The following is a 42962-nucleotide window of genomic DNA, read 5'->3' on the forward strand; positions in this document are numbered from 1 at the left end:
CCTGTCCTAATAAAGTACCTGCTTGCAGGGCAGATGGATTTGTAACTGTACTACTAAGAATAGTAGCACATGCAAAACAGCTAACTGCATTGTCAGCATTTTCCTCAAAACAACTTGGACATAGAATAGTCATTGTAGTTAATACTTCAATTAATCTTATAAGGTTATGGACTCAAATAATTTAATTAGAGTTGTTATGCTTAACATAATTAAGATTGATTTGTGGTGATATATACAAAATTTCTGCTTCTTTTTCCGCCTTCTTCCATAAATGATCAAAGTGATTATCAGCATCACTAATTAACTCTTCACTATTGATACTAAATGCTGGAAATTCACTGCCATCATGAGAGTTGGAGAAGTACATCCACACAAGCCTCAAGTCTTTAGAATCCGAATAATAGCCAATAGCAGAAAATAAATCCTTATGAACTCTGACTTCCATTGTTCCTCTAACATTTGTGGTTTTATTTAAATTATCTTGAAGCTTGGTTAATTGGCGTTTTATCATTTTATATTTATTTTGTTGTAGTTCTCGGTCAAAACCCACACCTTCTAAACAGTTCATTAAAGATGAATCTGGATGTAGAATTAAAACTTCTATGTTGCATCCTGCAATAATTTTATTGCGAAAATCTATTAAGTTATCGTCTTGAAAAAGTCCTTCTTCACCAGACAGGCATAACAGTTTAATTTTTTGATTGGTAGCCGATCTAAAACTATGCTCAACTAAATGTTTATATTCTTTTCGTCTTAAATAAAATCCTTTAATATGCTTATTAGCTTGCGTATGTACAAAAATTCTATCTATCTAATCTAGAGTTTCTCGTTTTAGTCCAATATCAACAAACCATATTAGTATTACTACTTGCAATAAATTTTCTCCAAAGTCACCCATTACAGGAGATAAAGAACATTCCCAAAATTCTTGTCTATATTCTTGTGGCGAACGGTTGTTAATTTCACATTTTGGTTTTAAATGATAAGTATCACATACATAAAACAATGAAGAAAATAAAAATAACCAGCCTAGTTGCCCAATTACTTTCTTACCAGTCTTCGTAATTAACTCTAAAAACCGAATTTCTGTTTTTTTATAAACCACTTGAGAAATCTCCTAAATTAATTTCATTTTCTGCAATATTTTTTATTTGTAAAAAATATTGCTACGAAAACGTGAATGAATAATTATGAAGTGATGATTTACGACTAACTACGCCATATTGTTCTAAATCGATTAGTCATTTTTTTCCTTTTCCATGCGACAGTGCAACGCTAAAAGCGTGGCGTTATCAGATGCGCCACGCTCAATTACCTTATCAATAGTGTGGTCAACACCAGACTGTAAATTCTTATTAGTATGAAAGATTTCTGCTAATTCATTGGTAGGAACTAAATCCCAAACTCCATCAGAACAAAGTAGTAAGATATCTCCATTTTTTAGGTTGATTGATAATTCTTCGGTTGTATTTTTTAAATTCTGTACGTAGCCATCACTTAGCCTCAGTTTGGAGCCAATAGATTTAGTGAGTATATTTCGATCTGGATGTTCTAAACTTTCTGCTTCTGTGATTTGTCCACTAGCTACTAACAAAGCAACCAGAGAGTGATCTTCACTGATTTGGCGAATTTCTCCTTGTCGTAAGATATAAATTCGACTATCTCCTACATGGGCTATCATTAATTGTTTGGCAATAGCTAAAATAACACTGAGTGTAGTTCCTCCATCTTTGACTTTATTGGCTACAGATTCGTTGGCTTTTTGAAATAATGAAATTAACCATTCATTTCGTTGCTCTAGAGTTTTCAGATTCGCAGATATAGGTTCTTCTAAAACAGTTTTCACAGCTAATTTACTAGCTAAATCGCCCTGAGACATTCCACCCATCCCATCAGCAACTACTCCTAATATCATTGTTTCTGCATTACTTAATTGCTGTTGTCTTACTCCATAATTGTCTTCATTTTGTAGTCGTTTGGTTGACAATCCTACTGTTGAAGCACTAGCAACTTGCCAATGAATTTTTGGTGTGCTAATTGCCTGGCGAGCTTCAACTAAATTAGCTAATAGTTGGGAGAGTGGAAATCTTTCTTCAGGGATGGGAGATAGACTAATCTTGAGAATTTGAAAAATGCGGGGAATGGGGTTAATTTTGATGTCTATTGCTTGTTCTAATTTTATAGGTTGTTTGTGAATAGTATGATATAGCAAGGCTGCAACTGTATAACTACTCATCAATTCATTAATTGGATTTTTGTGATAAGCCAGTTCAGGAGCGCAATAATCTCCCGATAAACCAGAAGGAAGGATTTCACCAACAAGATATGCACTGGTGAGATCAAAGAACTGGATGGGAGTTGTCATTTGGATGAATTGGGGCAAAATGCTGACAAGACACCAGTTATGCTGATGCACATAGCGCAGAAATTGGCAGACTTGACTGGCTAAAAATATGGATTCTTCTAATGAATATTCTGTGGTTAGCCAACTTTGTAAAGTTTTTGTTTCATCAGGAAGATAGCTGAGTAAAAGTAATTTTTCTGAAGATGAGTTAGGCGTAATTTGTTGCTCTTCATAATATTCTTCTTCTAGGTAGTCTGATTCACTATCTAGGTCATGGGATGTAGCTGTTAATTCTGCTGTAGATGCAGGGATATTTTCTTCTGTAATAGTTACTTCTAACCTATTTTCATATTCATCAGTTTCTATCTCTGTCTCTGGCTGCTCTTGTTTTTCGATATTGCTTGAATTTTCAAGTTCAGATGAACGCAGGTTAATAATTACAGAATTAATTTTAGTTTGAGCAAGGAGAGGAGCCACTAATTTATAATCGGCAAGTGTTTCTCTGAGCTTTATTTCTCTACTTAGTCCACCGTCAACTGAGCCTATTCGCAATAGGCCTAATTTGCTAGATGGTGTCTGAGTATCTGGTAGTACAATGTTTACTTGGAAGTAGTAGACATCTGGGGTAAATTGCCCTAAATAATCTAGAATTTCTAGTTGAAAATTTTCTATAATTAAATTAACATTTTTTTCTATTACTAAACTATTGATAGCATCATTAGGAATTGAGTTCATATTGCTTGGTAATTAAAAACTAGCTAACAAAATCCATACATTTTTGCTTGTAGATTGACGTGGAGTAGGCTTCGTGGGATACTTAAACCTACTCCAATCAATCATGTTTGCCTAAGTCCTATGAAAGTTAGGGACTTTGGAAAAGGAAACGCACTTTAGCAAAAGCAACTTCATCTCCTGAATTTAATGTCTCCGGTACAGTAATTCTGGCTCCGAAACGAGATTGACCGGCAGGTTTGATAAAAACACCATTGGTAGAGCCAAGATCCTTAACTTTCCAAACTCCTGCTTCTTGGTAGATTTCAGCGTGGTTGCGTGAAACAGTGTCACCACCGGAGAATGATTCTAAGTCAATATCAACAGGCCCCATATCTGGATCAAATATGCCGACGATCGCATTACTATCTAGAAAGAATTCGGCTGTGGGAGCGACTGGTTGTTTAGAAATCAGTCTAGCGGTTGTGGCTGTGGTCGGAAAAGATGGGGGAGTGGAGGTTGTAGGATAATTGGGTTGGGGTATTGGTGGTGCTGGAATTTGTTCTTCGATAAGTGTGGGTGCTTGTGGAGAGGGAATTACAGTTGCTGCTACTGCTTGTAATTCTGAACCACAAGCATCACAGTATTCTGAACTATCTTGGTTTTCATAACCACAGGCTGAACAAATAATCATTGGTATAGCTCCTAGGTTTGTAATAACAATAAAATTTCAGGAAATTTGCGTTTTTCAGGTTCCTGTGAGTTTACGCATTTCTTCTTCTGAAAATTGCTCGTTAACATCGCCACCCATTTTGACGGTTTTTCCCTTGGCTCCCATCTTCACGGTTTTACGGGTTCCGGCAGAAATTTTGCGGGTTTTACGCAATTCGTCTTGTGCGCCATTTAAGGAAGCTGCCATTTCCTCATTACCCAGTCTGACTGTCATTCGGCGTGCTGTTTCTAGCAGTTCTTCGGCTTTTTGGGGATCACGTTCAGCAATTTTTGTTGCTTGACCGACGAGGTTAGCAATATTACACTGTTGCAAATAATCCATTACTTCTTGATTAACTTGTGCTGCACCTCCCTGTCCAGCAATAAATTGGACAACTAAATTTTGCGGGGGAAATTCACCTCGAATTTTTTGTCCTGGGACATCGTAGGTTAAACCGAGTTGAGCTAGACGAACACGAGATGCAGGGCGAGCCGCCATGTTAAATTCGAGGATGAAGATAGTTTCATCATTGGCTGCGGCATTACCAATGGGATAAGGAGCTTGAGTAAAGGGAAATTCTGCTTGTGTAGGATAGGCGCGGACGATACGGGTGAGTTCTACACCTTGAACAGTTTTTACTCTTAAGGCTAGGTTGGTAATGACTTCTTGTTGTGCTTGACTGTATTCTTCAATGATTTTGTTAGGTAAGTCAAGAATGGAAACTTGAGTACCCGTCGCCTGTCCAGAAACTATATATAACAGCCCACCTCCAGTATAATCACTGAGATATGTCAGTAAGTCTTCGTTGAAGGTGTCCCCGACTCCTAAAGCGGTGATGGGGATGTTTTTGGCGGCAAAATCTGAGGCGATCGCTCGACATTGATCTTCGTCAAAGGTTTCTCCATCTGTGAACAGCAGGGTACGTTTCACTGTCATATTTTGGTTTCCCAGAGCGTTTAAAGCACTGTCCAAACCCAAGCTCATACAAGTACCACCAGAAAAGTTACGGAGTTTGGCGATCGCATTTTCTAATTGGCTGACTTGAGTCGCACTGGTTAAGCCGATAATCTGGGAAGCTGAGTCATCAAACTGGATAATGGCAATGCGATCATTTGCTCCTAGTCTGCCAGAACGTACCAAAGCTAACAAGGAATCGATCACAACATCTATCTTATTTTTACTACCAGCTACTGGTTCATACATTGAACCACTGGTATCAATAACAAAAGCAAACGTAGTCGGAGGACGAGTTGCAGCTACTTCTTTTGTCGGTTTTAGCTTCAACATCAGAAATAGTTTTTGAGCATCTGTATCCGCAGGCATAAATTCCCGGTGAGGATTAATGCTGACATTTAGTTCATTAACCATTGTGATTATCCTTAATGAAGGTAGTTAAAGTATGAAAGCCAAGAAAAAAACAAGTTTTAAATTATTTCACTTTACTTTTAGACAAAATCTAAAGGTGGAAACATTCCTATCTGTGGCTCTATCTCTGATAAATTTGGACTAACTATGACGGGAATTTCTTGATTACCTTGTTCATTTAGTTGCTCAAGATTTGATTCAATTAATAAAGGTAAGTTCAATGTCAAATTACTATCTCTATATCCTTCTTTTATGTCTTGCATCCAAGTTCGGATAATTTGGTTAAGATGATGATCTTTGATAGCGCATAGACTTTGATTTTGTAGTGTGGTTCGTAAATTTTCCCGGATTTCCAGGGTAAAAATTTCTTCAGGAAAATTTTCTTGTCGGTCATTTAAATCTAGAGCATAAATATATTCATCATTAGTTTCTTTGACCTTTAAAAAAAACGAATATTTCACCATGATTAATGTTGTTTATCAGTGTCTCATTAACCTAGCGCATCAAATTATCTGACCCTGTTCACAAGATAGCTGATTTTAAGAGATAGAAATCAGCTTTTTTAGCTTTGTTTCTGATTGGTTTTAGATTTGACTTCAATGGTAATCTTCCCTAAAACACGCTTATCACCAACTTTCAGTTCTTGGGTAGTTTTTTTCATATTTTTCTGTGCTGCATACTCTTGGTTAAAGTTCATCATAATCTTTTCTCCCTCCTTATAAATTTTGGCAGTAATCGGGGTGAAACCTTCCGAGGCATTTAAAGGGATGTTAGCCTCGCGGGAACTACCTATTAAAAAGGGTTTGATTCCTAATAAATATTGTGTCTGTTCTGTTGGTGTCCAATGAACTAATAAATAAGGTTCTTGGCGCAACTGTTCTTGTTCTGCAAAGGCAATCATCCAGCCAATACAAAAGCCCAGAATGGCTGCACCTGATAGCCGACCAAGAATATCGCCAAAAACACCAGCCGTAACTAGAAATCCTATAGCCCCGATAACACCGCCAACAGTACCACCAAACAAAGCTTTATTTAGTTGCAGGTTAGGCACAAAAAAGCGTGTTCCACCTCCCACTAATATGCCTAAAATTGCCCAGCCGATAATTCGTCCCATAAGTTCTAAGATGGAGATGGCAGAGATAGGCAAAAATAACAGTTGACCAAAAACTAATACTCCCAGACCTGCAACTAACCCAAAATAAGAACCAGCTAATACTTGAATACAAATACTGAAAACAATTGCTCCTGCTATACGGCCAAATAAATCACCGAACATTCCGGCAGTTATGAGCCAAGCTCCAGCACTTAAAGCACCACTAAGACCACCACCTACTATAGCTCTGGTTAGTTTAAGCTTAGGTATAATCAATGACAAGATTACTGTTAAACAGGCACTAGCAACTGACCCTTGCATAATACCTGCAACAATTGCAGGTATGGGAACATTAGTCAGGGGAACAAAGAGTAATTGACCTGCGGCTCCAGCAACCATACCTGCGGCGAGGCTACCAACAGTGCTAACAGCACCTTTGCGGAATGTGAGCAGGGGAAGGTGCATATAGGAGTTTTGTCCCATAATTAGGGCTAATGATATGCCCATTGCCAAAAAAGCAGTCCAGCCACCAATTCGCAAGGAGGAATATACTACACCGTAATCTCCTGTGGGGCTAGATTCTACTAACTGTTTGTAAATTGCTGCTTCGGCATTGCGGAAAGCTTGGTCGAATTGACCAGAATTGGCATAGAACACTAAGTCTCGATCGCCTGTCAGTTGCGCTAGGTAATTGATATCTGCATCACCAGTAGCAACAGCAATCAAGTTAATTCTTTGATTTCTAGCAGATTGGGCTGATAAACTAGCAAGGCTGGCAGAATTTGGTACGCCATCGGTAAATAACAAAATATTACGCCGCAGGTCTGTAGATTGCAACTCTGCTACTGCTTGGTCTATCCCCTCCGCCATCGGAGTACCACCATTTTCTGATAGAGTTGCGATCGCATTTTTTAAGGCATTGGTATCACCTGTTAAAGGCGATGCAGTTGTAATTTCTAACCCAAAACTAACCACCCCTACCTGATCTATCTTGAGGTTGCGTCGTTCTACAAAGTTGGTGGCCGCAGACTTGACTTCCGTCAATTTACCATCACTCATACTACCGGAAGCATCAATTAATAAAACGACTGCTTTGGCAGCTTGTGGTGTAGAAGGTGCTAATTTAGTCAGTGCTAGTAATGGTTCTCCTAATAACAATGCAGCTATCAAACAACCAATGGCACCATACAGTCCAAACAGCAAGGGTTTGTTTCGTTGTAGTTTTCTAAATATGTTTTGCATTTTTCCAATGGACTATAAACATACAATTTAATGAACCATTAAACATACAATTCAATTAACCATTTTTTCGTAAACCATACGTGATAATTTTGGAAGCAGTTTTCTATCTTTATAAAAGCTTGGGTCATCTCCAAAAATGACTAATATATACTTATATTTACCATCTGGACTACCAATAATAGCTGCATCGTTACGAGTATTAAAATTCCATCCCATTTTTGAGGCAAAATCAGCATCTTGAGGTAAGCCCTCGCCTAAAAATCCTTCAATGGCATTAAAATCTTTATTTTTCCAAGCTTCAGGACGTAAATCTCTTTTTAAGAGTTTTTTCATTTCTATACTATATTTTTTAGAAATTGATACCTTATGTTCAATTTCCAACAACAAGCGAGCCACATCAAAAGTAGTCACATAATCTCTGATAGGATGAGATGGAGAAATACGAATTTGTAAGTCCCTACCTACAGGTTCTTGAAATTGTTTAGTTGGAAAAACCTTTTGACTAATATTAATATTGTTGTAGCCAGCTTGTTGGAAAAACAAATTCATTACTAAGCGATTTTGAATCCATTCTTGTAATTCATATCCAGTTAAGTTATCACCTGATTTGGTTCTAGTTACTGTATCTACAATCAAACTTGCTGATTCATTATCTGAGTCTTGAATCATTTTCTGCAATTGCTTATAAGGTATTGTTCCTGGTGCAATAAATCCTGATTCATACTGACCATATAGATATGCCATCCAGAATAATTTTACAACGCTTGCAGGAAATCTTGGTTCTTGGTCTGAATATCCTGCATAGGCACAGCATTCTGATGTTTTTAAATCTATTAAACTTATAGATAGCCGATTAGTGGGCAAACCTTTAGAGTGAACAGATACCACAATATCCTTAACTATTTCTTCTAATTTATTACTTGAGTAGAAATTAGGTCTGACAGATGGTTTATAAGTTAATGGCGAATATATAGGAGTGTTATTTTGATTATAATCATAGGCTGCAATTAACTTCATTGGTGTTTGATTAACTGAAGGAGATGGCGGAATTGATGAAACACTTGATTGTAAACTTATGATAATTGGCTCAGATTTAATATCTTTGTCTAAAACACTAATTGAGTAATTTCCTGCTTCTTTTAAAATTATTTCCTCTGCTTTATCATTCGTTAATTGTAATTTCTTAGCAGAATTACTGGGATTAATTAAAGTAACATTGGCATTAGACTGTAAATATAGTTTGTGACCAAATTCTCCATAAAAACGATAACAAATTCGTTCATTTTGGATGATACTAGGTGTTAGAGATATAGAAGAATTGTCTGTTAACTTTAATTCAATTGTCTTGCTACAAATATTGCTTTGAACTGTGGCTTTATTTTCAAAGTCACTTTCTTGGGTTGTTTGATTGTTAATCAATCTTAAAACAATCACTAATATTGATATTGGTATAGCCAGTAGGAAAGCTACTCGATGTACTTTTAGTGAAGGCTTTGATTTACGGATGATTTTGATTTTATTCATTAGCTAACTTTCTTGTAATCATAAATTTTCCAAACCCCATTGTCTTTTTCAAACCAATAGATAAAATCACCTTCGTAAGGTCCTGAAGTATCTCTGTCAATACCATTTCGTCCATAAAGATAAAGTTCTTCAAAAATCCTGACTTTGATATATGGTTGTCTACCAGAATTAGCAAAGTCTATTACATTTCGTACTTCAGATTTACTGTATTTATAGTAAGCATCATTCCTCCGTAACCAAGGAATTGAGCCATCTGTTCCAACAGTTTTCTCATAAATAGTTCCTGTAGTTAACTGGGAAACTAATCCTGTATCAAAAGGAGATGCAAATATTCGAGGTTTAGCTTCATACCACCTTTTTACTATTTCCAGTGCTTGTTCTTGAGTCAAATCATTTCCTGATGTAGCTGTACTAGTTGCTGTAATAGTTGGAGTAGGAATTGTATTTGATGGTAGTTGAGTTGTGGAATTTATAGCCGTTTGCAACTCACCTAAACTCATGTTTAAATTAAATGTTTTTGCACCTTGAGAAGCAGATACTTGGATAATGTATTGTCCAGTTTTTGGCAAGGTTGCTCCAGAAATAAGTTCATTATCTGGGCTATAAACCCAAATACAGAGAGTTTCATTAGTTTGATAATTTAGCTTGTCTCCAGAGTTGGCTAAAAATTTATAACCAATAGCTTTAGTAACACTAGCTTGACCAGATTTAGTTAATACTTGCTCATTTAATGAGATTTGTTCAACATCTTTCTCTCTCAAAGCAACTGTAGGTTTTTCTGGACAGTTTGAGTTTGAAGCAGGAGACACTAAAGAAGATGAACCACGTAAGGCATTACATCCATAAATTGTGAACAGACTTAAATACAGAATTAGATTTTTCATAATTTTGATAAATGTTTGATTGAGTTAAATTACATATTTATAATTTTTATGTTTAAGGAGATGATTTACGATCAAGTAACCAATTGTTGGAAACATTATTCCATAGCAAATAAATGCGATTTTTAGAATCTTGGTAGCTCTTACCATCATTCTTTACATACCATAATTCAGCATCTACTATAGCTGTATCACTACTTTGTTGAATTTTTCTAATATCACCAATCTTTATTTCCCTCACACTATTCCACCATTGTTGATACTCAGAATAATTACGAGATTGATTTTTAAAATTAGAAGAAAGATGGTTCCATGTTTTACTGTACTCACGGTTATTTAGTAATATATAATGGTCTCTGATAAAACTTTCAGGGTTTGGTATTGCTGTTGTTGATATATTAGTTTGTACAGATGCTGATGATGGAGCAACCGATGGCTGAGAAATATCTAAACTAAGTTTTAATTCAAAATTTCTCACTCCTTGAGGTGCAGAAAGTTGAATAATATATGTACCTGTTTGATTTAAATTTTTATTAGTAATAATTTGATTATCTGGTGCATAAATCCAGATGCAAATGTCATCATTGGTTTGATAAGTTAACTTTTGACCTGATTTAGCTGAAAATGTATATCCCAAGTATTTATCTGCTTTAACTTGACCAGTTTGTGTGATAGTTTGAGAACCAATTTGAATTGGTTTTACATCGTTGCTATTCAGGGAAGTAACAGGTTTATCTGGACAATCACTAAATGATTTTTTTTGACTAGATACAACTTGTGTTGATGTTTGTGAATTCACACTACAAGCACCAACTATTAAAGCCAATATCCCAAAGATTTGTATGAATATTAAGTTAATTTTTAATAAGCAATTATGATAATAAATCATAGTTTATATCTGTAGATTAAACACTAAAGTTAAATTAATTTTTTATTGTTGTAATTTTATTTATCTCCCATTTTTGGTTTGCATCATTCCATGACATATAAAACTTTAAAGGAATAGAAACATTTCTACCATTCTTCATGTAATAGCGAGTCCAGACATTAACAACACCCCCATTATTATTAGCATCTTCTAAAGAGTAGCGATTTACGCTGACATATTTTACTTGCTCCCACCATTCAATAAATGAGTTATATCCGTCGGGATGTAGTTCTCTATCTTCTTGAAGGGTGGTGGATAAAAAATTCCATGCTTCTTGATATTGATGACTATTAACTTTGGTATAGTAATCTTCTATAACTTTCTCGGTAGATGGTCTATCAACATTATTAGCAGATGAAGTAGTGGGAGTTGGAGAGAAAATTGGTTTAAATACTGCTGTTGAATTTGTCCCAATGTTGTTGGTTGTGGTCGGGTAAGAAGTATTTGCTGCTGTTGAATTTATATCAACGTTATTGGAGACTGGAAGAGATGGTGTTGAAGAGGAAATTGGTTGAGATACTGCTGTTACAGTTTCTAAACTCAGTGCTAGATCAAAAGTAGTAGAACCTTGGAGTGTAGAAACTTGAATCGTGTATTTTCCGGTCAGGGGTAAATCACGGTTAGTAAGTATTTGATTGTCTGGGCTATAAATCCAAATACAAAGATTTTGATTAGTTGTATAGGAAAGCTTTTGACCTGACTTAGCTTCAAAGGTAAATCCTAGTGATTTGTTAGTGCTGACCATACCTGATTGTGTAATCTGTTGGGTGCTGAAATCAATTGGTTTAACATTGTGAGATTGGAGAACTATTGTGGGTTGATTCGGACATTGATTTGTAATTTTCTGGGTTGTGGTGGTGTTTTGGTTACAAGCCGTTGTCACAGCACAAATTAAAGTAGTCAGGAAAAAACTTTTAATTAGATACTGCATAAATTAATCCCTCAACGCTTCTTGCTTTAAGTATTGTCCCCAGTAGTAAAATGGCAAAGCACCACCAATTCCAATCATCCCCAAAATAGATCCCAGCATTATTAGTCTTGTTGATAGGGGAAGCGATCGCCCAAAAACACCAATTCTGTAACTTTTTGGTGCCGACTTAACTGGTTTACCTCCTTGAGAACTAACTGCAACCTGCACACTATGTTGAGAACCTCGATCTGCGTTAGGTTCGGTATAAGTAATTTCGTACTCCCCTAATAAAGCATTCAAGAAAAGTTGCAAATTTTGAGCAATAGCTTCTGCATCCCCAGAAAATTCAGCAATTCCTCCAGTTAGCTTGGCAATTTCTGCTAACCGCTTTTGATCTACGAACTCTTCTTCAGGAACTTTTTTTGCACCCTTACCAATATCTGCACGAGTTGCTGACTTCCCAAGTTGATATTTTTTCCCTAACTCTTCTGGTGTTAAGCCATAACCCAGGGTATGCACAGTAATATTACTATTCTTTTTCAGCAGAGTTCTGAGAGTTTGAAAATCCTGTTCTTCATTTGCTGCATTGTGATAACCATCAGATAGCAAAATAATCGAAAGTCTAGGTTGTGGTTGGAGGGAATCTGGAGGTAAATAAAAACGAGTATCTTGAGTATTTGATAAAAATCTCACTGCTTTTGTGATAGGCTCGTATAAATCTGTAGAGGCGCAAGGTGTTAAATTGCTCAGATAATCAAGATGATTTCGTAGTTTAAAATCACTAGCCAGTAAAAATTTATCAAGGGTTTCTTGATTTACAGGAAAGCCTTGACATTTAACACCAGGCTTACCAAAAGGAACAATCGCTATCTGTGTATTACCTCCGCGTTCACTTGATATTTTCGTGAATTGACGAATAGCATTAATTGAACCAACAATTTTTTTGTCTCCTTTACTATCAGGTTTATCCATACTGCCACTCATATCCAGTAGGACTATAATCCAAGCATCAGGAGGTACACTTTCTGTAGGGCTTTTCCAGTCTTGGGTTTTAAATAGAACTTCTTTACTATCTACAATTAATTTAAAATCAGTATCTTGTAGACCCATCACAGGTCTATCCTCTTGAGTTTTAACTTTAATGCGGACAGTTACTTGGTCATCCTTGACTTTAGGATTACCCACAATTTCGGTAACTTTTACCTGCCCAAAACTAGGAGAAGCTAAAGAAGCTAACAGCAACAGAGATAAACTAAGCTTGTGGGTCAAGGAAGCGATTGTAGTAGACAAAGCGATAGAATTTATTTTCTTTTTTGACATTTTTTTTATCTGGGTAAAATGTTAAAACGTAATTATGTTTTAAACGAATACTGGCGCGAGAAGATAAACGTTGACCATTCACTTCAATACAGTTAAAAACTACAGGATTTGGATTTAGTACTGCATCACGCTTTTGTAAGACTAAATCAGCAACATGCAGAGGTAAGTCGGGAATGTAAATATGGGATTTCTTGTCAGCCGAACCAATTCTTACCGTGCCGTTTCCAGGTAGCTGGATTGACAGACCTTCTTCAATTTCATAAGCATTATTATCACTAACAAATTTGAGGATGGATTTGTCAATATAAGGATAATTTTTGTTAATATTTTCTAGGTTTGGGTCAATATCTTCATAGTTCATTCCTGTGTACTCAAAACCAGTGCCAGCCCTCAAAGCACCTAAATAGCTAGGTGAGTTGGTAATGCTAAATGTTAAACCTAGCAACAAACCTAAAAGAGCAAAACCTAAAGGGTCTTCAATACCTTTAAATTCTGTGGGCATTCCTCCTAATGTTGTGCGAACAAACTCAAAAATGGTCGCAGCAAATAAACTAGCTGTAATAGCACCAAGAACACTGATTTTTAATCTCTGCCAAAAGCGTTTAGGATCACCTGCTTCCATGCTATGCCAGCGCCAAGTTAAGCCTTCTGCAAGACCAACTGAAACCCCAATTAATAGCCAACCAATCACTCTAATAATTGGTGTAGGAAAGCGAATTTGTGGCAAAAACAGAATTTGGGATATACCACCAGAAATTAACCCTAATAAGGTTCCTAAGCCCAAGGCTATTAGCAACGGAGTTTTAGCAATACGAAAGCAGAGTTTAGGTCTTGTGGGGTTGCTAATAAATATTTCATTCATCACCATTCCGCAAGCGAGAGAGATGGCAATACAAGGAAATAGAGTAAGTTCTGGGAATTCTTTAAATAATCCTATGTCGGTGAGGAAGAATTGTCCAATATTCCAGCCGATTAAGGCTGATATTAATCCGGCTAAGATGTAAAGGTAGATTCTCATGGTTTACTTGTTGATTAAAATTAACGCCCATCAGGTGGGCTTGAGGGAAGTGCTTGAGTAGGTAAATTTGATCCTTGGTTGATTAGTTCATTTTTGACATCTTCTTCTAAGTTTTTAGCTGTTTCTCCATTAGGTCCTATGATTCCGTCCCATTTCTTTGGTTCTTCAGGAAAAATTGTCTTTTGGTACTGATATATTGCTTCTATAAACTGATTTGTCTCTGTTCCCCCAGATGGTCTTGTGTCAGCATAATTAACATTCTCTGCATTTAGAATGAATTTAAGTTTTTTTATAATATCTAGTTTAGATTTTCCTGTCTTCTGATTGGTATTTTTAATTATAATTTCAATTGCTTTTTTGGTTGTGTTGAATTTCTGACTTGCATTTAATTGAATATCAGAATAATTACCAGGATTTGAAGAATATGGAGGTTTAGTTTGTATTGGATTAGTTACATTTTTTGTATTTTTATCACTGTTTTTAGCTATAGAATTTTGGTCATCATCTCTGGAAAGAATATTGTATGTTTTTTCTACAATTAAGCCACTTACAAAAGATAAAATTGCTATAGACATTGACAAAACAATAACAATTTGAATTTGCACAGAATACCTCCAATAGAAGACAAAATATATAATCTGATCAATGAAAGTAACTTCTCTATCTAAACGCAATCCAAATTCAAAACAATTAGTATTGTTATTAGGAAGTTCATCAAAAACTTTTCTAGGAACTATACCTTGACTCACTTGATAAAAGTAAGCAGACAGTGAATATTCTTTCAAAGACTCAAACAACTTAGCAAAAGAATCATATTCTTCAAGATGAATAGAAGAAGAATTTGAATAGATTAATTCTAGATGTTGATTTAAACTTTTCCAAGTTTGAGGATCACATCTGTATGAATCAGATGAAGCAATAGTTTTATCCTTAAAACTATTGAAAATTAGTTGTAAATCATCCGAGATATCTTGAATAATTTTCTGGCGACAATACACCCAAGCACTTCCACTTCCTACTAACAACCAATGGATAGCTTCTGGTGTAATTGGTGCTGGTTCTTCTAATAATTTCGTTAAAAGAAATTTTATGGTGTCAGCTAGATTATTTTTGGTAAAATTATTGCGTATCGCTTTTTGAAATTCTAAAGAAATAGTTTGATTTTCATCAGGTTTTTGACCCGCCTTGATATTTAACCAATCCAGAAACTCTAATATGGTTTCTGGAATTACCATCGCTCGCAGAGTGATGAGTCGCACCATTTGTGGACTATAAATTTTTTGAGAAATTGCTGTTTTAGATCCTTGTCCATCAAATAAGCTATGCCAATATTCTGAAGTGATTTGTTTATTGGCTAAAGCATCTGTAATTACCTTCACATTTTCCGGTTTTACCTGGGAACTATTCATCAAGCCGCGAATTGCTGACTTGAGTGCTTCTTCATCTGTAACATTAGCTGGTGCTAGTACATTGGGTGTATTACTAATGGCTTTTTGCAAGATTTGATAAGCTCTGTCAGAGGCAGATTGAATTACTAGAAAACGTTCTGGCTTTTCTAATGCCTCTACATTAAATGCCCAAGAAAGAGCCTGACCATTTTTATTTGCATTGTATTTTTTAGATGCTAAAGAGTTGATAGTTTGTAAATCGTATTGCTGTTGTGGTGGCAGTAATATTGCTTGAGGAGTATCTACAGGAATTTCTATAGCTTCTAGTGGTGGAGAACGAAAATTAGTAGAAGCAACATTAACATCACATATATTAGGTCTTCTGAGTTCTCTGGTATCAAATGGGTTAAATCTAGGAGGTATTTTCTGACTCTCCCACCAAGCCAATATTAGTCGTAGGTTTTTAAATCCCTCAGATTCAGATCCCTGAGTGATAAAATAACGGTACATAGAGGCACTACGTCCCTTTTCATCACGTCCCCGCGTCACAACAGCTACTACTGACCAAGTATTTTCTCCTGTTCCTAGCACTCGACCAATAATTGCAGGTTGATCGCTAGAAGCACCTTCAGCAACGGCAAATTCCCGATTAGCAATAGAGCGTTCAACTACTTCAGGAATGGGATCAATTGTCACATTCATGTATTTTCCGGTAAAGCCTAACGACACCCAACTGCCATCAGTCGTTTGTTGTGGTCTAATACCTGTACTAAATTCGTGAATTTCAATATTCATACGTTTAGCCCTTATCTAATTCTTTGTGGCGATCGCCTGTACATAACCAATAAATTGGAGCTACTAAACCAAAAGGTCGCCAGCGTTTAGGATCTTTGATCACTGCTGTCACGCCATCACGACCGCGACGCTCTAAGTTAACATTGGGTTCAGGACAATTCTGCCCCAACATCCCAAAGGCGGAAGCGGTAAAGTAATCTACTGCACCTGCTCCCATTTTTTGCCAAGATTGCAACTTGGCACATACTTGAGGAAACCGAGCTTTAGCTAAAAAATCTGGTTTATGGCGATTTACCCATAATTCTGATTGCTCACATTTAGTCAATACCAAGGCAATTCTTCTAAATCCCACATTAATATCTGTGCGATCTAAAGCTATTAAAAATTTATCTAAAGCATTGACATAATCTGAATCTTTGCGACTTGTACCATCGATTAAAAGCATAATGCCTGTTGCTTGCAAGCAATCTTCCATGTAACCTTGTAGTTTTGGATTGCCTGATTGTTGCAATAGATCAGTAAAAAACTCTCCTGCATAATCTTTGCAACTGATATTGAGATTGGCTAATTTTGAACCAATTGTGGCTTTAGGATTCCGCCAAGAAAACTGTGCCTTAAGAGCAATTGTCAAAGTATAGTCCTTGACATCTGCTGCATTAGCATTTAAATCTGTTGGTTCTAGTTTTAACCCTTGTTCTAATATGTTTTGTGCTTTACTAAATAACTCCGCGCCTGCTTCACCTATAGGGGTGACAGTCTGTACTGGACTTTTAGGATCAGCATTAGGCCACCGTGCTAGGGAAGCCATATATGCTGTTTTTCCCGCGCTGCGATCGCCTATTACCCGGATTACCGCACTACTCTGTAAGGGTTCAGGATTACTATATTTCTTCAATAAATCACGCATCATATCTCATCCTCTTACCTGTACTTAGCCAATAGAGTGGGGAAATCAAACCGTAGGGTTGCCAACGATTTGGCTCTCGTAAAACTGAATTTTTACCGTTAGTTCCCCACTCCTCAACTCGATTCGGACGGGGATTATTACGTCCTAAAACACCAAAAGTTGAAATGGCATAAAAGTTTAAATTTTTCCGATCAACTGAGTCTGTTAAAAGTTTTTTTGTGTCTGGTAGATGAATATCAAATAAATCAATTTCTGGGTCTAAACGACCAGGCCAAAGTTCCCCTCTTTCGCACTTACTCATGACCACTGCCAAACGCAAATCATTTGCTCTGTCATGTTTATCCATTTGTTCAAGAAACCGTTTTAAAACTCGGCTGTAAGATTTATCAGTTCCATATTTCCATTCCGTTAATAAAATCAAACAACCACTGACATCTTTAGTTAAGCATTCATCAATAAATTCTTGATGCAATTGATTTGATGAACCATACTCTAATTCATCAAAAATTTCTCCTGGATAATCTCTCACTGCTAATGTAAACTTTTCTTGAGAAAATCGGTTTTTTAGTTCTATATTAAATGAGTAAACAGCTAAATCATCTATCGTTCTAACTTGAGTATTAGTGGGTTCTAAAGAACTCCCTTCTACAATAATATTTTCAGCTTTCTCTGCTAACTTTCTCGTATCATCATTGAGAGGTTGGACTTGAAAGTTTTTAGTTTTCAAACTGCTTCTAGTTGGTTGATAAGCTAAAGCTGCTAGATAAGTTGTTTTACCAGAACTACGTGGCCCAATAACGCGAATATTTCCCATATTTATCTTATCCTCACTATTTGGCTAAGAAACTACCTAGATATATCCAAGGCAGTTCTAATAAAGACCGATTATGAATAGATGTAATAAAACAACGAACTGATAAACCAGAAATACTTGTATTAATTTGTTCTAATTGTGATTGAATAGGTCGGAAGTAACGTTGCAGAATATATAGATGACGTTGTTGCCAATTCATTTGATTGCCATTAGGGCTGTAACCAAGTTTTGCCGATTCCTCGGCTAGATTACAAAACATATCGGCTTTGTTTAAACAAATAACAATATGTCTTGCTTTAGGACAGTCTTGACGGAAAAAATCTACCCAACGATCAAACCTATTACACCACTGTTGTTGACTCATAAATTGATCCACATCTACACCTGGCTGAAAATTTAACCCCCGATGGGGTGGAAGTATGAGTAAAATTCCTTCACTTTCGCGGATAGTTTGCAAAAATCTTTGCCACTCGGTTGGATTATCCTGTTGCCAATTTTTTCGCCATACTTCCCCCGGTGTATCTATCCAATCTACAAGCACTTGTTTATTACCAGTGGGGAGTCGTACTTGAATATCTAAGAAGCGGTCATAAATCGCCTCTTTAGCATCTGTGGCTTTAGTTCCCTGTGCAGTCTCATCCATTAACAAAATTTTTAGACTTTCATAATCTGGACTAGCTACTTTTACACATTCATTTTTTGGGTTAGCTAACTCCATTGCTAAGTGTGTCTTGCCGGTAGAGCGATCGCCTATATACACTACTCCCACAGTTTGTACCTTTCACTATGCTTAGTAATATACACAAATGTAATATCAATTTTTTTAGACTTATAAGTTATTAATCCTCTTAAATTTTACTTGTTTGATGTGTGATGAAAGGTAACTTCCATTGATTAACTTTATAATTTAATTACCAATGCTAGAAAAAGGTTATAAACTAGTATTTATATTCATTCTCATTATTCAGTTGTTATTACTCTTGTCAATAAACATTGCGTGGATTCTAGTTATTTACTGACGATTTTGGAGTTAAGTATTCTAATTGTTTGCCATGTTTAATTTCAAAATCTTATAAATTTGCTTTCTTGGCTCTCGAATATTGGAAATTTAAAAATATAATTTTATTGTCTTCATAGGATTAACTCACCTTTTTGGTTAAATTGATGCTTTTTTCTCAAATCTAACAACAAAACTAGACACTAAAAACTGCGGTCATTAACAGAATGGCCGTCACTAATGTACTTATAAGACAAATAAGATTCACTTAAATAAATCCTATCACTGTTTGCAAATTTAATATAGTGTTTTTACGTAAACTTTAAATATTTGATAAAGTTAACATCTCAGTATTATTTCTAAGTTGAAGAATCAAAATCAAAGCTTTTGCGGTTTATGATGTAGAAAAAACAGGCAAAAAACAAGCAATCAAGCGGTCGATACTGCTAACTGGGCTAGTTTAATGGAATTACTTAAGTAGAGCGGTGCAATTGATCGTTGGTGAGAGCTATCATTAGTCACTGGTCATTGGTACAAGGTTTTATCCTATTTACTTTTCTTAATATGGTTCGTTTTATTTCCACCGACTTACTTATGCGATCGCACTTTCAGGATTTAGCCGTACTGTCCCCATATTACCTCAATGATAAAGTAAGCTAATATGCTTAAGCTTATTTAAATAAATACTAACTTTCGTTGCGGAAAAGCTCAACAAGTAAAGAAAGGAAATCCCAGCAGATTCCTATAGTTAGCTTTATTTGTACTGACTTACTTAAAATAAAAAAGATGTCTACTACCGAAACAGGATTTGAAACAGTGACCAGTTCATTTGCGCCTAATTCTACAGCCACAGTGGAACTCAAACCTAGTTACAATATCCCTGTTGTATTGGTGCTGGCAGCGATTCCCATTGTAATTGTGCAACCTTTGGTGGGAGGAGCGATCGCAGTTTTTGGGTTGTTTCTTTTGTTTCAAACTGTAACGTTACGCTTGCAATTTACTGCCACCGACTTAGATATTTACAGAGGTGAAAAGTTAATTCGGCGTTTTCCCTACCGAGAATGGCAAAACTGGCGGATATTCTGGAATGGGTTTCCGGTTCTGTTTTATTTTAAAGAAATTAACAGTATTCACTTTTTACCAATTTTGTTCGACCCCAACACCTTAAAAACCTGTTTGGAAGAACGCTGTCCCCGTATTTAAGTCTGAGTCAATAGTCAATGGTTAACAGTTTTGAATCATACACAAATAACCAATGACCAATGACTATTGACAAATAACCAAAAAATTTATCCGCGTCTAGGAATTAGATTATTGTTTATGAACCCTGAGTCATCTCCAACTCCAGAACCAATAGATGAGTGGTTAGAGCAAATACAACCAGAAAACCCGACAACAGACAACCCAGACAATTCATCTGTAGAGTCAGTTCTGGAACCAGAAGCAACCGCTTCAGCAGTTGACGCAGAACCCAGCAACACAAGTATAGAATTGGCTAGTTTGACAGATGAACCAGCCCCAGAATTTCCCTTAGCAACTGAGACAACTGTATTAGGTTTAAAAACAGAATCAGTATACGCAGATGCAGAGCAAAGGTTAGCTCAGTTGCAAGAAACTGAAGCTGCACTCAAAGCCGAAATTGCGAGTTTGCAAGTAACTTACAACACGCTGCAAACACAATTAAGTGAAACGCAAACTTCACTAGGGCGCATTGTGCAGGAATCATTAGCACAATTAGAACAACGTAAACAAGCCCTGCAAATTTCTGTAGAACAGTTAGAACGCCGCCAAGAACGCATCCGCAACGAAATGCGAACCACATTTGCTGGTGCATCGCAAGATTTGGCTATTCGTGTGCAAGGTTTTAAAGATTATCTGACTGGTAGCTTACAAGACTTAGCCGTCGCCGCCGAGCAGTTACAACTGGTACCAGAAGTTAGAGAACGGGAAAAGCCAACTGTTAAAGAAGCTAAACCCGCCGAACCAGAAGCAATTACACCCCAATTTGCTCAACAGCAGTTTCAAGAAACGAGTAAGCAAGTCCGCCGCTTGATTGACCAATATCGCAACAAACCGGATTATTATGGCCCGGCTTGGCAATTACGCCGCACCTTTGAACCAGTTCATGCAGAACGAGTCTCAAATTGGTTTTTTGGTCAAGGGGGACGGGGTGCTTTGCGGACGATGGGTAGCCGTTTGCAGAATACTTTGATTGCTTCGGCGATTATTTCGATATTACATAAATTGTATGGCGATCGCGTCCGTACTTTGGTTTTAGCCAACACACCAGAACGCTTGGGTGAATGGCGGCGGGGTTTGCAAGACTGTTTGGGTATCGGTCGCCCAGATTTTGGCCCTGACAGGGGCGTTGTCTTATTTGAAGCAGCAGACGCTTTAGCCCAAAAAGCCGACCGTTTGGTAAAAGCCAATCAATTACCTTTAATTATCATTGATGATTCCGAAGAACAAATCAGTTTAGGTATACTGCAATTTCCTTTGTGGTTAGCCTTTGCGCCTGACCCGAAAACGATGCGAAATTATGATGATGATTTTTAATCAGGCTTAGGTAGAGATAGGAGAAGTCAAAAGTTAAAAGTCAAAAATTATTTTACTTTCGACTTATCTGTAAGGGTGTAGTGTTCAAAACCCTTACACCCAATCTCCATAAATAATTTTGGTGCGTAAGCTCTATAAATGTTATATTCTGTAGCCTAATTCGGTAATTTCTGCCCCTGGATTTTCCCAAAATGTTGCGTGTTTATCATCTGTTTATCGCTGTAATTTTACTTTTGTTAATGCCAGTGGGGGCAAAATTTGTGCTTCCCTACGTTACTGGAACTAAAGTAGAAACCAAGAACCAAGCCGCACCGACATCCAAGACAGCTACTCAAACTGCGGCGGGAGAAACTTCTCAGCCCACAGCAGGAAATTTGTGGCAAAAAGTTTTAGGTAAAAATATTGTCGTGCCTAGTGGCTGGCAAGTAATTCCTTGTCAGGGAAATGCCCCTTTATTGTGTGTATCTGCTCAAGGTGAAGTTTTAGGTACAGTCGAGATTAGTGTTGCTCAAGTGAGTAAAAATCCCAACTTGCAAAAGCATCTTGCCGATGCAGGCATTCTCCCAGACTCAAAATTAGATTATAAAAATTCGGCTAACCACAGCAAAGCTATCACCGCCTTGAAAGCTTGGGCGGAAGATTATTATACTTCTTTGAGTAAAGACCGTCAGAAAAGTAACGGCAATAAACTGATTTTTACAACTCATCCATTAGAAGAAATATCAATTAGTCAGTTACCAGGAATCCGCTATGGCTTTACAGGAATTAAAGCTGAAGGTGGGTTACAAGAGCAATATATTAGTTATGCGGCTTTTGATGGAAATTCACTTTATATCATTAGTACAGCTTTTGACCCTGGTGCGGTAACAGGTAAGTTTGAAAAATTGGAAAATTTAGTAATTTTTCAGCCTTATTTGAACGCGATCGCAGAAAATTTAAATCTATAGTTGGTCAATAGTCATTAGTCATTGGTCATTTGTTAATAACCATAACTAATGACTGATATTGACGTTAGCTAAATTTCAGCAACGGCGCGTTCAATTAAACGACGTGCTAAAGTTTGTGTGCCTGTATGTTCATAATAATTGGTAGACACATCTAAGAAAGCTGCCAAATAATCTAACTTGTCGTCGCTGAACTCTACAAAACTTTTCAAGTGACTGGTAACAGTTTGTTGAGTTAAATTATTTTGGCTAACAAACCCACCTATCCAACCTTTGACTGAATCAAGACTTTGACCAATAAAGTCGAGTTTACCGCCAGTATCGTTACCAGGAATTGCATCTTGAATGGTGTTGAAAGTCGTATTTTGTGATAGTTCCTGGGGATTAAGGGTACTGATAAAAGATAGTGCTTTCTGAATGAAATCTGGCCCTAAAGGTATGATGCCATCAATACAAACTAATGCCGCCAAGCGGATGAGTGACTCACCACTATACTCTCCTAAAGCACCAACAAAATCGCCGATGCTGTCTCCAGGAATGCCATTAATTTGGCAGAAAGCTACCAATTCAGCTACTACTTTTAAAGCCAAATCTATGGTTTGTGCTTTATCTGGTTTGGGAGTTATCGAGTTGAGAAAACCCAAAAGCGGAATTGTTTCACCGACTTTGTTGGCTAAAGCTGCTGCACCGAGGGCTTTATCAGTACCATCAACTGTTTGATAAAGCCACATTGCGCGTTGATAGCCTTGAGAACGGTCATTATACAGATAAATCGCCCGTTCGCCAATTTGTTGAATTAAACTTTCATCTTCTTCACCAGTCACAGTTTTGATGGTGTTCACAAAACCAACAGTATTTTGCCACTCACCAGGAGCCGCAAAATCTAAAGCCTTCAACACAGATACAGTTAAACCACCAGTGGGTAGTTGATCAACTAATTCAAAAATAGGTTTGTTCACAAAAATCTCCTCTCTTGGTTGCAATTGTTATGCCAAAGTGCTGAGTAGTAACTCAATGTTTCAAGAGTTTCAGCCACAAACATAGTCCTAACTTATGGAATGCTATGTGTCTAAAGATTTTGAGTAGCGATTATTTAAGTTTGGCTAAACCACTCAGGTTGAATTTACTAATCCAATCAGCGCGATCGCTGGCTGTCAATGTTGTACCCTTAGAGATAACTTTGACTTGATATTTACCTACTAAAACTGCCGTTGCGGTTTTTCCTTGTTCTACAGCCGGATATCCAGCAATCTTTTTGGTACTTTTAGAGAATTTGGCAGCTGCTTCTGGGGTGCTGCTGGTATCTGAAATTGATAGCGTCGCTACTTCTTTACCAGCTTTTTTCAGCTTGGCTTCTGCAAAGCCTTTTTTCTCTTGGGTGAATACGCTATCGTAACCACCACCCGATTTGGGGAATAACTTGTTAAATTCACTTCCCTGGGTAGCAGTCTTAGCAACTGCTTGACCACTTTTTTGTTTAGTACTTTCTTGTTGCGCTTGGTCAAACCGTCCTGGGGTTTTGGGACTACAAGCGGTTGTCAGTAATAATACTGAGATTAACAACGCTGCGACAATTTTCCGACTACGATAGAAACTCATGTTTCCTCCTGATGATACTTTGACGCAATTATCAACTACTTGTCAAAATTTGCCCACAAAATTTATGTTTCGATAACTATTGTGATCAGGCGTGAAGAGTGGGAAAGGCTTGATACGATGTGAGCAAGGGATTTTTCAGTTCTCTTGACTTTGCTAACTAGTACAAAAATTTGTGAAGCAGAAACATGAACACTGATTTTGGCAGTCTTCTGGGGGAAAGTTCTTTGATTCGAGCCTTACATACTTCTATCCAAGGTAGAGCTAGATATAAAGTCAAGGGACTGCTTGATTCTCTAACTCTCAAAAAATATCTAGAATTGCGATTACCCCAGCAAGAAGGAATTTTGCAAGCCAATGCAAATCATTTAACAGGTAATGTGTTGGTACTATTTCAGCCAGATTTTAGTCCAAATGCGATCGCCTGGATGCTACAAAATATTGTTCTAGACTACACGAGAAGTCATAAACAATTACCTCCCAGTACCGCACCAGAATTTATTCCCAGTAAAAGTATTACTTTATTTGTGCAGTCAAATGCTGCTATAACTCAATCGCGGAGTCAAATCATCCCCGTAGCCGCAGCTTTTTCGGCTTTATCCTTGGGGACAGCTATCTTAAACACCAATAATTTAGACACCCAGATTTTATTAGCGATTCAAAAACTCCACACGCCTTTACTAGACAAAATTATGGTGGGTATCACTTCTCTCGCTGAACCACCACTGCTATTGTTGACTTGTTTAACATGGGAAGCAATTCTGCTACATCGCCGCCGTTACCTCCAAGCTACTACCTTTGGGATGGCAGCAGTTGGTGGAATCAGCTTAAATTTTCTGTTGAAAGAATTGTTTGTCAGGGCGCGTCCGGCATTGTGGGATTACATTATTAATGTGAATCATTACAGTTTTCCCAGTGGCCATGCAATGGTGTCAATAGTGGTGTATGGTTGCATCGGCTATTCCTTATCCCAAGAATTTCCCCAATGGCGATCGCAGATTTTCACTTTGACGGTAATCTTAATCTTGGCTATTGGTTTTAGTCGGTTGTATTTGGGAGTACATTGGCCTAGTGATGTGATTGCTGGTTACGCCGCAGGTTTAATTTGGTTGACTGTGTGTGTAGTGTATGAGTATTTGTTAACTCAAAAAGCTACGGCTGAGTGCTGAGTCAGAACTTCAGCCTTGTTGCACTAGTTACAGTACTGCAACATAAACCTTTGAGTAATTGTATATAAATGATCATTTAAATGAGATAGTGCTTGGTCAGCGATCGCAGGGGGTAAGCCATGATAATATGCTTGAGCAATACCACCTGCAATACAAGCAATGGTGTCACTGTCACCACCTAAAGAAATTGCATTCCGAATTGCGTCTTCGTAATCAGTTGATTCTAAAAAGGCGATAATTGCTTGGGGAACGGAACCTTGACAAGAAACATCAAACTTGTAATTTGGTCGAATTTCGTCCAGGGTAATTTCTAAATCGTAATCAAAGGTAGTTTGCAAATAAGCTTTAATTGCTGGTTTATCAGCACCTGTGCGAGCTAGAAATATAGCTGCGGCTGTGGCTTGAGCGCCTTTGATACCTTCAGGATGATTATGAGTCACAGCCGCACAACTTTTAGCGGCTTCGAGGACGGTATCTAAGTCATGCAAAGCAAAGCCGATGGGACTAACGCGCATCGCGGAACCGTTACCCCAACTATTGTATGGCTGACTATCGTTAGAGTTTGCCCAACTTCTAAAAGTACTGCCATAACCAGCGTAGGGATAGCGGCGGAAATAAGACTTAAACTGCTCGATGTATTGACTACTGTCGAGTGAGTCTGCACCATCGAGAATCATTTCCGCTACTGCGACAGTTAGCACAGTATCATCGGTGAAACGACATTGCCTATCGAATAAGGGAAAATCCTTGGTTTTAATATTGTTAACTTCATATACCGAACCGATGATATCACCTGCGATCGCTCCTAACATATTAATTTTCTGGAAGATAATTTAGGTGAGTTTTTCCAGCCTTACGACAGCATTGTAATCTGGGACTCCTTCGAGCGATCGCTTACTTTTATCAAGCAATACATTCCCTTCTGGCCAATGAACTTGTAAATTTCCTTTCTGAATTGGTGCTAGATAAATTCTGCCAGTTAACTCACTCAATTCATTTTTTAAAATGACCTGATCTCCATCTTTTAAATTCAACTTAGCAGCATCAACCGCATTCATTAACACCGCCTCGCGCAAAGCCCCAGTAATGGCATCTTTGCGTTCTTGCACCATACTATTAAACTGCTTACCCCGACGTGTCGCCACCAAAAAGCAGCCTTCTGGTATTTCCTTTTGTGCAGGCGATAAAACTGTAAAGTGTGCCTTCTCATCAGGTGTGGCAAAATTCCAGCCAAAGCACAAATGCGAACCACCATATTGAAATTGATCGCCAGCCTGCTGTAAGTGTTGCATCCCAGCGTATAATGGCACAACTTGGGCAATTTCTTCCCGAATCGCCGCCGTATCCTCAAAATCAATCTTCTCTGCCAAATCTGGACGCACCCGTTTTGCTAATTCCACAAACACCTCCCATTCTGGTAGCGCCTCACCAATACGGGGGCCAGGAATTTCTGGGCTGAAAATGATTCGCCGTTCTGTAGAAGTTTCCGTCACACCCCCCGGTACTTCATAGCGAGTGGTTGCAGGTAATAAAATTACGGTATCTGCTGGTTCCACTAACATTTGGCTAGATAACACAATATCAGCATGTACCCGCAGAGGTATAGTTTGCAAAGCACCTTCCACATAATCTGGTTCTGGTAGAACCTCTAAAAAATTCCCGCCCACAGAAAACAACACATCTAATTGCTTGTCGTAAGCAGCATCAATCATTTCCGGTGCAATTAAACCTCTGGTACTTGGTACATCAAAGCCCCATTTTTGACTTAAATCAGCAGCATTTTCTGAATTAATCGGTTTACCACCAGGAAACACCGTGGCGTAACATCCCATCTCTGCACCGCCTTGCACCCCAGAGTGACCACGAATAGGCATTAAACCACAACCTTCTCGCCCAACAAAACCTTTAGTCAGTGCCAAATTGATAATACTGCGGACATTATCTTCACCGCATTCATGCTGCGTAATGCCCATACTCCAGACAAACACCGCTTTATTAGCAGCTGCAATGATTTGGGCAAAGGCTTGCATTTCATAGCGAGATGCGCCGGAAAGCCTTTCTAATTCTTCCCAAGATTGTTGTTCTAGAGATGCTTGGAGTTCTGCAAAACCTGTGGTGTAACTGTCGATAAATGACTTGTCGACCCATCCATAAGCAATCAAATGCTTGACGGTTCCATTCAAAAATGCCATATCACCGCCAGTATTTACCAAAAAGAAATCTTCGGCAAATTTAGTCCCAAACAAAGCACTTTCCACAATTGAAGGAACCCAATAGCGTTCCATTCCTGGTTCTCGATAGGTATTAATCACCACAATTTTGGTGCCGGCTTTTTTGGCGTAGTGAAGATACTTGACGGTAACTGGTTGATTATTGGCGACATTAGAACCAATAAACACTAATAAATCCGTACCTATCCAGTCTTTATAAGAACAAGTTGTCGCCCCCGCGCCTAAAGATGTTTTTAAGGCGGCGGTACTCGGAGAATGACAAATCCGGGCGGCATTGTCAATATTATTACTACCCATTGCTCGGACAGCTTTTTGAGTCACATAATAAGTTTCGTTGACCGTACCGCGACTAGTAATATAAAAACTTAGCCTGTCTGGTGTGGTGGCGCGGATACGATGGGCAATGAAATCTAAAGCTTCATCCCAACTAAGACGACGAAAACCTTTTTCTCCACGCTGGCGCATCATCGGGTAAGGAAGTCGCCCCAAATCCCGGAGTTGGGAAGTTTTTTGTGCTTGTAATGGCGATACATCTGCTAGGATCTGGGGATCTAACGCTGACATTGTATTCATCTGCAACAACCGCAACCGCACATTGCAGAGATGAATCCCATCTAATGTCCAATCCTTCATTCCTGTTGTGCCTAAAGCACAGCCATCACACACACCTTGATTAAGAATATTCCACGCATAAGGTAATTTATGCCGTGACAGCCAAATCGCCCGAAATACCTCCCAATAGTTATTGGGATACTGTTCGCCAATGCCAAATGGCTTCCAACTTGCCCAGTGCTGGGGTGTCCAATATTTCTTGGGTTTAGGTAACATAACTAAATATATAAGGCTTTTCAGTACTTGTTATGCCAAAATAATAATCTATGCCCAAGTCAACAAGCACCTAATTCTGAGCGTATCCAAAAGGTTTGATTAGCAACAAGGCTTATGGTTATTAGTTGATACCTTTTCTACGGTTCTTTACCTTTTTATTTCATTGTTTAGCATCACAAATCCTAAAGAAGAGCTTGTATAGAGCGATCGCTCTCAGAAATACTGCATGATTGTAGAGTGCGATCGCTCCAACTTGATCAAAATTAATAGTTTACTGATTGGTTGTATCTTGTTGTTGCCTTAACCAAGCTTCTAAATCTGCCACTGTGGCAAAATCTAATAATGCTTCTCCCAGAGATTCCAATTGTTCAATAGATAATCCTTGAATTTGCTTGATTAAAGATATATCGATTTCTCCCAACCGCCGATTTAACTGGCGCAGAATTAGTTGTTGTTCTCCCTGTTGTAAACCTTGTTCTAAACCTTCCTGTCTAGCGCGTTCTCTATCTTCCTGATACAGTGGTGCTAATCTCATCACTAACTCCCGATCATCTGTTTCGATATTCTGGTTAATTCGCAAATTTTGTTGCAGGCTATAGAGTAATTCTAGCGTCACTCTTTTGAATGGGTGAGTGATTGGGAGTGTGACTAATTCATCAATTGCTTGCTGCTGTAACTTACCACGTCCTAGTATTCTCAGCCATAGTGTTCCGGGAATAGATGGTAACTGATGAATTGCAACTATGATTGTACGGAAATACTTGGGTAAAAAGTATACTCCATCTCCCCAATCTAATTTTAGTTGCCCACCATACCCAGAAATGATATTTTTGGAGGCTGTGGGTGTGAGTATCCACAGTTGAGGAATTTCTGCTTCTGGTATTTTAATTTTGTTGCGTTTTGCTTCTCGTTGGATTGCGCTTTTGATTTCTAATAATTTAGAGATACAATCGCCTATTTCGTCTATTGATGCAGGGTTGCGAAAGGGTTCAAAGATGGCTGGTGTTGTGGCCATTCTGCCTAATATTCCCAATGTGGCTAAATTAGCTGTTTGGTTGGGAATTGGTGTGAATAACACGTCTATTTCTTTGACTTCGGCTGCGACTCGACTTGGTGCTTGGACTGTTCCGAATGGTTTGAGGAGTTCTTCTAGTTAGTCTTTGGAGAATTGGTCATGGATGAATCTTGTCATTCCTTATGGCATCAGCAATGATGATTTATGCTATTTTACCAAAGCGATCGCCTGCCAAATCAGTAGATCCGGTGGGCGATCGCACTGAAAAATCTTTGCTCATACTAAAAGTGAATGTTATCGAGTTAAGTTATAAGTAAACTCTTTGTTGTTGCCTACATCTATTTTTCGGAATCCTTCGCTTTTGATTTCACAAGTCTTACTATTAGAAAGCTTAAATGCTTGATTACTTACACAAAATCTCGACCTGCCATTCCATGCCAAGTTTTCTGAAGTACCATAACTACGGGCATAAACGTAGTAATAACGATTTTTCAGACTACTAGAATAAACCCTAGCACATTCTCTCGGCGATAATTTCCACCATCCTTCAGCATACCATTTGTTATTTTCTGCATACCCAATGGCAGTAGTGACTGATACATTTGTTTGATTACAAATTTTTAATCCCTGACTGTTTGTTATCGAGCTATCGCTAATAGCTTTATTACAGTATTTTGATTCTAGGGTATTCAAACTGTAAGTATTTAAATCTAATGATTCTTGTTGAGCCAACCGACGAATATTTTGAATTTGACTACAGTTATCTATTGCTTGCTGGTTATTTTGATACAATAATGTCCAGTTTGATGGTGCTTTAGGCCCACAAGTAATATCCTCAAAAGCATTAACGTTACATATACCTCCCGGCCAATCTGCACAAGCCATCTGTCCAAAAGCATTTTGAACACAGTTATAACCGCAACGCTGTTGCCCAAAGGCATTAGTGATACATCCTGCCTTTGGGATGTTTTGTGCAGTTACTATAGGTGTATCCTGAATAAATAAATATAAGTTTTGTACGATTGTAAGAATTACAATTCCCGAAAATGAAGAAAAGGAATGTACCATACATTTTTTCATGGTTTTCAAAAAAGTGTTCGCACGTACTTTTTACCTATTTAAAAAAGCATCGACCTCAGTTACACTTGCAATTTAGGAGGTAATCACACCAACAACACAACTTATTTCAAAATAGCGATCGCCCTCAGTTATCTTTGCTGACTCTGGAGGGCGATATCTCCTTTTTAAAGGTATATTATGGTAACAAACTTATGACAGTACATAAATGTAACTAGCATTTGATTTTACTAGTTTACAACAGCACTCACTTCAACCCGAATGAGTCCTGCTAGTTCATTTGTTACCTTCATATAAAGAATTATTTTTTTCTTTTCTAATGCGAGTCTATATTGAAATTTTCTGGCATCATTCTTGCAGTTATCAACACATTTGCCACTCACGCTCTTTATACGACCATCAGGTTGCCAATCAAGTTTATATCTAACCCAACCTTGTCCTCTTGAAGCATTATATTCCCAATCTTGAGATCCAGCTGCACCATTGGCAGAGAGAATAATATCTTGTTTTTCGATTTCGCTGGCTAGTGCAATTGGATAGCCTATAAATCCAGAGATTAAAGTACCAAAAATAATGGGCAAGCCAACAGATTTTAAATTTTTCATGATGGTATTTTTCCTTGTCAACATTTTTTTCAAATTAGCAACTTTTTCGTTACACTGAACAATTTCAAAATTACTCTTATGCAGTTGGTAAAATAGCTACAAGAATAACTGCAAAAATTCCAAACAGAAATCCAAGTACAAGCCACAGTGCTGCGTTTCTACCCTTTCCTTGTGCAATTTGCATAGAAACACAAGCAAAAAACGACGCACAAATTAATGATAAAATTAATAAATCAACGCTCATTACACTCCTGTTTAATCTGAATTTAATTAGGACTTATGCAAGAACTCTCTCAAACTCTTATAACTTCGTGTTCTTTGCGTCCTTTGCGGTTCGTTTTTTCCTAATTTTGCGTAAGTCCTGATTTAATAAAAAATTACTAAAAAACGCCATCAAAAAATTCTTTGCCCATTCTTATGGATGTAGCTGTCATCACTAAACCACCAGTCATAATATGAGGTTGTTGCCCTGTAAGACCTACTATTGCCGTACCAGAGCCAAAAACAAACATTATTACAGTTAGCGTTTGTCCTATTAGTTTTCCCATTGTTAGTGTTACCTTTTTTCAATTATTTAAATTTGTGTTTTCTCTGCAAGTGAGCTATGTATGCCTCTAAAAAGAGTTAATTGCTAAGAGCGATCGCATTCTTTTTTGGGAAAAATATAAATTTTATAACGAACCCAAAATAGAGCCTAAAAGATCAGATAAATCTTTGGCAATTTCTTTTTGATATGTAGGTTCGTCCATATTTAAACAGGTATTTACTAGGCTGGAATGATTTTCTGTGCGACCTTCAAACAACCTGAACCGTGTATTTTTCAAATACCCATAAGCTTGACAAGCATTATCACTACTAGCAAATGAAAAATATTCTTGAGAACTTGTAATTTCTTGTAACATTGCTCTCTTAACTTCTGGAATGGTACTGCTATTAGCCCAGTTTATTGATTCCTGTGTATCTACCAGAGATTCACCTCTAATAGCCCTACCTGCATTGACTAAATAAGCGTATGATTCTGCAACTGCTACACGGGTTTGGGCTTGTGCTGGTGTAGCGGAAATTAAAAAACAGGTGAACATGAAAGCACTAAAAATATTGAACTTACGCATGATTACCTCCTGAGTGGTTGTCAATTGATTGGAAAGCTTTCACAAATTTGTGCTTATATCAATAGAACGTCGCAGATATCTTTACCTATTCCATGAAGGTGATCGCATGAAAAAATCCGGCTGATTCATCAGCGCGATCATAAATACTTTCACCTATTTCATGATGGCGATCGCATGATAAAATCTGGTTAATTGATGAGCGCGATCGCGCCTACTAAGTTGGCTTATTTCAAGTATTTCACTACTTATACAAAGGATTAGTGCGATAAAACGTTGCATCTTGTCTGAAGATGTCTCGTCCATCTGCTGCTTCTACCCATAACTCAAAGTTCTTGTGTCGTATATAGTGACCGGGTAAGTTAAATGATTCAAATGAAACAGTAGAAAAATTGTTACCAAATAGTCCATTCACAATACAAAAAGTAGCATCTTCCTTAAAAAGTTGCTGATTGCTTCTTCTTGCCAACTTTAGCCTTAAATTTTCATGTCTCAAAAAGTGACCGGGAAAGTTGACTGATTCAAATGACTTACATTGACTATTTGCTAATCCTGGAACAAGTTTGTAGGTTGCATCTTTTCTTCCCAGTTCATTATTGATTGGTTCTAAGTAGCCCAAGAAATTTTTATGGCGAATATAACGATTGGGAGCGTTATACGATTTGAAAGAAAAGAAACTAGATTTACTCTTACTTTGGGAAAAAACTGATGTAGATGTGGATGTCAGAAGGATGGCACAGACTGACACACTTAAAGTTGAAACACTCAAGAGCTTTTTTAGGCAATTAAATTTCGTCATAATGCGAATTTGTCACCTGGGGATAGAGACAATAAGTTTGTGACTAAAAATATACTCACAAGTGTGACATAATGGCGTATAGCTGTCAATCATAAGTTGAAAGTTTCATACAACGCAATATAAATACAAATACGTGTAAATACTTTTAATTAAAATCAAATAACTTTAAACTAGTTGTTGTGAGGCAATTCTGAGAACTAAAAGCTCAAAGCGTTACTTAATAAGCATTTCAAATGATAGTAATATTTATATCCGCCTAATTACAGAGGGCGATGAGGTTAATTTTTATTAAAATAGTCACAAGTGTGAGTTAACTATAAGGCTAGTAACAGTAAAGCATGAACCAACAACAATTCGAGGTGATATTTGAGAAACTGACAAGCCGACGAAAAGAGGTATTGCAAAGGATACTGGCTGGTGAGACGGATGCAGAGATAGCTGCGGCGATGAATATTGGTGAGCCTAGTGTCAGAAAATTTATTGAAAGGATATGTCAAGAGTTTGGGCTAAATAGTGAACATTCTGATAGCCGTCGCTACAAACGCTCAGAGTTAGTGACACTTGTTGCCAAACACAAGCCTGACTTACTCAGTGAGCGTCATCCTGAAGTTACACATCAAGTAATAGTAGCAGAGACGGAAGATACTGATGATGCTAATGTGACTGAATTCATTATGCAACTTCTGTCAACGCATCAACCCATAAATGAGGAATTTACTAAATTTATTCTGCGGTTTAATTTCAATGAACAGGAGAAAAAACAAATGCCTAAAGCTCTAAATAAAATTGGCTATGAACATTACTTAAATAGTGATTTTAATCAAGCGTTATCTTATCTAAAAATTGCTGTGGAATTAAAACCAGATTTTGCTTCGGCTCACTATAATTTAGGTGCGACTTATGAAAAGTTAGACGACTGGAATCAGGCTTGTGAACATTATAAAATTGCGATGCAATATCAAAACCGGGCGGCTGATGCAGCGATTAATAATTTAGCTCGGTTAGATATTTTACAAGGAAACAATGCGGCGGCGATAGAATTAATTGAGCCAATTTTATCAAGAGTGAAAGATAACACCGTCAAAGCAGCGTTACATAAGAATTTGGGTTGGGCATATTTTCAGCAAAATTTTTACCCACAAGCTAAACAACATTTACTCATATCATTAGAATTAGAAATTGATTATGCTGCTGCTTATGGTTTATTGGCACAAGTGCAAGAAGCACAGGGAGATAAACAAGACGCAATTTTATCATGGCAAAACTTCCTAGAATCTTACTCTCATGATCAACAGTTAAAAAGAGTGCGTTGGAAGTTACCAGAATTAGAGGTTTGGAAATTGAATGCTATGAGAACTGTCAGTAGTCAAAATTTTCAAAATAGCGAGATCCCAGACTTCTGAAAGAAGTCTGGGATCTAGAGTTGATAGCTGGATGAAAAACATACTCTACTATAGAAACCCAATTTTATTTCTGAAAAAATTTCAGTAACGCACCGGAAACTTTGCGTTAGATGCGTTACGCTGTCGCTAACACATCCTACAATGATTTATAAAAATCTCTCTCCCTTGTCTACCCTGTCTTCCTTATCTTTGTTATTCGCATATCAACTAGGACTACTATATCAATTTGGTGGAACAGTTGGATCATCTTCCTCTTCTTCATCTCCACCAATAACGCTGTGTTCAATAATTGCTGATGCTGATATTATCATGGTTCATTTCTCCATTCACCTTACTGACATTTAAATCAAGAGGAAGCGAGGAAATTTCTATGCTTTTGAAGTTGATTGTTAAATTTGCCCCGGTTTATTGTTGTTATTATGTCGGGAATTTCCTGAAATCCAAACACGAAAAACTAGGGAATATTGTGAGGTGAATGTAAGGTTTTTCAGCCTGAAGCAAGAAAAAGTAGGGAAAAGTAAGGTGCGGAGTAGATGTGTAGCGCCTGATGGTTAGATATCGCTTGATTTAAACATGACAACTACCCAGACAGGACTTACGCACCAAAATTGTCTGTGGGGATTGGGTGCGGGGGTGAAAGGGTATGGGGTGTATGGGTTTTGAATACTTACACCCATACACCCTCATACCCCTGTACCCTGTTCTAAAACCTTATTTTTTCGTTTTTTGCGTAAGTCCTACTAGATACTCGACTTTCTAAAAAAGTGGGATATCTATGGCTTGCAAAGTGCGGTAAAATTCTACTTATTTATATTGATATATAACCTATGCACTCCGAAGAAAAAATTCCTTGGGAGGATATTAAGAAATTAGTTGATGCTATCGTATTTCAATCTACTAAGAAGTATCTTACTGACTTAGAAGTGAAAGTATTAAAAGGTAGTTGGGAGGGTAAAAAATATGATGATATTGCGAGAGAGTTAAATTTAACCAATACATATATTCAAAATGATGTTGGTGCTAAATTATGGAAAAAACTTACAGATGCTATCGGAGAACCTGTGAGTAAAAGTAATTTTCGCCAAGCACTAAATCGCGCCAAGGAAAAGCAAAAATCACAACAGATATTTCCATCTACTAATCTGCGAGAACTTCCTCATCATCCAGTTCCCCTCAATTCTCCTCTCTATATAGAACGGTACTCACCAGAATCGCTGCATTACACTGTAGAATCTTTTTGTTATGAAGCGATCGCCCAACCCGCAGCACTCATCCGCATCAAAGCACCAAGACAAATGGGCAAAACTTCCCTACTGGACAGAATTCTGGCTCAAGCACGCAACTATGGTTATCGCACAGTACGTTTAAACCTCCAAGATGTAGATGAAGTAAATTTTAGTAACTTAGATAACTTTTTGCATTGGTTTTGTGCATACATTAGCCTAGAACTAAATATTTGCGATCGCGTCCAAGATTATTGGAAACAACCCATAGGTAGTAAAATTAGCTGCAAAACATACTTACAAGACTATATATTTCCGCAAATAAATACCCCCTTAGTCTTGGCTTTTGATGAAGTAGATCGTATTTTCAGTTATCCTGAAGTGTCTCAAGGCTTTTTTGGACTACTGCGAACTTGTCACGAAGAAGCAAATAACCGATATATCTGGAAACAGCTACGACTGGTAGTAGTACATTCCACCGAAAATTATGGGCTATTGGATATCAATCATTCACCGTTTAATGTCGGAGAATCTATAGAATTAACTGAATTTACATCTATCCAAGTCCAAGATTTAGCACAGCGACATCAAATTGATTGGAGTCATGATTTAGTACAGGAACTCATGGCGATGGTAGGAGGACACCCATATCTAGTGCGGATGGCGTTTTATCATTTCGCTCAACCAACCCCAGGAAAATGGGGAAGTTTAGAACAATTGTTGCAAGACGCTCCTAGGGACACAGGAATTTATAGTCAACATTTGCGCCGACACTTAGGAATTCTGCGAGCAAATGTCAAATTAGCAGCCGCATTCAAACAAATAATTAGCACAATTGAACCTGTATCATTAGACCCAATATTAGGATATCAATTGCACAGTATGGGACTAATTAAATGGCAAAGTAATCAAGTCATACCACGCTGCGAGTTGTACCGACAATATTTTAAAGAACGTTTGGTAGATTAAATAATTAAAAGTTGCTATGAACCCTGATACATCATTTAAGTCAGCTTTTAACTATTACAAAGTTGGCGGTAGCTTATCTCCAGAACATCCCAGCTATGTCAAGCGACAAGCAGATACAGAACTATATGAAAGTTTAAAAAATGGCGATTTTTGCTGTGTATTTAATTCCCGACAAATGGGAAAGTCTAGCTTGCGAGTTCAAGTCACAAAAAAACTAGCAGAAGAAGGCATCAAGTGTACTTCAATTGATATGACAACTATAGGCAGTTCTGAGCAAATTTCCGAAAACTTTTATGCAGATATCACTTTTGAATTATGGTCGGCTTTTTTAGATGATGTATCTAACTTTTATCCTTGGTGGAAAGAACATCAACTTTTATCACCATTGCAGCGATTAAGTCAATTTATTGATAAAGTACTGTTAATAACAATAACCCAAAATATTGTGATTTTTATCGATGAAATTGATAATTTAATCAATAGAAAAGCCAAAGATGAATTTTTAGAATTTATTCGTTCCTGTTATAACCAACGTGCAGATAAACTGCAATATAAACGCATTACATTTTGTCTGTTGGGTGTAGTCACACCATCAGATTTAAAGGATAAAGAAGGGATACCTTTTAATATTGGTAAAACAATTGAGTTGGCTGGATTTAATTTAGAAGAAGCCCAACAATCTTTAACCAAAGGATTAGTGCAGAATGTCGATGCACCCGAAATAGTTTTACAAGAAATCTTATCTTGGACTGGTGGACAACCATTTCTGACGCAGAAATTGTGTAAACTGATTCTAGAAAAAGGAGAAAATACACAGCTAAATATTGATGCACTAGTAGAAAATTACATAGTTAAAAATTGGGAATTTTATGATGATCCAGAACATTTAAGAACAATCAAAAACCGATTACTAATCGGTAAAATATCAGCTTATAACCGACTAATAATTTATCAACAAATATTGCATAAGCAATACATAGATGCTGATGATAGCACTGAGCAAATATCATTACGCTTATCAGGGCTAGTAGTTAAACAACAAAGTAAATTAAAAGTTTGTAATAAAATCTACGAAAATGTTTTTAATCAAAGTTGGGTTGAAAAAAATTTAGCTACACTACCACAACTGTTAGATGTAGATGTCAATACTGAATTAAAAAGTTCTAACATTTTAAATTATAGTTTGCTAGTACCCATAGCTCTTATTCTGGCTATCATCAGTTCAATTTCTCTGGGTTTTTCATACATAGTTGTTGAAAGTCAGCCGTGGAATCAAGCCTATAATAGTAGTAATATAGGGGCTATACTTGAGTGCCTTAGAGTCTGCTTTTTATTGACATTAGAAGTATATGTAATTTGTTCAGAGTTTAGTCAAGAAGCAATCCAGTTAATTCAGGAAAAAAGATTATATTTAAGACGTAGAGTTACATGCTTGGTAGGATTTATCTTTTGTTTAATGTTGGTATTTCATCACTTTTGGTATGGGCCGCATCAACTCTTAGGAAATAGCCAAGTAACTACAGAAGAATATTTTAATCAGTATCTACTACCTTATATATGGTATTTTCCTTACTCGATTGTTAACTTCATCGTTATAGGTGTTCCACTGTCTAGCTTAAGCATACATGTTGTTATAGAAGATTGTAACAAGCTTAGGATAAAAATCAAAAAATATAAAAATTATTTGACTCAAGTAACAAATGAAATATCTTTATTATCTTATATTGATAACAATGAAATTATCCAACAATTTAAACAAATCTACTGGTATTTTTATGAAAAAATTAACCGACCTCTGAATTTGCTCTTAGGTATTGTAATTCTGATTTATTTTGACGCAACATTCAGTAAAAGCACATTATCTCATAGTGCCTACTTCTGGACACAATTATTTTGTATATTCGGTTTTATGACTCCGGCAATTGTGTTGATTTTGTGGGGATTATTAGCATATCGAAAAAGTAGGGAAGATACTATTGGTGTTTTATTTAATTTTAATTGTGATTTCACGGAAATTGAAAGTCAGTATAGTACATTTAATTTATTAAAGAAAATCGTTAGGTCGAATATTTTTTTAATTACAATTTGTATAATCTGTTGTTTACAGATTATCTACACAATCTTTAAATTTTAGGTTTCCTTACTTGAATTATGGTGAAAATCTCGAAAAGAAAAGTTACTAAGTCTGAAGCGGAGTTACTTGTTAGACAAATCAAGCTCACACCTAACATTATTGGTTATTCCTTAACCGAGTGGATGGCAGCAGAAAATATAATAGTAGCTGAAGACGAAGAAGGGAAAATGCTAGGAGTTTGTTTAAATTATGATATTGATAAAGATTGGTATAAAATAGCAGCTTTATTTGTATTTGAGGAATTTCGCGGAAAAGGCATTGGCAAATTATTGTTTTATGAATCATATAAAGATGCTGTAAGCAGACACAAGCATTTATATACCATCAGTGCTAATGAAATTGTTATAAAAATGATGAGAGATTTAAATTTTTTGTTATTTGACAATTTATTAATGATGCCTAAAATGGGTAGTCAACATAAATGGATATTATGTTGGCATTCTCTAATATGGATCATGAATTTTTATAGAATTAAAGAAATAATTAGGAAATCAATAGTTTATCCGCATCATACCAACTTTGTTTATGGTATTCATATTGCTCAGTGTAAATAAAGAAAAGAAAAGAACAAGCATCTAGTGTCAGCCAGGAGGAAAGTATTGTGAAAGCCGTCTTAATGACAGCAGCCGGTAGTCCCGAAGTCCTGCAATTACAGGAAGTACCAACCCCTATTGTTCCTTTGGATAATAGGCAACTTTTAGTCCGCTTGGTAGCGGCTGGGGTGAACCCGATTGATACGAAACTGCGTAAACGTGGCACTTTTTACCCTGATCAAATGCCGGCAATTTTAGGATGTGATGGTGCTGGTGTTGTGGAAGCGGTGGGTGTTGGTGTACAAAAGTTTCGTCCAGGGGATGCGGTGTTTTTCTGCTATGGTGGTTTAGGTGGATACCAAGGTAATTATGCAGAATATACGGTTGTCGATGAGCGATTTGTGGCGCGTAAACCTACATATGTGTCTTTTGCGGAAGCCGCAGCCGCACCGTTAGTATTAATTACAGCTTGGGAAGCTTTATATGAACGGGGAAGATTGGAACCAGGGGAACAAGTACTAATTCATGCTGGTGCTGGTGGTGTAGGACACGTAGCTATACAACTGGCAAAACTCAAAGGTGCGGCTGTTGCTACAACGGTGAGTACTCAGGAAAAGGCGGATTTTGTGCAGCAACTTGGCGCAGATTACCCGATATTTTACAAACAAACAGATTTTGTTCAAGCTACTTTAGATTGGACTGGTGGCGGAGGTGTAGATTTAGCGTTTGATACCGTTGGTGGTGAAACTTTTCAAAAAACCTTTCCGGCGGTGCGGGTGTATGGTGATATTGTGACGATTCTGGAACCTGATGCGAATACGGTGTGGAAAACGGCGCGGAATCGCAATCTCCGCATTGGGTTGGAATTGATGCTAACACCGATGTTGTTGGGACTGGATGAAAGTTTGCAACATCATGGGGAAATTTTGTCACAGTGCGCGACTTGGATGGAACAAGGGAAGCTGAAAATCCAGGTTAATCATCAGTTTCCGTTAAAAGATGCAGCAAAAGCCCATGAATTAATTGAAACTGGTGCGATCGCGGGTAAAATTGTCCTGCTGATTAGTGATGAATGATTGACATTTGAGTAATTTATTTCTTCCAGTCCAAAATACGCTGAGAAAAGCGCAGAGGTTCGCTCACAATCTGATGTTTGTGTGCCTCTGCGGTTTATTTTTGAGTTTTTCGCTACCTGCGTCTGCTGTCGCCGCACCAACGCAACTAGTACGCACGCCTCTAACACTGGAAATTTTACAAGAAAGAATAGGTAAACCAATACTCCGCGAAGGTAATTTAACTGTTGATTTGCGGCAAATGGTGATTGATTTGCGTCCAGAGAATAGCAGTTTTCGAGATGCTTTTTATCAGTTGCTGCGGAAAGAATTGCAAAAGGCGGGTGCGAAACCTTTGGGTTTAGACTTGAGTTATTCTGTAATTCAAGGCGATTTTATTGGCAGTGATTTGGGTTTACGTACACCTTTATATGCTCAGGCGATCGCACCAATTTTCACTGCTACTGAACAAGCACAATTAGAAAGTTTACGTCTGGTTTGTTTACAATCACTAGCCATTACTTTACCCAATTCTAAAGATTGTCGCTCACTCTTGGCAACTGATTCAAATACCTCTGGCGAAATTAATGTTTTTCGTGGCACTTTAACGATGGTAAATACGAGGTTTAATGGACAAGTTAATTTTCTGAATACTTTCTTTCTTCAGGCTGTCGATGCTCAAAATGCCATATTCTTACAATCAGCAAACTGGAGTGAAACTAGATTTAGTCGTTTGGTTAGCTTTATGAATGCCACTTTCCGCCAAGGAACTAATTTTCAAGGTGGGATTTTTTTTGATAATGTTAATTTTAAACAAGCCCAATTTCAAGAACTGGCTGATTTTCGTAGTAGTTTTTTTGTTCAATCTGCTAACTTTAATCAAGCTTTGTTTAAGCAGTTGGCTAAATTCACTAAAGTGCAATGGCAAGGTAATATTAATTTTGCAGATGTTCGCTTTGCTGGTCAAGCCCAATTTACTAAAGCCAACTTTAATCAGTTTCTGTTATTAACAGAGGCGACTTTTGAACAAGCTGTGAGTTTTCGGGAAGCCCAATTTAATCAGCCTGTGAATTTACGCGGTGCTAGTATTCTCAATTTAGCAGATTTTAGTGATGCAATTTTTGCGAAAACTGCTTTTTTAAATGTGCCAGGATTGAGTTTTAATTCTAACCAAGCCAAAATCTTAGGAAATCTTGGTCAAATTGGTAAGAGGTTTTGTGTAGCAGGTTTACAAGGTAATCAAAATGTTTTGCGGAATTTAAGCCAGAATTTTCGCCAGCAACAACAAATTGCTGATGCTAATCAATTAGAGTATCTCAAACAGCGACTTAGATTAATTGAGTTGAGTCAAAGGTTGTTAAGAACAAATATTAATAGTGCTGCAATAACTCAGTTGATAAATTTGGGTTTTTCCGCAACCCAAGCAGAAGAAATTATTAACCGTCGTCAGTTCAGAATATTTCGTAATAGTTCTGAGTTATTAACTTTAGCAGAAGCAGATATTGATTTAGAAACATATCATAAACTGAGCGATCACCTGAGTTTTGGTGAACCTCTAGCTTTAGGTGGATGGATATTACAAGCTTGGAGTTGGTTAGCTTTAAGTTTACTGCTATTACTAAGTGGTTATGGCACAAGTTTTTGGTTAGCTTTTGGTGTAGGTGGTGTAGCGATCGCGTATTTTGGGTTACTCTTTTGGTTAGTAGATCGTTGTCGTCGTCTTCATCCCATACCAATAGTTCCCACCTACTACGAAACTGTTGCGATATTGTTAGGTTTTAGTTGTATAGAATTTTTCAGTTTATTAGCTATATTCCGCAATGCCGAACAGCCTTGGCTAACCTTGGGATGTTTATTGATGATTATTATCCCAGTGCCAATCACTTTAATAATTCGATTATATCAACAAGGACGCTATCATGACTTAATGGATGTTTCTTACTTCACCGAAGATGGAACATTCCGCCAATTGCGATTATTAATTGGACGTTTACCAGTGATTCCCCGCAATCAAACATTTCGGGAAAGATATATGCCATTATTGAGCGATCGCCGTTGGAATTGGTTAAATTACTATGACTTTAGCCTGAATAATTTAGTGCGATTAGGATTTAATGATATTCGATTACGTGACCAACATTTACCAGGAATTATTGCTACCCTTGCTTGGTATCAATGGAGCTTGGGTGTACTTTATATTACCCTCATTTTGTGGACGCTTTCTCGTACAATTCCTGGATTAAATTTACTGATTTATCTAAAATAAACAATTTGATCTGCGTACTCATTCGTATCGCATTAGTGGTCTCGACTTCACTCAAATTAATGGCTTTGGCACTTTGACTGTCATGCAAGCTCGTCTCGGCGTTCCCAATGCCATCACTGCTGCTGCCCATAAATTGGCACGTATCTTTTATCGCCTTTGGACTTCTGGAGATACATTTATTGACGCTGGTATGGATACTTACGAACAACAGTATAAAGAACGGATACTCAAAAACCTCAACCTCAAGAAAAAAGCTCAAGCTTTTGGCTTAGAACTCATTCCTATTTCTGATCCCACGCAATGTGTTTCTTAAGAGTTAAGAGAAGAGAGAAGAGAGAATAAAAACTAAAAAGCTCCTTAGTTGTAGAATTGTACTAAGGAGCTTTGAGTGTAAAAAGAGACCTGGCGCCGAGCAATTGTGGCAGGAGGCGACCCTCCAACTATCGTAGCCGCAGCAGCGTTTCACCTCTGAGTTCGGGATGTATCAGTGTGGTTCCACCGCGC

40 protein-coding genes and 1 pseudogene (1 of these 41 only partly in view) are annotated in these 42962 nt (G+C 37.4%); 12 read left to right on the forward strand and 29 right to left on the reverse strand.

What is annotated here, in order from left to right; translation table 11 throughout:
* From H6G79_RS23965 to H6G79_RS24050, 18 genes are all read right to left on the reverse strand, one after another.
* Positions 1-133 carry the beginning of a serine/threonine-protein kinase gene (locus tag H6G79_RS23965; protein WP_190592379.1) on the reverse strand. The gene continues 1976 nt to the left of window position 1, outside the view, so only the first 133 of its 2109 coding nucleotides appear in the window; its start codon is at positions 131-133; the stop codon falls past the left edge of the window.
* 48 nt (positions 134-181) lie between these two features.
* The gene (locus H6G79_RS23970) at positions 182-568 is read right to left on the reverse strand and encodes a hypothetical protein (protein WP_190592378.1); all 387 of its coding nucleotides are present in this window, start codon (positions 566-568) and stop codon (positions 182-184) included.
* A 243-nt stretch (positions 569-811) separates the two neighbouring features.
* Positions 812-1105 carry a hypothetical protein gene (locus H6G79_RS23975; protein WP_190592377.1) on the reverse strand — a complete coding sequence of 98 codons (294 nt, stop codon included), beginning with the start codon at positions 1103-1105 and terminating at the stop codon, positions 812-814.
* 132 nt (positions 1106-1237) lie between these two features.
* Positions 1238-3079, reverse strand: a complete 1842-nt coding sequence (locus tag H6G79_RS23980; RefSeq protein WP_190592376.1) for a PP2C family serine/threonine-protein phosphatase — start codon at positions 3077-3079, stop codon at positions 1238-1240.
* A 127-nt stretch (positions 3080-3206) separates the two neighbouring features.
* Positions 3207-3749 carry an FHA domain-containing protein gene (locus H6G79_RS23985; RefSeq protein WP_190592375.1) on the reverse strand — a complete coding sequence of 181 codons (543 nt, stop codon included), beginning with the start codon at positions 3747-3749 and terminating at the stop codon, positions 3207-3209.
* Positions 3750-3803: 54 nt separating this feature from the next.
* Positions 3804-5135: a VWA domain-containing protein gene (locus tag H6G79_RS23990; RefSeq protein ID WP_190592374.1), complete on the reverse strand. Its 1332-nt coding sequence runs from the start codon at positions 5133-5135 to the stop codon at positions 3804-3806.
* A 77-nt stretch (positions 5136-5212) separates the two neighbouring features.
* The gene (locus H6G79_RS23995; RefSeq protein ID WP_190592373.1) at positions 5213-5596 is read right to left on the reverse strand and encodes a hypothetical protein; all 384 of its coding nucleotides are present in this window, start codon (positions 5594-5596) and stop codon (positions 5213-5215) included.
* Positions 5597-5694: 98 nt separating this feature from the next.
* The gene (locus tag H6G79_RS24000; protein WP_190592372.1) at positions 5695-7467 is read right to left on the reverse strand and encodes a VWA domain-containing protein; all 1773 of its coding nucleotides are present in this window, start codon (positions 7465-7467) and stop codon (positions 5695-5697) included.
* A gap of 51 nt (positions 7468-7518) precedes the next feature.
* Complete coding sequence (locus H6G79_RS24005) at positions 7519-8991, reverse strand: serine hydrolase (protein WP_190592371.1); 1473 nt, start codon at positions 8989-8991, stop codon at positions 7519-7521.
* On the reverse strand, positions 8991-9875 hold the full coding sequence (locus tag H6G79_RS24010; protein ID WP_190592370.1) for an ARC6/PARC6 family protein: 885 nt from the start codon (positions 9873-9875) through the stop codon (positions 8991-8993). The genes H6G79_RS24005 and H6G79_RS24010 overlap by 1 nt, the downstream gene beginning before the upstream one ends.
* A 52-nt stretch (positions 9876-9927) precedes the next feature.
* Positions 9928-10761, reverse strand: coding sequence for a hypothetical protein (locus H6G79_RS24015; RefSeq protein WP_190592369.1), 834 nt, complete (start codon positions 10759-10761; stop codon positions 9928-9930).
* 34 nt (positions 10762-10795) lie between these two features.
* Positions 10796-11731 carry a hypothetical protein gene (locus H6G79_RS24020; RefSeq protein ID WP_190592368.1) on the reverse strand — a complete coding sequence of 312 codons (936 nt, stop codon included), beginning with the start codon at positions 11729-11731 and terminating at the stop codon, positions 10796-10798.
* Between the two features lie 3 nt (positions 11732-11734).
* Complete coding sequence (locus H6G79_RS24025) at positions 11735-13000, reverse strand: VWA domain-containing protein (protein WP_242048528.1); 1266 nt, start codon at positions 12998-13000, stop codon at positions 11735-11737.
* Positions 12963-14048, reverse strand: a complete 1086-nt coding sequence (locus H6G79_RS24030; protein WP_190592366.1) for a hypothetical protein — start codon at positions 14046-14048, stop codon at positions 12963-12965. Before H6G79_RS24030 ends, H6G79_RS24025 begins: the two co-directional genes overlap by 38 nt.
* A gap of 20 nt (positions 14049-14068) precedes the next feature.
* A complete protein-coding gene (locus tag H6G79_RS24035) occupies positions 14069-16231 on the reverse strand; it encodes a hypothetical protein (protein ID WP_190592365.1) in 2163 nt (720 codons plus the stop codon).
* Between the two features lie 4 nt (positions 16232-16235).
* Positions 16236-17141 carry a hypothetical protein gene (locus tag H6G79_RS24040; protein WP_190592364.1) on the reverse strand — a complete coding sequence of 302 codons (906 nt, stop codon included), beginning with the start codon at positions 17139-17141 and terminating at the stop codon, positions 16236-16238.
* Positions 17131-17952: a TRAFAC clade GTPase domain-containing protein gene (locus tag H6G79_RS24045; RefSeq protein ID WP_190592363.1), complete on the reverse strand. Its 822-nt coding sequence runs from the start codon at positions 17950-17952 to the stop codon at positions 17131-17133. Before H6G79_RS24045 ends, H6G79_RS24040 begins: the two co-directional genes overlap by 11 nt.
* 16 nt (positions 17953-17968) lie before the next feature.
* Positions 17969-18721, reverse strand: coding sequence for a hypothetical protein (locus H6G79_RS24050; RefSeq protein ID WP_190592362.1), 753 nt, complete (start codon positions 18719-18721; stop codon positions 17969-17971).
* A gap of 1014 nt (positions 18722-19735) precedes the next feature.
* On the opposite strand from H6G79_RS24050, the gene H6G79_RS24055 reads away from it, so the two are divergent.
* From H6G79_RS24055 to H6G79_RS24065, 3 genes are all read left to right on the forward strand, one after another.
* Positions 19736-20152 (forward strand): DUF3119 family protein, encoded by a 417-nt coding sequence (locus tag H6G79_RS24055; RefSeq protein WP_190592361.1) that lies wholly within the window; start codon positions 19736-19738, stop codon positions 20150-20152.
* Between the two features lie 117 nt (positions 20153-20269).
* Positions 20270-21505: a DUF3086 domain-containing protein gene (locus H6G79_RS24060; protein ID WP_190592429.1), complete on the forward strand. Its 1236-nt coding sequence runs from the start codon at positions 20270-20272 to the stop codon at positions 21503-21505.
* Positions 21506-21696: 191 nt separating this feature from the next.
* Complete coding sequence (locus tag H6G79_RS24065) at positions 21697-22452, forward strand: hypothetical protein (protein WP_190592360.1); 756 nt, start codon at positions 21697-21699, stop codon at positions 22450-22452.
* 68 nt (positions 22453-22520) lie between these two features.
* On the opposite strand, the gene H6G79_RS24070 is transcribed toward H6G79_RS24065, so the two are convergent.
* Together H6G79_RS24070 and H6G79_RS24075 are read right to left on the reverse strand one after the other, a co-directional pair.
* Positions 22521-23408, reverse strand: a complete 888-nt coding sequence (locus H6G79_RS24070; protein WP_190592359.1) for a hypothetical protein — start codon at positions 23406-23408, stop codon at positions 22521-22523.
* Positions 23409-23538: 130 nt separating this feature from the next.
* On the reverse strand, positions 23539-24048 hold the full coding sequence (locus H6G79_RS24075; protein ID WP_190592358.1) for a hypothetical protein: 510 nt from the start codon (positions 24046-24048) through the stop codon (positions 23539-23541).
* A gap of 185 nt (positions 24049-24233) precedes the next feature.
* Here H6G79_RS24075 and H6G79_RS24080 point away from each other — a divergent pair, with 185 nt between their 5' ends.
* Entirely contained in the window at positions 24234-25214 is a 981-nt protein-coding gene (locus H6G79_RS24080; RefSeq protein WP_190592357.1) for a phosphatase PAP2 family protein, read from the forward strand.
* A 23-nt stretch (positions 25215-25237) separates the two neighbouring features.
* On the opposite strand, the gene H6G79_RS24085 is transcribed toward H6G79_RS24080, so the two are convergent.
* The 3 genes and pseudogenes from H6G79_RS24085 to H6G79_RS24095 all read right to left on the reverse strand — a co-directional run bounded on the left by H6G79_RS24085 (position 25238) and on the right by H6G79_RS24095 (position 29465).
* A complete protein-coding gene (locus tag H6G79_RS24085) occupies positions 25238-26026 on the reverse strand; it encodes an ADP-ribosylglycohydrolase family protein (RefSeq protein WP_190592356.1) in 789 nt (262 codons plus the stop codon).
* Positions 26027-26047: 21 nt separating this feature from the next.
* Positions 26048-28273 (reverse strand): FdhF/YdeP family oxidoreductase, encoded by a 2226-nt coding sequence (locus tag H6G79_RS24090; RefSeq protein ID WP_190592355.1) that lies wholly within the window; start codon positions 28271-28273, stop codon positions 26048-26050.
* A gap of 271 nt (positions 28274-28544) precedes the next feature.
* Positions 28545-29465 (reverse strand): annotated as a pseudogene (locus H6G79_RS24095) (DUF4351 domain-containing protein).
* Between H6G79_RS24095 and H6G79_RS36525 the strand changes: the two are divergent.
* Complete coding sequence (locus H6G79_RS36525) at positions 29459-29605, forward strand: hypothetical protein (protein WP_206758805.1); 147 nt, start codon at positions 29459-29461, stop codon at positions 29603-29605. The pseudogene H6G79_RS24095 and the gene H6G79_RS36525 overlap by 7 nt on opposite strands.
* Here H6G79_RS36525 and H6G79_RS24100 read toward each other — a convergent pair.
* The 6 genes from H6G79_RS24100 to H6G79_RS24125 all read right to left on the reverse strand — a co-directional run bounded on the left by H6G79_RS24100 (position 29583) and on the right by H6G79_RS24125 (position 32878).
* Entirely contained in the window at positions 29583-30356 is a 774-nt protein-coding gene (locus tag H6G79_RS24100; protein ID WP_190592354.1) for a DUF1036 domain-containing protein, read from the reverse strand. The two genes, H6G79_RS36525 and H6G79_RS24100, sit on opposite strands and share 23 nt — an antisense overlap.
* Positions 30357-30595: 239 nt before the next feature.
* Positions 30596-30970: a hypothetical protein gene (locus H6G79_RS24105; RefSeq protein ID WP_190592353.1), complete on the reverse strand. Its 375-nt coding sequence runs from the start codon at positions 30968-30970 to the stop codon at positions 30596-30598.
* A gap of 76 nt (positions 30971-31046) precedes the next feature.
* Positions 31047-31214, reverse strand: a complete 168-nt coding sequence (locus H6G79_RS24110) for a hypothetical protein (RefSeq protein ID WP_190592352.1) — start codon at positions 31212-31214, stop codon at positions 31047-31049.
* 136 nt (positions 31215-31350) lie between these two features.
* A complete protein-coding gene (locus H6G79_RS24115; protein WP_015112690.1) occupies positions 31351-31518 on the reverse strand; it encodes a hypothetical protein in 168 nt (55 codons plus the stop codon).
* A gap of 123 nt (positions 31519-31641) precedes the next feature.
* Positions 31642-32082, reverse strand: coding sequence for a hypothetical protein (locus H6G79_RS24120; RefSeq protein ID WP_190592351.1), 441 nt, complete (start codon positions 32080-32082; stop codon positions 31642-31644).
* A gap of 241 nt (positions 32083-32323) precedes the next feature.
* Positions 32324-32878 carry an AbfB domain-containing protein gene (locus H6G79_RS24125; RefSeq protein WP_190592350.1) on the reverse strand — a complete coding sequence of 185 codons (555 nt, stop codon included), beginning with the start codon at positions 32876-32878 and terminating at the stop codon, positions 32324-32326.
* Positions 32879-33216: 338 nt separating this feature from the next.
* On the opposite strand from H6G79_RS24125, the gene H6G79_RS24130 reads away from it, so the two are divergent.
* From H6G79_RS24130 to H6G79_RS24160, 7 genes are all read left to right on the forward strand, one after another.
* Positions 33217-34281: a tetratricopeptide repeat protein gene (locus tag H6G79_RS24130; RefSeq protein ID WP_190592349.1), complete on the forward strand. Its 1065-nt coding sequence runs from the start codon at positions 33217-33219 to the stop codon at positions 34279-34281.
* An 827-nt stretch (positions 34282-35108) separates the two neighbouring features.
* On the forward strand, positions 35109-36473 hold the full coding sequence (locus H6G79_RS24135; RefSeq protein WP_190592348.1) for an AAA-like domain-containing protein: 1365 nt from the start codon (positions 35109-35111) through the stop codon (positions 36471-36473).
* Positions 36474-36489: 16 nt separating this feature from the next.
* Positions 36490-38607 carry an AAA-like domain-containing protein gene (locus H6G79_RS24140; RefSeq protein WP_190592347.1) on the forward strand — a complete coding sequence of 706 codons (2118 nt, stop codon included), beginning with the start codon at positions 36490-36492 and terminating at the stop codon, positions 38605-38607.
* A gap of 17 nt (positions 38608-38624) precedes the next feature.
* On the forward strand, positions 38625-39161 hold the full coding sequence (locus H6G79_RS24145; RefSeq protein WP_190592346.1) for a GNAT family N-acetyltransferase: 537 nt from the start codon (positions 38625-38627) through the stop codon (positions 39159-39161).
* Positions 39162-39208: 47 nt separating this feature from the next.
* Positions 39209-40216, forward strand: a complete 1008-nt coding sequence (locus tag H6G79_RS24150) for a zinc-binding dehydrogenase (protein WP_190592345.1) — start codon at positions 39209-39211, stop codon at positions 40214-40216.
* A gap of 73 nt (positions 40217-40289) precedes the next feature.
* Positions 40290-42458, forward strand: coding sequence for a pentapeptide repeat-containing protein (locus tag H6G79_RS24155; protein WP_190592344.1), 2169 nt, complete (start codon positions 40290-40292; stop codon positions 42456-42458).
* Between the two features lie 82 nt (positions 42459-42540).
* Positions 42541-42771 (forward strand): hypothetical protein, encoded by a 231-nt coding sequence (locus H6G79_RS24160; RefSeq protein ID WP_190592343.1) that lies wholly within the window; start codon positions 42541-42543, stop codon positions 42769-42771.
* Positions 42772-42962 lie beyond the last annotated feature (191 nt).

This window comes from Anabaena sp. FACHB-83, from assembly GCF_014697485.1.
Lineage (GTDB): Bacteria > Cyanobacteriota > Cyanobacteriia > Cyanobacteriales > Nostocaceae > Nostoc_B.

Excerpts from the sequence above, each read along its gene's own strand:
- H6G79_RS23970 (WP_190592378.1), bottom strand. The coding sequence starts at position 568 with ATGAACTGTTTAGAAGGTGTGGGTTTTGACCGAGAACTACAACAAAAT.
- H6G79_RS23980 (WP_190592376.1), bottom strand. The coding sequence starts at position 3,079 with ATGAACTCAATTCCTAATGATGCTATCAATAGTTTAGTAATAGAAAAA.
- H6G79_RS23985 (WP_190592375.1), bottom strand. The coding sequence starts at position 3,749 with ATGATTATTTGTTCAGCCTGTGGTTATGAAAACCAAGATAGTTCAGAA.
- H6G79_RS23990 (WP_190592374.1), bottom strand. The coding sequence starts at position 5,135 with ATGGTTAATGAACTAAATGTCAGCATTAATCCTCACCGGGAATTTATG.
- H6G79_RS23995 (WP_190592373.1), bottom strand. The coding sequence starts at position 5,596 with ATGGTGAAATATTCGTTTTTTTTAAAGGTCAAAGAAACTAATGATGAA.
- H6G79_RS24000 (WP_190592372.1), bottom strand. The coding sequence starts at position 7,467 with ATGCAAAACATATTTAGAAAACTACAACGAAACAAACCCTTGCTGTTT.
- H6G79_RS24005 (WP_190592371.1), bottom strand. The coding sequence starts at position 8,991 with ATGAATAAAATCAAAATCATCCGTAAATCAAAGCCTTCACTAAAAGTA.
- H6G79_RS24010 (WP_190592370.1), bottom strand. The coding sequence starts at position 9,875 with ATGAAAAATCTAATTCTGTATTTAAGTCTGTTCACAATTTATGGATGT.
- H6G79_RS24015 (WP_190592369.1), bottom strand. The coding sequence starts at position 10,761 with ATGATTTATTATCATAATTGCTTATTAAAAATTAACTTAATATTCATA.
- H6G79_RS24020 (WP_190592368.1), bottom strand. The coding sequence starts at position 11,731 with ATGCAGTATCTAATTAAAAGTTTTTTCCTGACTACTTTAATTTGTGCT.
- H6G79_RS24030 (WP_190592366.1), bottom strand. The coding sequence starts at position 14,048 with ATGAGAATCTACCTTTACATCTTAGCCGGATTAATATCAGCCTTAATC.
- H6G79_RS24035 (WP_190592365.1), bottom strand. The coding sequence starts at position 16,231 with ATGAATATTGAAATTCACGAATTTAGTACAGGTATTAGACCACAACAA.
- H6G79_RS24040 (WP_190592364.1), bottom strand. The coding sequence starts at position 17,141 with ATGATGCGTGATTTATTGAAGAAATATAGTAATCCTGAACCCTTACAG.
- H6G79_RS24045 (WP_190592363.1), bottom strand. The coding sequence starts at position 17,952 with ATGGGAAATATTCGCGTTATTGGGCCACGTAGTTCTGGTAAAACAACT.
- H6G79_RS24055 (WP_190592361.1), top strand. The coding sequence starts at position 19,736 with ATGTCTACTACCGAAACAGGATTTGAAACAGTGACCAGTTCATTTGCG.
- H6G79_RS24060 (WP_190592429.1), top strand. The coding sequence starts at position 20,270 with ATGAACCCTGAGTCATCTCCAACTCCAGAACCAATAGATGAGTGGTTA.
- H6G79_RS24065 (WP_190592360.1), top strand. The coding sequence starts at position 21,697 with ATGTTGCGTGTTTATCATCTGTTTATCGCTGTAATTTTACTTTTGTTA.
- H6G79_RS24075 (WP_190592358.1), bottom strand. The coding sequence starts at position 24,048 with ATGAGTTTCTATCGTAGTCGGAAAATTGTCGCAGCGTTGTTAATCTCA.
- H6G79_RS24080 (WP_190592357.1), top strand. The coding sequence starts at position 24,234 with ATGAACACTGATTTTGGCAGTCTTCTGGGGGAAAGTTCTTTGATTCGA.
- H6G79_RS24085 (WP_190592356.1), bottom strand. The coding sequence starts at position 26,026 with ATGTTAGGAGCGATCGCAGGTGATATCATCGGTTCGGTATATGAAGTT.
- H6G79_RS24090 (WP_190592355.1), bottom strand. The coding sequence starts at position 28,273 with ATGTTACCTAAACCCAAGAAATATTGGACACCCCAGCACTGGGCAAGT.
- H6G79_RS24100 (WP_190592354.1), bottom strand. The coding sequence starts at position 30,356 with ATGGTACATTCCTTTTCTTCATTTTCGGGAATTGTAATTCTTACAATC.
- H6G79_RS24105 (WP_190592353.1), bottom strand. The coding sequence starts at position 30,970 with ATGAAAAATTTAAAATCTGTTGGCTTGCCCATTATTTTTGGTACTTTA.
- H6G79_RS24110 (WP_190592352.1), bottom strand. The coding sequence starts at position 31,214 with ATGAGCGTTGATTTATTAATTTTATCATTAATTTGTGCGTCGTTTTTT.
- H6G79_RS24115 (WP_015112690.1), bottom strand. The coding sequence starts at position 31,518 with ATGGGAAAACTAATAGGACAAACGCTAACTGTAATAATGTTTGTTTTT.
- H6G79_RS24120 (WP_190592351.1), bottom strand. The coding sequence starts at position 32,082 with ATGCGTAAGTTCAATATTTTTAGTGCTTTCATGTTCACCTGTTTTTTA.
- H6G79_RS24125 (WP_190592350.1), bottom strand. The coding sequence starts at position 32,878 with ATGACGAAATTTAATTGCCTAAAAAAGCTCTTGAGTGTTTCAACTTTA.
- H6G79_RS24130 (WP_190592349.1), top strand. The coding sequence starts at position 33,217 with ATGAACCAACAACAATTCGAGGTGATATTTGAGAAACTGACAAGCCGA.
- H6G79_RS24135 (WP_190592348.1), top strand. The coding sequence starts at position 35,109 with ATGCACTCCGAAGAAAAAATTCCTTGGGAGGATATTAAGAAATTAGTT.
- H6G79_RS24140 (WP_190592347.1), top strand. The coding sequence starts at position 36,490 with ATGAACCCTGATACATCATTTAAGTCAGCTTTTAACTATTACAAAGTT.
- H6G79_RS24145 (WP_190592346.1), top strand. The coding sequence starts at position 38,625 with ATGGTGAAAATCTCGAAAAGAAAAGTTACTAAGTCTGAAGCGGAGTTA.
- H6G79_RS24155 (WP_190592344.1), top strand. The coding sequence starts at position 40,290 with ATGTTTGTGTGCCTCTGCGGTTTATTTTTGAGTTTTTCGCTACCTGCG.
- H6G79_RS24160 (WP_190592343.1), top strand. The coding sequence starts at position 42,541 with ATGCAAGCTCGTCTCGGCGTTCCCAATGCCATCACTGCTGCTGCCCAT.